Origin of the sequence: Saccharopolyspora aridisoli (assembly GCF_004348445.1) — a bacterium.
GTDB lineage: Bacteria > Actinomycetota > Actinomycetes > Mycobacteriales > Pseudonocardiaceae > Saccharopolyspora > Saccharopolyspora aridisoli.
This window is the reverse complement of sequence record NZ_SMKV01000028.1, coordinates 1-56,812: the sequence shown is the minus strand read 5'-3', so window position 1 is coordinate 56,812 and position 56,812 is coordinate 1. Positions and strand designations below refer to the sequence as shown.

The window sequence follows — 56,812 nt, the reverse complement described above, 5'->3', positions numbered from 1 at the left end:
CCAGTTGTGCGAGTGGGTCTTGCCCGCCTCGTTCTCGCAGGAGCACGGGCTGCCCAGTTCCGGGCGTGCCATGACCGGGTGGCTCTCCCGCACATCGGCCAGGAAAGCCGAGGTCAGCCAGGCCGTCATGGCCTCCGGTTCGTTGCGGGCCCGCCGGCTGAGCTGGATCAGCGCGTCCAGCGGCTCGGCGCCCTCGGCCTCCGGGATGTCGGCGTGCCAGCGCTTGGCGCTGGCGAGCGACCTCCGGCCGATCGTGCGGATCAGTCGCGGTAGCACCAACTTCGCGGCGGTGACCAGCACCGGGTCCAGCACCGGTTCGACCGCGTCGGCGGTGGAATCCACCTGAACTGCGATGTCGTTCGCACGCGGGCTCTCGGCGAACTCGCGCAACGCGGCGCTCATCTCTGCCCTGGCCTTCACCCGGTCGAAGGTGTCGAGGTTGGCCTGCACGGCGACCAGCCCGAGCGCGAACCGGGTGAACTTCGCACTGCGCCGAGCGCGCCACCGCCGGGAGAGGTCTTCGGATATCGCGGCCAGCGCCACGACCGTGGTCGCGGGCTGCTCGCGCCCGAAGTCGAACGGTTTGGCGTGCACCACGCTGTTCCCGCAGTCCTGCGAGATGGACTGCAAAGCGCGGGTTTTGCCCGAGCCCGTCGGTCCGAGCAGCACCATGATCGGTTGGGCGCTGGGAGGTTCGTCGGTTGCCCGGTCCCACAAGAGGCGTCGGGCGAGCATGGCGCTGTCGGTCAACCGCACGGGCTCCGTCATCCGCATCCCCTTCGCCTCGGACACCGCTGCCCGAATTGACCGTCGATCCTACGGGGGCGGGGAGACGGCGTGGGGCCGTTTCGCCGAGAACGCCTGCGGCGAGCGGCTCAGCGGTGGGCGGGGAACTCGATGACCTGCTGGTAGGTGGGGCGGTTCTGCCAGGAGATCTTGTCCTGCTCGATGCCGCCGACCTCGTTCTGCACGATGGAGTCCGCGCACCACTGGTCGCCGGGGTCGCAGTCGGCGTCGCCCGGGTAGGTCTCCTCCGACGGGGTCGCGGCAGCCTGGGCGAGGGTGTCGAGCAGCATCTGGCGGCACGCGCCCAGGTCACCACCGCCGCACAGCGGTGCGCCGAAACCGCCCGGGACCTGCTCGCCGAGAACGGCGCGGATGTCCTTGGAGACCTGGCCGAACCAGCCGAACTGGAAGGTCGAACCCTGGTGGCCCTGGCCGACGTGCAACCCGGGTTCGCCGTTCTGCCATCCCGACGGCGACTCGTTGATCTGCATCATCGCGGTCATCGCCCGGTAGGCGGCGGTTCCGACGGCAGGTTCGAACTCACCGCGGACCAGCAGCGGCCACCACGCGTCGAGCAGCTCGATGGCCCCGGCGTGCGCGTAGGACCTGCTGCCCGGCGAGGTCTCGGTGCGCTTGCCGCCGTCGGCCAGCCACGCGCGCAGCTCGTCGACCAGCGGTTTCGAGCGCTCGTCGGGTTCGCCGATGACGCGCAGCAGGTCGGGCAGGACCCGTTCGGCGCGCAGGTCGGTGATCGCGGCGTCGGCCATGGCCCGCACGAGCTCGGCGCGGTTGAACTCATCACCCGAGGTGATCTGCTCGCGCACCCGACGATCGAGCAGATCACCGCGCTGCACCGCGCCCTTCTCCGCCCGGTCGCCCGCGGTCCCCGGGGCCTGCTTGTTGTTCCAGCTGATGTAGTAGTCCTGGTTGACGGAGTGCGGGTGCTCGGCGAAGGGCTGGTAGGTCGCCGTGTTGGTCTCCGGGTCCCAACCCGGCCACTCGTGGGCCGGGTCCGAGACGATCGGCATGCTCGGGTCGACGTGGGGTCGGCGCACCACGTTCGCCCCGGAGTTGAAGTACGCGGTGTCGCGGGAATCGGCGTAGAACCAGTTGAACGTGTAGTTGATGTCGTGCGCCGCGCGCTGGAAGTCCTCCGCCGAGGACACCGCCGACGGGTCGTTGAACTTCTGGAAACCGATGATCGAGTCCACCTCGTGCAGGAAGGTCGACCGGGCGGTGGTGTAGGCGACCGGATCACCGTCCACAGTGGCCCGGTGCGTGACGGGGCCGTAGCGGGTGCGGAAGGACACCAGCCGGTAGGAGCCCTCCGGGGTGTCGTCGCCGAGGTTGGGCTTCCAAGCGTTCCGCCGCTCGATGGTCTGCATCGGCAGGCATTCGCCGTGGAAGCGGTAGGAGTTCGAGTCCTCGGTGACCGGTCCGCCGTCGGGTGAGCACAGCTCGACCGCGTAGGTGTCGATCATGTCCTGCGAGGCGGTTGTGGCGCTCCACGAGTAGTCCTGGCCGCGTCCGAGCAACGTGTAGAAGCTCAGGCCCGCGAACGAGGCACCTTTCGAGGAGATGCCCGGCCCCTGCAGCTCCTGCAAGGTCAGCAGCTGCGGCGAGAAGTAACCCGTCTGCGGGCCGAACACCGCCACCGGGTGGCCGCTCTCGGTGTGCGCGCCGGAGACCACGAGGGCGTTCGACATGCCCCTGCGCTCGGCCATGTCGGCGGGCAGGACGCCGTCGTCGAAGATGCCGCGCAGCGGGTCGTCGGGGTCGACGACCGGCCGCGAGGGCTTCTCGTCGGGTTGGGTCGCCGAGCCGGTCGGGTCGAAGACGAGCTGCTGGTCCGCGACCGACCCCGGGTCCGGCAGCGCCGCGCCCCCCGGGTTCGCCGGGGCGTTGCCGTACTCGAAGGAGCGTCCATCGTGGACGGTGCTGATGGCCTCCGGGTCGTTCTCCGAGCGGAAGGCGGCCCAGACCTGCTCACCGCGCTCGGGCCCGAAGCGCTCGTGCAACGACATCCTGGCGACGGCGTTCTGCACCTCTCCCCCGCCGCCACCGCCGAACTGGGCTCCGATCAGCGACGCCAGCACCACCAGGTCGGTGAGCTGGAACGGCTCGATGCGGCCCTCGTTGGTCACCGGGTCCACGTGACCGGTCGCGACGTACTCGCCCGGGAAGTAGCGGCCCCGGTGGGACTCCTGGATGTAGGCGTTGATGCCGTCGACGTAGGACTGCGCGTCCTGCAGCGCCATCCGGCCGCGCTCGCCCTGGGCCGCGACCCGGTCGATCTGGTCCTGCAGCTCCTCGGCTGTGTAGGGCGAGGCGGAGAAGAAGCTCTGCTCCAGCTCCCGGTTGGCGGGCGCGCCCCCGGCGAACGGCGTGATCTCGCCGCGACCGGCGTGGCGCAGCGCGTCCATCAGGAACAGCTTGTCCTCGGCGGTGGTGTAGCCCGCGCCGAAGGTCGTCCCGGACCGGGTGTCGCCGTAGACGTGCGGGACGCCGGCGGTCTTGTCGCGGACGACGGTGACGTCCGCGCGCGGCCGGTAGGTGCGCTCAACGTCGTCCGGCCGCACGCCGAAGGAGTGGTCGTTGAAGAAGCGCTGGATGGTGCCGGTGGTCAGCTCGCGGTACCCGCCTGCCAGCGCGTCGTACCTGCCGAGCTGGTCGTCGGAGTGCTTCGGGCGCGTGCCCAGCAGCATGTGCGAGACCAGCTCGGCGAAGGTCGCGTTGCCGTTCTGGCCGGGCGGGAGGACGTCGTGGCACTGCTGGCGGCAGTAGTCCTCCGGAGGTTGGGCGTTGGCCCCCGGGGCGATCAACAGGGATCCCGCGATGACCGCCACGAGGGTGACGACCAGTGAACGTCGCGCCATGCCACGCCCTTTCCGATGCGGAACTGCTCCGGCACCGGCACGCTAGCTACCCCGACGGCGAATTGAAAGACATTCACATTGTCCTTGGTCCGATCGGCCCAACCTCAGGCCGACTTCACGCCGCTGCGCTGACGGCCGAGCCCGTCGATCTCCATCTCGACCACGTCACCCGGCGCCAGGAACGGGAAGCGCCCGGACATCGCCACACCCTCCGGGGTGCCGGTGATGACCAGATCTCCCGGCTCCAACGTCAGGTACTGCGAGAGGTGGCGGACGACCTCGCCGACGCCGAAGATCATGTCGGCGGTGCTGGAATCCTGCCTCGGCTCGCCGTTGACCCAACTGCGCAGCCGCAACGCCTGCGGGTCGGCGACCTCGTCGGCCGGGACCAACCACGGACCGACCGGGTTGAACGTCGGCGCGCACTTGCCCTTCGACCACTGGCCGCCGGACTGCTCCTTCTGGAACGAGCGCTCGGAGACGTCGTCGGCGAGCACGTAACCGGCCACGTGCGACAGGGCCTGCTCGGCGCTGTCGAGGTAGCTCGCGCGCTGCCCGATGACCACGCCGAGCTCGACCTCCCAGTCCACCTGCTCGGCGCCGCGCGGGATCACCACGTCGTCGTGCGGACCGACGACCGTGTTGGGGTGCTTGAAGAACAGGATCGGCACTTCCGGGGGCGCTGAACCGGATTCGGCGGCGTGGGCGACGTAGTTCTGCCCGATGCACAGCACCGCCATCGGCCGCGCGATCGGCGCGCCCACCCGCATCGCCGTGCCGTCGGCCGGGTCGTCGACGGCGGTCAGCTCGCCCGCGGCGAGGGCTGCGCGGGTGCGGGCGACGCCGTCACCCGCGAGGAACGCGCCGTCGATGTCGCCGGTCAGCGTGCCCAGGTCGAACAACCGCCCACGATCGTCGAGCACGTGCGGGCGCTCCTCCGAGAACGACCCCAGCCTCAGGAACTTCATGACCGACCCCGTTTCGCCTTTGTGAAACCTGTTCAAGCCAGCGAAATTCGATCAGCGCGGACGGAGCGCGTCAAGACCCGCGCAACTTGCGCGAGACCACCCCCAGCGCATCGGTGAGCGCACGCAGCTGGTCGCGGTCGAGCACGTCGATGAGGTGCTCGCGGACCAGTTCGACGTGCCCCGGCGCTGCCTCCTCCAGCTTGTGCCTGCCCGCCTCGGTCAGGCGGGCGATGACGCCCCGGTCGTCGGTCTCGCAGGTGCGACGCCCCACGAGCCCGGCCTTCTCCAGCTGCGTGACCTGGTAGGTCAGGCCGCTCTTGGAGGTCACCACGAGCTGAGCGAGCTCGGACATGCGGATCTCGCCCTCGGGTGCCGCCGAGAGGCGGACCAGGATCTCGTACTGCGGGTGGGACAAACCCGCCTGTTCGCGGAGCTGCTGCTCGATGCGGCGGTTCACGAGGTTGCCCGCCTCGACGAAGGCGTTCCAGGCGGCCATCTCGTCGGCGTCGAGCCAGCGCGGTTCGGTCACGACCCCATTCTAGCTTGTTCGAATTTGAACCACGAGGTACTTTGGTTCAAAGTCGAACGAGGAGGTCCCCGATGGCCGAGCGCATGCCCACCCTGTACCTCAGCCACGGCGCCCCGCCGCTGGCCGACGACGAGCTCTGGCCCGGCGAGCTGGCGGCCTGGTCGGCCGACCTGCCTCGCCCCAAGGCGATCCTGATCATCTCCGCGCACTGGGAGGAAGCACCGCTGGCCATCGGTGCGACCAGCACCGTTCCGCTGGTCTACGACTTCTGGGGCTTCCCCGACCGGTACTACGACGTCCGCTACGCCGCGCCCGGGGCTCCAGCCCTGGCCGAACGGGTGCGCGCGCTGCTCGGCGGCGCCGAGACGCCGGTGGTCGACGTTCCCGATCGCGGACTCGACCACGGCGCCTACGTTCCGCTGAAGGAGATGTACCCCGACGCCGACGTCCCGGTCCTGCAGATCTCGATGCCGACCCTGGAACCGGCGGCCCTGATGCGCGTGGGGCGGTCGCTCGCGCCGCTGCGCGACGAGGGCGTGCTGATCGTTGGCAGCGGGTTCTTCACCCACAACCTCTCGGCCCTGCGCTCGGTGTCGACGCCGAGCTGGTCGGTCGAGTTCGACGACTGGGGCGGCCGCGCCTTGGCCTCGCGCGACATCGACGCGCTCCTGGACTTCGAGCACAAGGCCCCGGCAGGCAGTCTGGCCCACCCGCGCACCGAGCACTTCGCGCCGCTGTTCGTGACCCTCGGAGCCGCCGACGAGGACCTCGACGCCCAGCGCGTCCCGATCGAGGGCTTCTGGTGGGGCCTGGCCAAGCGCTCGGTGCAGTTCGGCTGAGCACCACCCAGCACGACGTCCGGTGGCAGCGGCCGGTTCGGCCCGGACCGCCCGTGATCGGAAGTCCGTTCAGCCCCGTCTATTCGGACCGAGGACCGCCTCCCGGCCGGGGCACCTCGGCGCTGTCGAAAGGCGGAGCTCAGTGGCGGAGTTGGCGGTGGACCGCGTCGACCACCTCGGTGAGCGGAGCTCGGGTCTCCTCGGTCCAGCTCTCGCCGCAGCGGGGAGTGGGGGCTGAGACCGACATGCCCGCGACCACCTCGCCCGCGTGGTCCCGGATCGGTACCGCCAGGCAGCGGCAGCCGATGATGTACTCCTCGTCGTCGACGGCGTAACCGTCGCGACGCACGTCGTCGAGCTGGGCGAGCAGTTCCGGCAGCGCGGTGATCGTGTTGTCGGTGAAGCGCTCCAGCTCGACGTCCTCGTAGCGGGCCACGACCTCGTCGTCGGTCAGCCCGGCCAGCAGCGCCTTGCCGAGCGCGACGGAGTGTGCGGGAAGCCGCATGCCGACGGCGGAGACGAGCTTCATCGGCTGCGGGGACTCGGCGATGGCGATGTAGACGTTCTCGATGCCGTCGAGCCGGGACAGCTGCACGGTCTCGCCGGTCTGCTGCGCGAGGCGTTCCATCAGCGGCAGCGCCAGGCCGACGATGTCGCGGTGCCCGGTGTAGCCCTGCCCGACGGTCCAGGCCTTGAGCCCGAGGCCGTAGGTGCGGGTGGTCGGGTCGAACTCGGCGAAGCCGCGGTGCACGAGGGTGCCGAGCAGCCCGTGCACGCTGGACAGCGGCAGCCGCAGCGTCTCGGCGATGTCGCTGAGACGGTGCCTCCCACGGGAGAGCAGTTCCAGAATGATCAGCGCGCGGTCCGCGGACTTCACCAGGTTGTGCCCGTGCGAGCTGGCCGCTTCGTCAGCCGTCACCCCTCGAATCCTCCTGCTCCCTCGTCGTCCCGGGCGGGACTTCCGAACAGTACAGCGAGCGCGGAGCGACCGCGCGGCTCCACCTCGGGGGCATGAGAACGGCTTCTGCGTTCCACCCGCTGGCTTCGGCGATCGACTTGCCGGAGGCCGAGCGGCGGCGCATCGAGTGGTGGCGCGAGCACCCGGTCCGCCCCGGGACCCGCCTCGTGGAAGCCCGGGTGCGCGAGGACGTCTTCAGCCGCTTCCGCACCATGGAGGGCTTCCGGGTGCCGCGCCGGACGGGCTGGGACTGCCACGGCCTGCCGGTCGAGCCGGCGGTGGAGTGCTGACTGGGGCTTAGCGGGCACACCTGACGTGGAGCCCGGGTGGCCGTCGGAGGAGCGAAGGGAGGTCTCGATCGCGCTGGACACCGCGATAACGCGGAACTTCGGCAGGCCGGGCTTGCGCGGGAGACCACCCGGTTCGTGCAGAACTTCCGCGAGCAGGACGGCCTGGAGATCACCGAACGAAAGATCGTCGCGCTGGAGCGGTTCCGCGAAGATCGGGGCGGCGCTGAGGGCGCATCGGGAGGCAACGCCGCTGCCGTGCTGGCGACCGAGGACGTCGAGAGCGCCGACGCCTGGGCATGTCGGTGCGCTGGTCCGGACATGGCGGAAGGCCGTGGACGGCGAGCGAGCGTCCACGGCCTTCCCCCACCTGGAGCGGGCCCGGCCAAAGCCAGCGGGATGACAAACCCGGCCGGTTCGCTCGTCAGGAGTTGATCTGCTCGGTGATCACGTCGTTGTAGGCGCCGACGCGGGCGTAGACACCCGGGAAGCCGGGCTGCGCGCAACCCTGGCCCCAGGAAACGACGCCGATCAGGCGACCGTCGGCGACCATCGGGCCGCCCGAGTCACCCTGGCAGCTGTCGATCCCGCCTTCCGGCACACCGGCGCAGACCATCGACTGGTTGCTGTACTCCGGGTACGCCTTCGAGCAGGTGTCGTCCGAGGTCACCGGCAGCTGAGCCATCTGCAGGTGGTCGGCCTGCTGACCGCCCTCGGAGGTGTTCCCCCAGCCCAGGATGGTGGCCTGGGTGTCGGGGGCGTAAGCCGCGTCGTCGGCGGTGGCGAGCTCGATGGGCTGCTCCTGCACCGGGGCGCCGAGGGTCAGCACGGAGACGTCGAAGCCCTTGGTGGCGTCGGTGTACTCCGGGTGGATCCAGACGTTGGTGACGTCGGAAACCGTGCCCTCGGTGGTGCTCATGGTGGTGCGGCCGCTGACGATCTTGATGTCGGTGGGCTGCTGACCGGTGGTGCAGTGGGCGGCGGTGAGGACCTTGGTCGGGGACACCAGCGAGCCACCGCAGAACTGCTGACCGTCGGGCGTGGTCAGCGCGACGGTGAACGGGTGGTCCGCGATCTCGGCGTCCTGCCCGCCGACGATGTACGGGTTGACGTCAGCCGGGGCCGCCTGGGCGACCGAAGCCGACGTGAGCGCGGCAACGGCGATCGCGGCAACACCGGCGATCCGGGCGAGGCGACGTGGGGCATCGACCATCGTGAATCTCCTTGTCCGAAGGTCTTGCCGCGAGAACTCGAACCGAGGGCCTGCCTTCCCCCAACCCGGCTCGCCGCAGCAATCTTGATCGAACACTAACCAACCCGAGAACAGCCGCGAAAGAGATGGATTTTGCCGCTTTTCCCCATTGACCCGCAGGTCACAAGGCCAAGGACGAAAAAAGCAACACCGAGGCGAAAACTGCTCAACCAGAAAGGACCAACGTCAGGCAAGCGACGAAGTCGCTTTCTCAGCACCACCGAAGCAATGTGCCCCGAAGCAATGTTGCGCACCGAAGCAATGTCACGGCCGCGAGTTCTCAAACGTTCTCTGGAAGGACGCGGCGACGCCGTGTTGGCATACATCAGGACTGACGCCCGGGCCCCGAGGGCGAGAGGTTCCGCCCCCGCACCACCGAGCAACCCAACCACAGACATCCGGGGAAGGAGGAAAGGTGCCCTCGGCGCACCCCGATTGCGCCGAGGGCACCTCGTTGCGGCCGGACCCCTCCGACCTGTCCGCCATCGATCCCCGAGACCGACGGCGCTGACGCGTTCCCGGCCCCGACAACCGTTCGGAACGCGTCACCTCTGGTGTACCGATCTTGGGTGGAATATTCCAGAGCCAATCGGTGGAGCTCACTCGATTGATCGTTCAACCTGTTGGACCAATCCACCCGGATGGTCCAACGATCACGCAGGTCCCACGCGTCACCGGGGAACGAGGCCCGCGTCGTAGGCGAGCAGCCCGGCCTGCAAGCGGTTCTCGCAGTCGAGCTTGACCAGCATGCGCGACACGTAGCTCTTCACGGTCGCCTCCGAGAGGTGCAGCCGCGCGGCGATCTGCGCGTTGGACATGCCGCGACCGAGGCAGGTGAGCACCTCGATCTCCCGCTCGGTGAGCTCGCGGGTCAGCCCGACCGCGCGTTCCCGAGCGCTCTGCTCTCCGCCGGTGGCCGCCAGCAGGCGCCGCTTCGCCTCCTCCGAGAGGACCGTGTGCCCGTCCGCGGCGACCCGCACAAGCCCGATGAGGTCCTGCGGCGGCGTGGACTTGACCAGGAACCCGACGGCCCCGGCTCGCAGCGCGCGCAGCACGTACTTGTCGGCGTCGAAGGTGGTCAGCGCGACCACGGCGGGAGCGTCGGGCATGGTGCAGATCCGCTCGGTGGCGGTGAGCCCGTCGACCCCGGGCATCCGCAGGTCCATCAGCACGACGTCGGGCCGGTGCCGCACGACGGCTTCCACGGCGGCGGCACCGTCCTGCGCCTCGTCGACGACCTCGATGTCGGGCACCGAGCCGAGGATCGTGCGCAGGTGCGCGCAGACCATCGGTTCGTCGTCGACGACGAGCACCCGGATCGTCTCAGGCATCGGCGGTCTCCTCGGTGGGCACGTACCCGGGCAGTATGGCCTCCACCTCGAATCCGTCGCCGTCGGTGGCGCCCGAGCGGAACGTCCCGCCGACGAGCTCGACTCGCTGCTGCAACCCGAGCAGCCCCACTCCCCCTCCGCTGTGGGCGAGGTCGGGCGCGGGGCCGGTGGGCGCGGTGTTGCGGACGCTCACGCGCACCCGGTCGTCGCTGTAGAGCACCCGGACGTGCACGTCGGCGCCGGGCGCGTGCTTGTGGGCGTTGGTCAGCCCTTCCTGCACCACGCGGTAGGCGGTCCTGCCGACGGCCGGGGTGACCGGCCCGGGGTTTCCCTCCGCCGTGAACTGCACGGACATGCCCACGGACTCGGACTGACCGATGAGCTCGCGGAAGTCCGGCACGTCGCTGGGGGTGTCCGCGCCGGCCGTCTCCACGCTGGGAACGCCGCGCTCGTCGTCGCTGCGGCGCAGCACGCCGACCAGGTCGCGCAGTTCGGCGAGCGCTTCGCCGCCGCTGGCGCGCAGGTCCTCGGCGGCGCTGTGCACCGCCGGGTCGTCGCTGGCCACACCGAGCGCACCGGCCTGCAGCACCATCAGGTTGACGCGGTGGGTGACCACGTCGTGCATCTCCACGGCCAGCCGGGCGCGCTCGTCGGCGCGGGCCTGCTCGGCGAGCAGTTCGCGTTCGTGCTCGGCGCGCTCGGCGCGTTCCCGCAGCGCGTCGGCGAGCCTGCCGCGCTCCGCGGCGTAGAGCCCGAGCACGACCGGGAAGATCGTCCAGGCCGCACCGGTGATCACCACGTCGGGGTGAGGCGCGTTGCCCAGCCGCAGGCTGATCGCGGTCACCACGGCGATCAACGCCCAGGTGAGGTACCGGTGGCCGCGCCCGTGGACGATCACCGCGTAGAGCACCCACGGCGTGGCACCGGGGACCCAGGGGTCCGTCGAGACGTTGATCTGCAACAACGGGCCGGGGCCGAACTGGATCAGCAGCGCCTGCGCGACCGAGAGCAGGGCGACGACCCACAGCAGCAACCTCGGGTAGCGGCGGCGCACGAGCAGCCCCAGGCACAGCAGGTCGTTGGCGACGTGGCTGAACCACAGCCCGCCGATCCAGTCGTAGGTGCCCGGCAGCGCGTCGGTTGGGTAGTAGCCCGCGACCACTCGCGGGAACACGAGCAGCGCGATGACCAGGCAGATGTCGAAAACGGCCTCTCGCGGGGTGTTCCAAAGAAGCCGCCAGAGCGGTCGTTGCACCAGGCCCACGTTAGGGCCGCCGCGCTCGGTTGCGAAGCCGAACCCCACCGCACCTCGCCCAGGTCTAGACGAAAGTTGCACCGGGCGCGAGCGGACGCAACCTTCGTCTCCGGAGCACGCGACCAATCGCGGTGTTGATCAGAGCACGATCCGGGTTGACTGGTGGCACACCCGAAGTTCCTGGGGGGATCCATGCTCATCGACGAACCGGGCACCCGGCGCCGAACGCAGCGAACGCTGCACCCGCTGGCGAAGTGGCCGGTGCTCGGCATCGCCGGCGTCCTCACCCTGGCGCACGCCATCGCGGGCGCCTTCGGGGACTACTGGATCGACGAGGTCTACATGCTCGCGGCCGGGAAGTACCACCCGAACTGGGGATACGTCGACCAGCCGCCGCTGACGCCGGTGATCGCCGCCGCGATGGACTTCATCGCGCCGGATTCGATGTTCGTGCTCCGGCTGCCTGCCGCGCTCGCCACCGGCGGTGCGGTGGTGCTGATCGCGCTGCTGGCCCGCGAGCTGGGAGCCGACCGCCGCGCGCAGACCATCGCGGCGTTCGCCGGCGCAACCGGGTTGTGGAGCAACCTGATCGGGCACTGGCTGGCGCCCTACACCTTCGAGCCGCTGCTGTGGACCGCGCTGCTGCTACCGCTGGTGCGCTGGCTCCGGCAGCACGCGCAGGGCGTCGCCGACGACCGGCTGCTGCTGGTGTTCGGGGCGCTGCTGGGCATCAACCTGCAGTTGAAGTTCCAGGTCGTGATCCTCTGCGCGGCACTGCTGATCAGCGCCCTGGCGGTGGGCCCCCGAGCCGTGCTGACCCGGCCCATGCTGTGGGCGGGCGCCGGGATCGCGCTGCTGATCGGTTCGCCGGCGCTGATCTGGCAGGCGCTGAACGGGTGGCCGCAGCTGGCGATGTCGTCGATCGTCGCGCAGGAGTCCCCGATGCTCTCCGGTGGTCGCGGCGGGACCGCCGTGCAGCTCGTCGTCTACGCCGGGGTGCTCGGGACCGCGCTGGTGCTGGCCGGGCTGTGGTTGCTGCTGAGCAGGTCGTGGCTGCGCCCGTACCGGATGCTCGCGGTCACCGCGATCCTGCTGTGGGTCTTCTTCGTCGTCACCGCCGGTCGGCCGTACTACCTGATCGGCATGTACGGCCTGCCGATCGCGGCGGCGACGGTGGGCCTGCAGCGGCGCAGGGAGGCCAAGCCGCCCGGCTGGGGGTGGGCGGCTTGGCCCGTCTACGCGATCTCGCTGGTCACGGCCGGAATGCTGATCTACGCCGGCGGGTCGATCAACCGGGAGTTCTCTGCCGCGATCACCCGGATCGACAGCGACCGGGTCAGCGACAGGATCGCCCAGGACGTCTCCGGCGCCTACCTGTCGCTGCCCGCCGAGCAGCGCACCCGCACGGCGGTGATCGGCGAGAGCTACGTCTCCGCCGCGATGCTCGACGTCGGCAGCGAGCACCACCCGCTGCCCGAGGTGTTCAGCCCGCACCGGGGCTACGGCTACTTCGACGCACCGTCCGACGAGATCGACACGATCGTCTACTACGGACGCGACGCCGAGGAGCTCCGGCCGTACTTCACCGACATCCGGCCCGCGACGCCCGGCGAGGGTCTCAAGGGCTGGATCGCCACCGGCAAGACCCAGCCCTGGTCGACGATCTGGCCCGCGCTGAGATCTCTCTAGGGATGCGGCGGAGCCGCTGTTCCGGTGCGCGGAACACATCAGGAGGGGAGCCCACGGAACCGGTCGGGTTCCGCCACCCACAACACCCGAGCGGAGCGACCTCTCGAACAAGCCCCCAACCCACACGCGATTGCGGGAAGATCGCCACAATTCGGGGGACAGCCCACGGAAGGGGCCTCGACGATGCCTGAAGACGGACTGCGGCTCCGCCCGCCCCGCAACCGGGTGGAACGCCGGGCGATCGCCTGGTGGACGACGCAGGCCCTCGCGCTGGTGCTGCCGCCGTTGATCGTGCTCGTGGTGCTGGGGATCCTCATCGCACCCGCCCGCTTCTGGCTGCTGCTGCCCGCGGTGCTGATCGCCGTGCTCGGTGCGGTCTACACCGCGGTCATGCCGCAGTGGCGCTACCGGGTGCACCGCTGGGAGATCACCGACGACGCCGTCTACACCTCGGCGGGCTGGCTGCGGCAGGAGTGGCGCATCGCGCCGATGTCGCGGATCCAGACCGTCGACACCGTGCGCGGACCGCTCCAGCAGCTGTTCGACCTCTCCAGCGTGACCGTCACCACCGCGTCGGCGGCCGGACCGCTGAACATCGACGGCATGGACCGCGAGCAGGCGGCGGCCGTCGTAGAGCAGCTCACCACCGCGACCCAGGCGACGCCGGGAGACGCGACGTGAGCGCCGTCGACGGGCAGTGGCACCGGCTGGATGCCAGATCGATCCCGTCGGCGGGTGCCGTCGTGGCCGCCCCCGCGCTGGCGACGCTGCTGGTCATGGTCGTCGCGGGTGCCGGCACCACGCCGGTGCTCATCACGTTCCTGATCGGCACGGGGACCGTGCTCCTCGTCGCGGGCGCCGCCACCTACCAGTGGGTGTTCTACCGGTACCGGATCACCGAGGAGCGCTTCGAGCAGCGGCTCGGCGGCCTGTTCCGCAACCACCGGTCCCTCGCGCGCGACCGCATCCGCACCGTGGACCTGACCGCGGCGCCGCACGAGCGGCTGTTCGCCCTCACCACGGTGAAGATCAGCACCGGCGCGCAGGGCACCGAGGCCACCATCCGGTTGCAGTCGATCAGGCGCTCGGCGGCCGAGGCGCTGCGCCGCGACATGGCCCTCGGCGGGTCCACTGTGGAGGGATCGCCGGACGAGGGCGTGCTGTCGCGGCTCGAGCCGAAGTGGCTCGGCTACTCGGCGCTGACCGTGTCGCTGATGCTGGTGGTCTGGGGCGCCATCGGATCGGCGGTCGGCTCCTTCGACCAGCTGCTGCGCAAGTGGGGCGCTTTCGACGCGCTCGGCGACGCCGCCACATCGCTGGGCGTCGTGGCGTTCGTGCTCGTGGTGGCCGCCATCGCACTGGTCGTCGGGGTGATCGGGGCGTTCCTGCTGTCGCTGGAGATGTGGTGGGGTTTCCAGCTCACCCGCGAACCGGGTGCCCTCCGGGTCAAGCGCGGCCTGCTGACCACCAGGTCGCTGTCGCTGGAGGAGCGCAGGCTGCGCGGCGTCGAACTGTGCGAACCGCTGCCGCTGCGGCTGGCCGGCGGCGCCAAGCTGGCGGCAGTGGCGACCGGCCTGCAGCAGCAGGAGCAGAACAACAAGCAGCCGGACAGCAAGGTCCTGCTGCCGCCCGCTCCCCGTCCGGAGGCCTGGCGGGTCGCGGCGGCGGTGCTGCGCGATCAGCCCTTCGACATCGCCCTCACGTCGCACCCGAGCGCCGCGCTGCGGCGCCGGATCGGCTGGGCGCTGCTCAGCGCCCTGGCGGTCGCGGTCGTGGTGGCGGTCCCGGCGGTGCCGGGCTGGGTCCCGGCCACCTTCGCCATCGCCCTCGTGGTGCTGGCGCTGCTGGCGGGCCTGGGCTTCGCCCTCGACGCGCACCGCGCCCTCGGGCACGCGATGGACGAGCGGTACTTGGTGGCGCGCAACGGAAGCGCGGTTCGCCGCACCGTCGCGCTGCAACGCGAGAACATCATCGGCTGGCGGATCTCCCGCACGGTGTTCCAACGCCGCTCGGACCTGATGACCGTCGGTGCGACCACGGCGGCCGGGTCGAGCCTCTACCGGATCTACGACGTCCGCACCGGCGAAGGCCTGGCGCTGGCCGACGAAGCCGTCCCGGGCCTGCTCACGCCGTTCCTGGAACGGATTGCGGCAGAACAGGTTCCGGGCTCCGGCGGGGAGCGCCCCCCGAATTAGCGCGCTCCCCTCTGGTTCAGTCCAGGTCGAACCGGCCGCTCTTGAGGCCGCCGACGAACTCCTGCCACAACTGCGAAGCGAACTCGATGCGCCCCGCCCCCCGGTTCTTGGTGTCCCGCACACCCACGTGATCGGACCCGAAGCCGACCTCGACGCACTGGCCCTGCCCCTGCGAGCGGGAACTGGTGCGCCAGCCGGATATTTCTGCCATCTAGAGCTCTCCTATGCGTTGGTGGATGAAATCGATCGAACCTCCCGGGTCTACCGCATGCGCTTTCAGATGGTCCATCATCGTGGCGTAGTTCGTCAGCTCGATCTCACGCTCCAAGTACAGCCCACCCACATGGGTCTCCAGGTACACCACGTCCGGGTCAATGTGGTTGGAGTAGCGCAGGATCACGAACGGACCTGCCTGCGCCGGATGCGCTCCGGCGTCCAACGGCATCACCTGCAACGTCACGTTCGGCAGCTGACCGAGCTTGAGGATGTGCTCCAGCTGCCTGCGCAGCACGCCGTCACCGCCGACGGGACGGCGCAGCGCGGCCTCGCCGACCACCGCCCAGAGCTCCAGCGGGTTGTCGCCGGTGACCCGCCCCTGCCGCTGGATCCGCAGGTCGACGCGACGGCCGATCTCCGCGTCGTGCGCGCGGATGAGCGTGGATTTGGTGATGGCGTAGGCATATTCACGCGTCTGCAGCAACCCGGGGATCGCTTCGGATTCGTAGGTGTGAATGCTGGACGCCTCCGCCTCAAGACCCACGTAGGTCTCGTACCACTCGGGCAGCACGTCGCTGTAGGAGTGCCACCAGCCTCGCTTGCGGGCGTCGCGCGCGAGGTTGATCAACTGCTCGCGCTCCGCGTTGTTCACCCCGTAGAAGTCCAGCAACGCGGAGACGTCGCCGACCGACGGAGATCTCTTCGCGGTCTCGAACCGGCCGATCTTCGCCTGCGTGCAACCGAGGTGGCTGGCCGCCTGCTGCTGGGTGACCTCCGAATGCGCGCGCAGTCTGCGCAGTTCGGCGGCCAGCCTGCGGCGGCGAACCGTGGGGCTGACTGTCATGGCCCCCATCCTGCCCGGCCCACCACAACGAGTCACATCCTGATCACCCGTACGACATCTTCACGGGAAGCTTCTGCGGCGGGATGCTTGGCGTGGCGGTCCGAGCGGAGGGCAGGACCGCCGCGTCATGAGGGGTGACATTCCAGGTGTATCTGCTGATGGTCGTGTCCGTGCTGGTCTGGGCCGTGTTCTTCGGGATGGGGCTGCTCCTCTGGCTGCGAGCGGGACGCCTCACCCCCCGCCGCAACCGCGACTGAGGCAGTCCGCGGACATCCGCGGTCTTCTTGCTCGTCAGCGCGGGTAGCGAGGGTGGTTCTCACGGCTCGCGGCTGCGCCGCTCGCAGATCCCGGGATGAGCGCTTCGTCGGTCACGGCCTCGGTACGTTGCGGAGGTTGCTTCGGGCCAGCTGCACCATCTTTCCCACGCCTCCCGACAGGACCGTTCGGCTGACGGCGAGGGCGAATCCCTTGACCTGATCGCCGGTGATGTGCGGCGGCAGCGAGAGCGCGTTCGCGTCGGTCACCACGTCCACCAGCGCCGGGCCCGGTCGCGACAGCGCATCGGCGAGCGCGTCACGGACCTCACCGGGCTTCTCCACCCTGATCGAGTTGATCCCGGCCGCGCGGGCGATCGCGGCGAAGTCGACGCCCTCCTGGTCGGTGCCGAAGTCCGGCATCCCGTCGACCAGCATCTCCAGCTTCACCATGCCCAACGACGAGTTGTTGAACACCACGGTCTTCACCGGCAGCCGGTGGGTCCGCAGGCTCAGCAGGTCGCCCAGCAGCATCGCCAGGCCGCCGTCTCCGGACATCGACACCACCTGGCGGTCCGGCGCGGCCAGCTGCGCGCCGATGGCCTGCGGCAACGCGTTGGCCATCGACCCGTGCACGAAGGACCCGAGCACCCGGCGACGCCCGTTGGGCGTGATGTAGCGGGCCGCCCACACGTTGCACATCCCGGTATCCACTGTGAAGACCGCGTCGTCGGCGGCGAGGTCGTCGAGCACGTCGGCGACGTACTCGGGGTGGATGGGCACCTGCGACTCGACGTTGCGGGTGTAGGCGTCGACGACCTTCTCCAGCTGACCGGCGTGCTCGCGCAGCATCCGGTCCAGGAAGGAGAGGTCGGTCTTGGCGCTGACCTTCGGCAGCACCGCGCGGATCGTCTCGGCGACGTCCCCGTGCACCGCCAGGTCCAGCACCGTGCGGCGGCCCAGGTGCGTCGGCTCGATGTCGACCTGCACCGTGTTGGCCTGCGGCAGGAAGTTGTCGTACGGGAAGTCGGTGCCCATCAGCAGCACCATGTCGGCCTTGTGCATCGCCTCGTGGCAGGCGCCGTAGCCCAGCAGCCCGCTCATGCCGACGTCGTAGGGGTTGTCGTACTGGATCCACTCCTTGCCTCGCAGCGCGTGCCCGACCGGCGCCTTGATCTTCTCCGCGAGCTCCATCACATCGGCGTGCGCACCGCGAGAGCCCGCTCCGCAGAACATCATCGGCCGCTCGGCACGGTTGATCTTGTCCGCCAGCGCCGCGACCTGCTCGGCCGAGGGCAGCAGCGTCGGCGGATCGGAGTCGACCACCCCGTGGCCGGTCGGCTTGGCCGCCGACTCCTCGGCCACGTCACCAGGCAGCACCAGCACCGACACCCCGCGACGACCGACCGCGGTCTGGATCGCCGAGCGCAGCAGCCTCGGCATCTGCTCGGGCTGGGAGAGCATCTCGCAGAAGTGGCTGCACTCGTTGAACAGCTCCTCCGGATGCGTCTCCTGGAAGAATCCGGTGCCGATCTGCGCAGACGGGATGTGCGAGGCCAGCGCCAGCACCGGCGCGCTGCTGCGGTGCGCGTCGTAGAGCCCGTTGATCAGGTGCAGGTTGCCCGGACCGCAGCTGCCCGCGCACACCGCGAGCCGGCCGGTGACCTGCGCTTCGGCACCCGCGGCGAACGCCGCCGCCTCCTCGTGCCGGGTGTGCACCCACTCGATGCCCTCGGTCCGGCGGACCGCGTCGACCACCGGGTTGAGGCTGTCTCCGACGATCCCGTAGATGCGCTTCACACCGGCCTGCACGAGGACTTCGATGAATTGTTCGGCGACGGTCGGCATGCGCTTCCTCCGTGAACCACGCTCCAATGGGCCACCCTCCCGTCTACGCGCGGCACATCACCCCCGCAACCTGGTAGCCCGTTCGAGGGACCCGGGTAACGATCCACGCGATACCGGCGATCACCACCATGTCCGCCTCGAATTGCGGATTCCCGCTCTGCGAAAGGAATTTCGACGGTGTCCGTCCGCGTCTACACAAGGTGCGCCATTGCCGTGACGACTTCGGCGCTGGCCGGACTGGTCCTCGGCGGATTCATCGTCGCCCAGCAGGAGCCGACGCAGCCGGCCATCGAGCAGGTGTCGCAGCTCACCCCCGCCGCGGGCGGCGCGGCGCTGCCCGAATGACCCGTCCGGCTCATCGGCTAGCGTCGCGGGCATGAGCGAACAGAACCGACTCTCCGACGGCGACCCCGCACCCGAGTTCGCGCTGCCGGACGCCGACGGCAACATCGTCTCGCTGAGCGATTTCCGCGGCCGCTCGGTGGTCGTCTACTTCTACCCCGCCGCGAGCACCCCGGGCTGCACCAAGGAGGCGTGCGACTTCCGCGACAGCCTCGCCGAGCTCACCGATGCCGGTTTCGACGTGCTCGGCATCTCCCCGGACAAGCCGGCGAAGCTCGCGAAGTTCCGCGACGCCGAGGGGCTCACGTTCCCGCTGCTGTCCGACGAGGACCGCGCCGTCATGACCGCTTGGGGCGCCTTCGGCGAGAAGAAGAACTACGGCAGGGTCGTGCAGGGCGTCATCCGCTCGACCTTCGTCGTCGACCCCGACGGCAAGATCGCCAAGGCCCTCTACAACGTCAAGGCCACAGGCCACGTCGACAGGCTCCGCAGGGAGATCGGGGCCTGATCCTCCTCAGCGATCACCTTGGTCAGGAGCGCTGGTAACGGGACCTCAGACGTCTGCTGGCTCCGGGATCCGACCGCGCATGCCCCACATGCGCGGCGCTGCGGCGGTCCTCCCCGGAAGACGTCTGAGCACCCGCGGCGCTGCGAGCTGAGTCCTCACTCGAACGGCGGCTACCGCCGACCGGGGCCCTACTAGTCCAGGACCATGTGGATGGCTACGCCTGCTGCGATGACGACCACCAAGTAGCGGAGCAGGGTCGACGGGAGGCGCTGGGCGAGCTTTCCGCCCGCGTAGCCGCCGATGACCGTGGTGGGCACCAGCATCGCCACCGCGACCCAGTCCACCGGGGCGATGAGCGCGTAGACGACGAGCGTGGCGGCGCTGCCGATCATTCCCAGCCAGCTCTTGAGCGCGTTGAGCCTGCGCATGCTGTCGGTCGCGGCCAGCACCAGGATCGCGATCAGGATGACGCTGCGCGCTCCGCCGAAGTACCCGCCGTAGACCGAGGCGAGGAAGATCCCGACGGTGAGCAACACCGTGCGGTCCGGGGCGCCCTCGGCCGGTGCGCCGAGCCACTCGCGGATCGTGTTCTGGAAGGCCATCAGCACCGCCGACAACCCGACCAGCGCCGGGACCACGGCGTCGAAGACCTCACCCGGCAGCACCATCAGCAGCACGCAGCCAACAGCTGAGCCCACGCCCGCCGCGATCGAGGTGGTCCGAATCCGGCGCGGACTGCCGGTGAGGTCGCCGCGCTGGCTGACCGCCGCGCCCACGAAACCGGGTCCCTGCGCCACCGAGTTGGTCACGTTGGCCACCAGCGGCGTCATCCCGGTCGCCAGCAGCGCCGGGAACACCAGCAAGGAGCCGCCACCGGCCACCGCGTTCACCGCGCCGGACAGGAAGCCGACGACGACGAGCAGGACCAGTTCAAACCAATCGGTGAACACGCACCGAAGTTAACGGGCGATCCCGGTCAGGCCCCCACCGGGGCGAGCGACATCACGTCAGCCGGTGAGCTCGCGCAACGACGGGAGCAGAAGGCGAAGGGCCCGGCCGCGGTGCGAGTCGGCGTCCTTCTCCTCCGGGGAGAGCTCGGCGGAGGTGCGGGTCTCGCCCTCGGGCACGAAGATCGGGTCGTAGCCGAACCCGTTGGCTCCCCGCGGATCCCGGATGATCGTGCCGCGCCACTCACCTCGCACCACGGTTCCGCCGCCGTCGGGCAGCACGAGCGCGGCGGCGGAGACGAACGCCCCACCGCGCCGCTCGTCCGGCACGTCCCTGATCTGCCCTAGCACGAGTTCCAGGTTCGCCTGGTCATCGCCGTGCGCACCGGCCCAGCGGGCCGAGAGCACACCCGGCATCCCGTTGAGCGCGTCGATCTCCAGGCCCGAGTCGTCGGCGACGGCGGGCAGGCCCGTGGCCCGAGCCGCGTCGGCGGCCTTGGCCAGGGCGTTGTCCTCGAAGGTGGCACCGGTCTCCGGCGCCTCCGGGAACTCCGGCACGTCGGCCAGTCCGATGACCTCCAGGCCCGTGACGCCCTCGGCTTCGAGGATGCGGCGCAGCTCCACCAGCTTCTTCTGGTTGCGGGTGGCCAGCAGCAACCGGCTCATGCCACGCCCCCGGGCAGCTCACCCGGGTACGGCTCGGCGAGCGCGGATTCCTGCAGGCGAGCGAGCTCACCGCATCCGGCCAGCGCGAAGTCGAGCATCTTGTCCATGGTGGAGCGGGTGTAGGTGGCGCCCTCGCCGGTGCCCTGCACCTCGACCAGGGTGCCGTGGTCGGTGGCGACCACGTTCATGTCGACCTCGGCGCGCGAGTCCTCCTCGTAGGGCAGGTCCAGGCGCACGCGGCCGTCGACGACGCCGACGCTGACCGCCTGGATCGCGCACGACAGCGGCTTCGGGTCGGACAGCCGGCCGGCAGCGCCCAGCCACGTCACCGCGTCGGCCAGCGCCACGTAGGCGCCGGTGATCGCGGCGGTGCGGGTTCCGCCGTCGGCCTGGATCACGTCGCAGTCCAGGGTGATGGTGTTCTCGCCCAGCGCCGCCATGTCGATGCAGGCGCGCAGGGACCGGCCGATCAGCCGGGAGATCTCGTGGGTGCGGCCGCCGATGCGGCCCTTCACCGACTCGCGGGAGCCGCGCGTGTTGGTCGCCGAGGGCAGCATCGCGTACTCGGCGGTGACCCAGCCCAGCCCGGAGCCGGTCCGCCAGCGCGGAACGCCCTCCTGCACGCTGGCCGCGCAGAGCACCCGGGTACGGCCGAACTCCACCAGCACCGAACCCGCAGGCCAGTCCTGGTATCCCCGCGTGATCTTCACATCGCGAAGCTGATCATCACTACGCCCATCCGCTCTAGCCACGGCTCAACCCTAAGCCCAGGCCCCAACGAGCCGTCGCAGCCCCCAACCACCGCACGGAGGTCACCTCTGACCCCCCGGCCGGAGTTCGCATCCTTCACACCTCGTAGGTGGCGCCCGCCTGGACGAGTTGGGTGGGGCCGTCGAAGGCGGCCCTGGCCTCCGCGTGGATGGCGCTGTGGTCGGTCCAGGGCACCAGGTGGGTGATCAGGAGGCGCTCGACGGCCGCGGTCTTGGCGACCTCGGCGGCCTGGCGGCCCGAGAGGTGGACGTTCATCGGGGCGTCCTCGTGGTGCTCCCAGGACGCCTCGGCGAGCAGCACGTGGGCACCGGCCGCCAGCTCGTCGAGCTGGCCGCACGGCCCGGTGTCGCCGGTGTAGGCGAGCACCCGGCCCTCCGCCTCGACGCGGAACCCCCAGGTCGGGCACAGGTGGGCGACCTCGACCGCGCGGATGGTGAACGGCCCGACGGTCACCGGCTCGGTGCCGACGGGGCGGAAGTCGAAGACGTCGGACAGGTCGGTCTCGGCGAGCTCAGCAGCGGTCGGCGCGTACAGCGCGGCGAGCCGTTCCGGGGCGTTGTCCGGGCCGAACACCGGCAGCCGCCGGGCGCGCGCGTCGTACGGCGGGTGAGGCCGGTAGCGCCGGTAGACCGTCAGCGCGCCGAAGTCGGCGCAGTGGTCGGGGTGCAGGTGGCTGAAGAGCAGCGCGTCGAGGTCGAACGGGTCGATGAAGCGCTGCATCGCGCCGAGCGTGCCGTTGCCCAGATCCAGCGCGATGCGGGTGTCACCGAATTCCAGGAGGTATCCGGACGCGGGCGAGTCTGGCCCGGGAATGCTCCCGGCGCAGCCGAGGACCGTCAGCTTCATGCGACAGAGCCTGACACGCGAAGCGGCAGAACGGCATCGGCCGAGGGAGCCGGACCGAGAAAGCGGCGGGCCAACCGGGCGAAGCGCTCGGGTGCGCCGGTGACCCGGAACTCGTGCGCGGGCAGGTTCTCCGGTTCGGCGAGCCGGTCCTGCTCGGTGAGCACCCGGACGACGTCCTTGGCGGTCTCCTCCGCGCTGGACACCAGCGTCACCTGCTCACCCATCGCCAGTTGCAGCACACCCGTCAGCAGCGGGTAGTGCGTGCACCCCAGCACGAGGGTGTCGACGTCGGCCTGCTGCAACGGGTCGAGGTAGTTCTGCGCGAGTCCCAGCACCTGCCGACCGCTGGTGATGCCGCGCTCGACGAAGTCGGCGAACCGCGGGCAGGCCGCCGTGGTCAGCTCGATGTCCGGCGCTGCGGTGAAGGCGTCGTCGTAGGCGCGGGAGCGGATGGTGGCGTCGGTGCCGATGACGCCGACGCGCCGGTTGCGCGTGGTGGACACGGCCCTGCGGACCGCGGGCAGCACGACTTCCACCACGGGGATCGAGTAGCGCTCGCGCGCGTCGCGCAGGCAGGCCGATGAGGCGGTGTTGCAGGCGATGACCAGCATCTTCACGCCTTCGTCGACCATCGCGTCGGTGATCGCCAAGGTGCGGGAGCGGATTTCGGCCAGCGGCATCGGCCCGTAGGGCGCGTTGGCGGTGTCACCCACGTAGTGGACGGTCTCAGCAGGCAGCTGGTCCATGATCGCTCGGCTCACGGTCAGCCCGCCTACGCCGGAATCGAAGATCCCGATCGGAGCGTTGGTCACCCGCTCAGTGTGCCAGGCCCGGGGCCCGAAACCCGCCGCCTGGTGCTGCGCGCCACCAGCCACGTGGCCATGGCCCCGCCGACCGCGCCGAAGAGGTGACCCTCCCAGGAGATGCCGGGCTGGCCGGGCAGCACGCCCCAGAGCATGCCGCCCCAGTAGAAGAACAGCACCACGGCGACCAGCACCTGGGCGATGCTGCGCTGGGCGAATCCTCGCAGCAGCAGGAACACCATCCAGCCGAAGATCACGCCGGAGGCCCCGACGTGGTAGCCGGGTGCGCCGATCGACCACGTCCCGATGCCGGCGACGATCCACACCACGGCGGTGACGCCGATGAACTGGCGGACCCCACCCGCGAGCAGCAGCCAGCCGAGCACGAACAGCGGCAGCGAGTTGCCGATCAGGTGCTGCCAGCCGAAGTGCAGCAGCGGCGCCCAGAGGATGCCGTCGAGGCCGTCGACGGTGCGCGGGTTGATGCCGTTGGCGTCGAGGTCCATCGCCGGGTTGGGCGCCGGGGTCGCCACGTCGTAGAACTCGATGCCGAACAGCACCGCGATGCAGACGAGCATGCCGAACGCGGCCCGCAGCGGGTGCGCGGGCAGCACTCGCGGACGTGGACGTTCCATCGGGCGTGTCACGCCTTCGAGCCTAGCGCCAGGAACGACCCCGGGGATCGGGATCGACCCTGATTCCGACCGCGCCGCGATTGAGCATCGAGTGGATTTCGGATCATCGGGGTTTGCGCCATATGGCCCCATCGGATGATCTTCGCGGTAGGGTTCGTCACCGTTGCGTCCGGTGGTCGAAAGGTGAAGTGTGCACGCCCAGGTCGACATCGCAGTTCAGGCGACGGCGCGTTCCGGACAGGCGCCCACTTGGGACGTAGGCACCGAAACCCTGCTGTGGACGGATCCGCAGGCGGGGGAGGTGCACCGCTACCGCCCGGGTCACGCGAACGCGACGATGACGTTGCAGCAGCAGACCGGTGGCGCGAAGCCCCGCAGCCGAGGTGGCCTGGTGCTGCACCTGCGGGAGGGCATCGCGCTGTTCGACGCCCACGGCGAGCAGCGCACCTGGCTGGTCTACTGGGCCCGCGAGGGCGTGCAGGCCGGTGCCACGATGATCGACCGCAAGGGTCGGCTCTGGGCCACGACGATGCGCGAGGACGAGTCCGGCGACGGCTGGCTGGCGCGGGTGAACCCGGACGGCTCGGCGGGTGTGATCATCAAGGACCTCGGGGCCGGGCTCGGGCTGGCCACCAGCCCTGACGACTCCCGGTTCTACGTCGCCGACGCGGGCACCAGCCGCATCGAGGTCCTCGACTTCGACGTCGACGCGGGCATGCTGGGCAACCGGCGCACCCTCTGCGAGGTCGGCGGCCAGCCCTCCGGCCTGGCGGTGGCCACCGACGGCTCCCTGTGGACGGCGGTCCGCGACAAGGGCGAACTCCACCGCTACGCCCCCAACGGCGAGCTCGCGGAGACGATCCCCCTACCGGCTCAGCGCCCCACCGGCCTCTGCTTCGGCGGCCAGGACCTCCAAGACCTCTACATCACCACGGCTCGGGAGGGTCTCCCCTCCCCCACCACCACGGACGGCACGCTCTTGACCCTCCGCACCACCGCAGAAGGCCTGAGAGCCTTCGCCTTCACGGGTTGACCACCCGCCCCGACCACGACCCCAGCTAGGGCTCGGGCTCGGGGTGACACGGACACCGCCGTGATCGGGGACCCGATCACGGCGGTGATCAGGGTTGGATCACGGGGGTCATCCGGGTCGTCCAAACCCTCCGGGGGCTGACCCACACCAGAAAAGACCCCGCCTCCTCGGGGAGGCGGGGTCTTCCGGTGGGTCAGGCCCAGAGGTGGCCTTCGAGGCGTTGGGCTGCTTCGTCGATGGTGCCGCTGTAGGCGCCGGTGGAGAGGTACTTCCAACCGGCGTCGGCGACGACGAAGGCGATGTCAGCGGACTCCCCGGCGGCGGCCGCCTTCTCGGCGATCGTCAGGGCCGCGTGCAGGACCCCGCCGGTGGAGACCCCGGCGAAGATGCCTTCGTTCTCCAGCAGCTGCCGGGTCCGGCGCAGGGCGTCGTAGGACCCGACGGAGAACCGCCGCGAGAGGACGTCGGGATCGTAGAGCTCCGGCACGAAACCCTCGTCGAGGTTCCGCAGCCCGTAGACGAGCTCGCCGTACCGGGGCTCGGCGGCCACGATCTGAACGCCGGGCTTGTGCTCGTGCAGGTACCGGCCCACGCCCACGAGGGTCCCGGTGGTGCCGAGACCGGCCACGAAGTGGGTGATGCTCGGCAGGTCCCGCAGGATCTCCGGCCCGGTGCCCTTGTAGTGGGCGTCGGCGTTGGCGGCGTTGCCGTACTGGTAGAGCATGACCCAGTCGGGGTTCTGCTCGGCCAGTTCCTTGGCCATCGCCACGGCCTGGTTCGACCCGCCTGCCGCGGGCGAGGAGATGATCCGCGCACCGTATGCCTGCAACAGCTGTCGCCGTTCCTCGGAGGTGTTCTCCGGCATGACGCAGACCAGGCCGTAGCCCTTGAGCTTGGCGGCCATGGCCAGCGAGATGCCGGTGTTGCCCGAGGTGGGTTCGAGGATCGTGCAGCCGGCGGTGAGCTGGTTCTCCTTCTCGGCGGCCTCGATCATTTTCATCGCCGCCCGGTCCTTGATGGAGCCGGTCGGGTTGCGGTCCTCCAGCTTCGCCCACAGCCGCACGTCTGGCGCGGGCGAGAGGTGCGGCAGCCCGACGAGCGGGGTTTCACCCAGCGCGTCGAGCAGCGAGTCGAATCGAGCCACGGGGTCCTCCCGCGTCAGCTCATGCCGCCGGCGACGGCCGGCAGGATGGTGACGTTGTCGCCGTCGGAGACCTGGGCCTCCAAGCCACCGGCGAAGCGGACGTCCTCGTCGTTGACGTAGACGTTGACGAACCGGTGCAGGTTCCCCTCCTTGACCAGGCGGTCCTTGAGGCCGTTGTAGTTGGTGTCGAGGTCGTCGATCACCGCGGCGAGGTTGTCGCCCTTGGCCTCCACGGACTTCTGCCCATCGGTGTGGGTCCGCAGGATGGTGGGGATGGAAACGTTGACTGCCATGGGGAATCCTCCTGTCCACAAAGGACTACATAGGGAACGCGAACAACGGTCTTGGGCGAGCCGCGGATCAGCCGCGGTCGGGAACCTCGTCGCTACCGGTGTGGGCGAACATGTACGACTCCACGACCTCCACCGGCTCCTCGGTGACCTGGCCATCGAGGATGCGGTAGGAACGCAGCTCATGGGTCTGCGGGTCCCGCGTGGACACGAGCACGTAGTGCGCGTTGGGCTCCGAGGCGTAGGAGACGTCGGTGCGCGACGGGTAGGCCTCGGTAGAGGTGTGCGAGTGGTAGATGACCACCGGCTCTTCATCGGCGGCGTCCATGCCCCGCCACACCTTCAACTGCTCGGCGGAGTCGAACCGGTAGAAGGTGGGCGAACGCTCGGCGTTGATCATTTCGATCAAGCGTTCCGGACGGTCGGACCCTTCCGGTCCGGCAATCACGCCGCACGCCTCATCCGGGTGGTCCCGTCGGGCATGCGCGACCATCGCATCCACGAGGTCGCGTCGGATCACCAGCACAGCAACCATCCTAGTAGGTGGGGCACCGGTCTCCCAGCATTTGGAACCGCGGGCGAACCGGTGCGGGTTCGTCGTTCCGGCAAACGACGTTCCACGATGATTCATTCCCGCGCGGAGGGATAGAGGCGCGTGTAGCACATCACCTCCCCGACCGGCTCGGCCGCGAGCATCCCGCGGACGATGGCGCGTTCGACGACCTCGGCCGCCACCACGCTGACCTGGTCCAGTCGAACCGCCCAGCCAGGCGCTCCGGGCTCTGGGAGGGCGTGACCGGTGCCCGTGGACAGGCCGAACACGGTGTCGCCGTCCACGAGCAGGTGAGCGGGCCGGACGGCGCGGGCCAGCGCGTCGTGCCCGGCCACGGCCAAGCGCCTGCACTCGGACTTGCTCAGCTCCAGATCGGTGGCCACGACGCCGAGGGTCGTGTTGAGCGGCCGGTCGACGGGTCCGTTGCGGCCGGGCCGCCCCTCGTAGCGCGGTCGCGCGGCTTCCACCTCGTGGGAATCGGGCGCGCGGAGCCCGGGAGTGGACGTCCAGGGCAGCCCGGTGTCGGGATCGATGGCCGACCCGGCGGCGTTGACCACGACCAGCGCGGCGACTGTGGTGCCGTCGGGCAGCACGGCGCTGGCGGTGCCCACACCGCCCTTGACAGGCCCGACCACGGCGCCCGTCCCGGCGCCGACGTTGCCCTGCCGGGTCTCGGTCCGGGTGGCGTTGTCGCAGGCCCGGTAGCCGAAGTCGGCGTCGGGCCGGTTGCCCCAGTCGTTCATCGGCACGTCGAAGATCACCGCCGCGGGCACCACCGGCACGACCTGGCCCGGTCCGCCGACGGGGACGCCGTGACCGCGCTCACCGAGCCAGCGCATGGCGCCGTCGGCGGCGGCGAGCCCGTAGGCGCTGCCACCGGCGAGCACCACGCCGTTCACCCGCTGCACGAGGTGGCTGGGTTCGAGCACGTCGGTCTCGCGCGTGCCCGGCCCTCCCCCGCGCACGTCGACGGCCGCGGTGGCACCGCCTGGGGCGATCACGGCGGTCGCCCCGGTCGCCCAGTGGTCGTCGAGCCGCTGGTCATGGCCCACCAGCAGGCCCTCCACGTCGACCAGCGCGTCCAGTTCACCCGGCTGCAACGGCATCGCGCACCTCCTGTCGATCACCTGGAGAACGTAGCGCGGAGGCCTCGCTCCAGTGCGGGGAGGAAGCGCGCATTGACTCGCAAGGCCGCTGATGCGGCGATCGGGGCCGTCGAGCGGGCCCATGAGCACGGCAGGGACCTGCGGTTGGTGGATGCGAAGGATCGAGGGTGGCAGTCCCGGTCGTGCTCTGCGCGACCGTGCTGCCTGAGCCAGGAATCCCCGGCCTCCAGGCGAGGATTCAAGTTAGCCCGATGTAAAGGAAACCCGCCGACCGTTGTCCTGCCGTCTCCGCCTGTTCATCGTCACTTCTCAGCTCGCAAGACCTGGAGGCCGAGATGACGACTGCAAGCCGCGATGTGGCGGTGCGCTCCGAACGCCGAGTGATCGGCAATGTCGTGCGAGGTTCCATCGGGAACCTCATCGAGTGGTACGACTGGTACGCCTACACGGCGTTCAGCGTCTACTTCGCGGCGACGTTCTTCCCGAAGGGTGACTCGACCGCGCAACTGCTCAACACCGCAGCCGTGTTCGCCGTCGGGTTCCTGATGCGTCCCCTGGGCGGCTGGATGCTGGGCCGCTACGCCGACCGCTTCGGCAGGCGTGCGGCGCTGACCCTGTCGGTGACGCTGATGGCGTTCGGCTCGCTGGTCATCGCGCTGACCCCGGGCTACGACTCGATCGGACTGGCCGCGCCCGCGCTGCTGGTGGCCGCTCGGCTGCTGCAGGGGATCTCGGTCGGCGGTGAGTACTCGACGTCGGCGACCTACCTCTCCGAGGTCGCCACCGAGGGCAAGCGAGGTTTCTACTCCAGCTTCCAGTACGTGACGCTGGTGTCCGGGCAGCTGGTCGCGCTGGGCGTGCAGATCATCCTGCAGCAGGTGCTCACCGGCGACGAGATGGATGCCTGGGGCTGGCGAATCCCGTTCGTCATCGGCGCTGTCGGCGCGCTGGTCGTGCTCTGGCTGCGGCGCGGCATGGACGAGACCGAGAGCTACAAGACCTCGTCGGAGTCCGGCGCCGAGCAGGGCACGGTCAAGGCGCTGCTGCAGTACCCGCGGGAATGCCTGCTGGTGGTCGGTCTGACCCTCGGCGGCACGGTGGCGTTCTACACCTACACCACCTACCTGCAGAAGTACATGGTCAACACGGGCGGCATCGACAAGCCCACGGCCGCGTGGATCAACTTCGCCGCCCTGCTGGTCTTCGGTGTCCTGCAGCCGCTGGCGGGTGCGCTGTCCGACCGGATCGGGCGCCGCAAGCTGCTGATGTTCTTCGGCGTCACCGGCACGCTGCTGACCGTCCCGCTGATGACGGTGCTCGGCGGCACGCAGAACCCGTTCGCGGCGTTCCTGCTGATGATGGGCGGTCTGATCATCGTCACCGGCTACACCTCGATCAACGCGATCGTGAAGGCCGAGTTGTTCCCGACCAACATCCGAGCCCTCGGCGTCGGTCTGCCTTACGCGCTGACCGTGGCGATCTTCGGCGGCACGTCGGAGTACGTGGCGCTGTGGCTCAAGCAGGCGGGCATGGAGAGCGCGTTCTTCTACTACGTCTCCGGCTGCGTGCTGATCTCCCTGCTGGTCTACCTGCGGATGCGGGAGACCTCGAAGGATTCCCGGATGGGGAGCTGACCGGCACCGGCCATACTCTGCCCTCGGAGGTGTGGCCGGTGCGGGTTCTGCTGGTCGAGGACGACGACGGCGTGGCGGACGCGCTCGTCGACGTCCTCGACTCCCACGGGCACCGGACGACGCGCGTCAGCCGCGGTTCGGATGCCCTGCTGCGGCACCGGGACCACGACCTGGTGCTGCTCGACCTCGGCTTGCCGGACACCGACGGCCTGGAGGTGCTGCGAAAGCTCCGGCGCATCGGCCCGGTGCCCGTCGTGGTGCTCACCGCGCGCGGCGAGGAGCGGATGGTCGTGCGCGGCCTTCGCTCCGGCGCCGACGACTACCTGGTCAAACCCGTTCGGATGGCCGAGCTGCTGGCCCGCATCGAGGCCGTCGTCCGGCGCGGCAGGCGCCCCTCGCCCGGTTCCGAGCAGGTCGAGGTCGCCGACGTGCGGATCGACCTGCGTACCCGGCGTGTGCAGGTCGCCGGATACGAGGTGGAGCTCACACCCAAGGAGTTCGACGTCCTGGCGGTCCTCGCGGCGGAGGCGGGCACGGCGGTGAGCAGGCAGCGGCTGATGGACGAGGTGTGGGGTGACGCCTACCTGGCGGTGTCGCGGTCGCTGGACGTGCACATCGCGCAGCTGCGGGCCAAGCTCGACCGCCCGGGTCTGCTGGTGACCATCCGCGGCTTCGGCTACCGGCTGGGCGACGATGCGTAAGCGGCTGCTGCTGGTGCTGCTCACGTTCTCGGTGCTGGCGGTGGCCGGCTTCGCCGCGCCGCTGCTGCGCGCCACCGCTGCCGAGCGCACCCAGCAGCTGGTGCTGGCCCGCAACGCCGACCTGGACCGCTTCGCCGCGCTGGCCGATCACGCCTTCGGCACCGGTGACGCCGCGGTGCTGCGGGCCGAGGCCCGCCGCTACACGGATCTCTACGGCGAACCGCTGGTCGTCGTCGACGCCGCCCGCGCACCTGTGGTGGAGACCGGCGGGGTGCGCGCCGCCGACGTCGCGGGGCCGATCGACAAGGCCCTGCGCAACGAGCCCGCCGGGGCGGTGCAGTGGCTGCGTCCGTGGTCGCGGGAGGAGCTGGTCCGCTACCGGCCGGTGGGCGACGGGACGCAGGTGACCGGTGTGGTCGTGCTGGAAGCCTCCGTGCGGCGGGCCACCGCCGACATCGCCGCGCGCTGGGCGCTGATCGCGCTGGGCGCGTTGACCGCGCTGGTGGCGTGCGGGTTGCTCGCGCTGGTGCTGGCCCGCTGGGTGCTGCGGCCGCTGGCCGACCTCGGCGCCGGAGTTCGGGCGATCAGCGCGGGATCCCGGCGTTCCCGGGTCCCGGTCGATGCCGGCCCACCTGAACTGCGAGAACTCGCGGCGTCGTTCAACCGCATGTCGAAGGCGGTGGCCGAGGCGGACGAGCGGCAGCGACGCCTGGTCGCCGACGCCTCGCACCAGCTGCGCAACCCGATGGCCGCGCTCCGGCTGCGGGTCGACGCGCTGGAGCAGCGCATCACCCCCGACGGCGAGCGGACCTACCGCTCCACGGTCGGCGAGGTCGACCGGCTGGAAGCGCTGCTGGACCGGCTGCTGGCGTTGGCCAACGCCGACCAGGCACCGGCGTCCGGCGAGCCGGGCGACGTGGCGGCGGCGATCGCCGACCGCGTGCAGGCGTGGCGCTCCGCGGCCGAGGACGCCGGGATCTCGCTGACCGCACCCGAGGCGGCACGCGCGCGGGTGGCGCTGTCCACTGAGGACCTGGCGCAGGTGCTGGACGTCCTGCTGGACAACGCGGTGAAGTACGCGCCCGGCGCCTCTGTGGAGGTGAGCTGGGACGGGCGTGCGCTCACCGTCGCCGACACCGGGCCCGGGTTGTCGGACGACGAGATCTCGCTCGCGGCGCAACGCTTCTGGCGCGCCGATCACCACCGCGGCAGCCGGGGCAGCGGGCTCGGGCTGGCCATCGCCGGGCAGCTGCTCGCCGCGCACGGCGGCGAAATGCGCATCGCGCGCACGCGACCGCACGGGCTGACCGTGCACCTCGACCTGCCGGAGGTGCGGTGATGCGACGGCGTGCGTTCCTGGGACTGGGTCTGCTGGCCGCGTGCGGACGCACCGAGCCGGTGCGCGAGCTGCGCATCGCCTCGGGCGAACCCGGCGGTTTCTACACGGCTTTCGGCAGGCTGCTCGGCGCCGAGATCGCAACCGCGGAACCCGACGTGCACCCGGTGGTGCTGCCCAGCCAGGGCAGCGTGGACAACCTGGAGATGCTTCGCGACGGCCGCGCCGACCTGGGCATGGTGCTGGCCGACGCCGCGCACGCCGCTCTCGCCGGAGAGCTCGGGACGCAAGTCCCGCTGCGGGCCGTCGGCCGTGTCTACGAGAACTACACGCAGCTCGTGGTGCCCGCCGACTCCCCGGTCCAGGACCTCTCCGAGCTGCGTTCGGTGTCCATCGGCGCTCCGCGGTCAGGCACGGCGCTGATGGGTGCGCGCCTGTTCGCCGACCGGCTCGAACTGCGCACCGAGATGCTCCCGCTGCTGGAGGCGGTCCGGTCGCTGGAGCAGGGCCGCATCGAGGCTTTCCTGTGGTCGGGCGGACTTCCGACTCCGCTGCTGAAGACCCTCGACGACCGGATCGGGATCCGCCTGCTCCCGCTCAACGCGGCGGCCGCCCGCTGCACCCCCGTCTGCGACCAGCTCCAGGTGCCCCCTGGCGCGTACCGGAACACCTCGGGGACGGCGACCATCGGCGTCCCGAACATCCTCGCCTGCACCCCGGACCTGCCCGACGACCTCGCGGCGGCGGTGGTCCGGGTGCTGGTGCGCCGGGCTCCGTTCCTGGTGCCCCGCGAAACCGTCGGGACCCAGTTCCTGGACGTCCGCAACCTCATCGGCACCGGCGAGGTCCCCCTCCACCCAGGCGCCACGAGCACCTACCGCGACCTGCACGGCTGAGAACCCTTGAGGAATCGGCTCGCGTGACGGCGCCGGTGGCGGAACCGCAGCGGCCGTGCCGATCTCGACGTCCGTTGCCCCTGCGCGACTTCGGTTCGAACCGACCTGGCAGAGCGAGCATCGACCCCGGGCTGTTCGAACCGGGACCGCCCGCTGGTGGGGCCTCGGCGCCGAAAGCTCGCGGTGTCAGCCGAGCACGGCTCCCACGAGGGAGTCCTGGACCCAGGTGAGCCACTGGTAGACCCCGAGGTGCTCGCGGCGGAGGTCGTCCTCGGGGAGCTCCTCGGGCATGTCGTCCTCGACGTCCAGCGCCGTGCCCAGCGCCAGGCGCACGTCGTTGAGGGCGGTCAGCCAGTTGTCGGCCTGCTCGCTGGTCAGCTTGACCTTGCCGCCCATCGGCGGGCAGGTCTCCAGGACGAGCTGGGCCGCGCCGGTCTTGGCCTCCAGCAACGCCGGTTCGTGCAGCGAACGCATCGCGCCTGCGGCGTCGGTCTCCTCCTCGTCGGTGTCGCCGGTGACCGGGTCGCGCCGGTAGAAGTCCGGCAGCAACCGCGCGACCACCCGGTCCTCCGGGGGCGTGGACGGTCCGGTGCGGATGCCGGTCAGCTCCGCGAGCTCATCCTTGGGTGCCTCGTCTCCGCGGGCGGTGAGCATGTCCTTGATCTGCCCGACCAAGCCGCGGATGACGGCCGCCTCCTGTTGGGAGAGCTCGGCCTGCACGTGACCGTTCTTGCGGGTCCAACCGTCCACTCACGAATCCTTCTGCATCGTCGCCCACAAGCCGGCGGAATGCAGCTTCGCCACATCGCCCTCGACCTTCTCCTTGGAACCCGAGGAAACCACCGCCTTGCCCTTGTGGTGCACGTCCAGCATCAACTTCGTAGCGTGATCCCGGGAGTAGCCGAAGATCTTCTGGAGCACGTAGGTCACATAGGACATGAGGTTGACCGGGTCGTTCCAGACCACGGTCACCCACGGCTTGTCCGTCGTGCCTTCGGCGTCCTGCTCGAGTTGCGCGCGCTCGATTTCAGCGGGCGAGGTCATGCCCCCATCGTCGCACGACCCCATAACAGGTGTGCCCACCGCACGAACAAATCCTGACAACACCGGAGGAGTCTGGTCGTGGTCCTCCTGCGCAGCGGTGCGGGTAGCGGAACAGCCGCCTGGCTCCGGGCGCCACTCCTCCGTGGTGCCGGCTGATGCACGGCCACGCGGCGTACTCACCAAGCGACGTCTCAGAACCCGCGGGGGTCGCGAAGGTGGACCGCTCGCGGCTGCGCCGCGGCGCCGTCCCGCTGGAGGTTCGAGGACGACGCTCTCGGATCCCCCACACGCACCACGTAATCTCATGCTCATGAGCTCTAGCACCGCGCTGCTGACCGACCACTACGAGTTGACGATGTTGGCCAGCGCTCTGCGTGACGGGACCGCGCACCGCGAGTGCACGTTCGAGGTGTTCACCCGGCGGCTGCCCAACGGGCGCCGCTACGGCGTGACCGGCGGCATCGGCCGAGTGCTGGACGCGGTGCAGAACTTCCGGTTCGGCGAAGCCGAGATCGCCCAGCTCGCCGAGCACGGCGTGGTCGACGAGCTCACCTCGGAGTGGCTGCGCGACTACCGGTTCAGCGGGCAGATCGACGGCTACCCCGAGGGTGAGCTGTTCTTCCCCGGCTCGCCGCTGCTGACGGTGCGCGGCACCTTCGCCGAGGCCGTCGTGCTGGAAACCGTGGTGCTGTCGATCCTCAACCACGACAGCGCCATCGCCGCCGCTGCCGCGCGCATGGTCTCGGCCGCCAACGGACGACGGATCATCGAGATGGGCTCGCGCCGCACGCACGAGGAATCCGCGGTCTCGGCGGCGCGCATCGCCTACCTGGCCGGGTTCACCGCCACCTCCAACCTGGAGGCCGGGCGCCGCTACGGCATCCCCACCACGGGCACGGCCGCGCACGCCTTCACCCTGCTGCACGACTCGGAGCAGTCGGCCTTCGAGTCGCAGATCGCCGCGCTGGGCACCGGCACCACGCTGCTGGTCGACACCTACGACATCAGCCGGGGCATCGACCTGGCCGTGCAGACCGCCGGGACCGGTCTGGGAGCGGTGCGCATCGACTCCGGCGACGTGGGCGTGCTGGCCCGCCAGGCCCGTGAGCAGCTCGACCGCCTCGGCGCCACCAACACCCGGGTCGTGGTCTCCGGCGACCTCGACGAGTACGCCATCGCCTCGCTGCGCGCGGAGCCCGTGGACGGCTACGGCGTCGGAACGTCGCTGGTCACCGGATCGGGGGCGCCCACGGCGGAGATGGTCTACAAGCTGGTGGAGGTCGACGGCCGCCCGGTGGCCAAGCGCAGCTCGCACAAGGAGTCGCGCGGTGGCCGCAAGGCCGCCATCCGCCGCTACAAGGAGACCGGCACGGCCGTCGAGGAGGTCGTCTACGGCGTCGAGGCCGAGCCGGCGCTCGGACCGCACGACCGCCACCTGCAGATCCCGCTGATCCGCGACGGCAAGCTCGCCGACGACCTGCCGACGCTGGAGCAGGACCGCGAACGGCTGCGCCGCGCTCTGGTGACCTTGCCGTGGGAGGGCCTGAAGCTGTCCAACGGCGAACCCGCCATCCCCACGACCTTCCTAGGGGCCTGATACTGCGAAAGAATCGGGCATCGGATCCGCGCAGGAGGTGAGGCGCGATGAGCAGGGCGTTGATCATCGTGGACGTGCAGAACGACTTCTGCGAGGGCGGAGCGCTCGCCGTCGCCGGAGGCGCTGGGGTCGCGGCCGCGATCTCGGAATTCCTGGCCGTCTCCGAGCACGAGCACGTCGTGGCCACCCGCGACTACCACGTCGACCCGGGTGCCCACTTCAGCGACGACCCGGACTTCGTGCGCTCCTGGCCGAAGCACTGCGTGGCGGGCACGGCAGGCGCGGCGTTCCACCCGGAACTGGATGTCGGCCCGGTGACCGCGGTGTTCTCCAAGGGCCAGTACAGCGACGGCTACTCCGGTTTCGAGGGCGTGGACCGCACCGACCTGGAGCTGCTGACCTGGCTGCGGGAGCGCAACGTGCACGAGGTCGACGTCGTCGGCATCGCCACCGACCACTGCGTCCGCGCGACCGCGCTCGACGCGCTGGAGGCGGACCTGGACACCACCGTGCACCTCCAACTCACCGCCGGCGTGTCGCGCGCGACCGTCGAGCAGGCCCTCAACGACCTCGACGGAGCTGGAGCGAAGCTCCGGGGAGAACCCGTGGTGGTCTCCTGACACGTCGCGTCGGGGGTCGGCGGTAGGTTTTCCGGGTGCCCACCTCTGTCCCGCGATGGTCCGACCCGGTCGCGTTCGAGTCCGATGACGCCGACGAGCTCCCACCGGAGATCGTTGCCGACTTGGAGCGCGCGAACCGGGCCGACTCCGACGAGCCCTCGCTGCCACTGGGCAGAGCACGCCGGGACATCCCCGACCTCGCGACCCTGATGGAGGTCGCCGTGGAGGCCGTCGGCGGCGTACCGCGTGAGGGTCAGGCGCAGATGGCCGAAGCCGTGGAGCACACCATCACCACCGGTGAGCACCTCGCCGTGCAGGCGGGCACCGGCACCGGCAAGTCGCTGGCCTACCTGGTCCCGGCGATCCGGCACGCGGTGGCCGACGGCACGACCGTGGTCGTGTCGACCGCCACGATCGCGCTGCAACGCCAGCTGGTGGACCGCGATCTGCCGCGGTTGTCGGAGGCGCTGGCCGAAACCCTGGGCCGCAAGCCGACGTTCGCGATCCTCAAGGGACGCCGCAACTACCTGTGCCTGAACCGCGTCCACGGCAACGCGCCGTCGGAGCCGGACGAGGACGCGCTGTTCGACGCCTTCGCCGCCTCCGCCCTGGAACGCCAGGTGCAGCGGGTGCAGGAGTGGTCGACCGAGACCGAGACCGGTGACCGCGACGAGCTGGTGCCGGGCGTGACCGATCAGGCGTGGCGACAGCTGTCGGTCACGGCGAAGGAATGCCTGGGCGTGCACCGCTGCCCGGTCGGCACCGACTGCTTCGCCGAGCGCGCCCGCGCCACGGCCGGTCGCGCGGACATCGTGGTCACCAACCACGCACTGCTGGCGATCGACGCCCTCGACGACCGCCCGGTGCTGCCCGAGCACGACGTGGTGCTGGTCGACGAGGCCCATGACCTGGTGGACCGGGTCACCTCCGCCGCCACCGGCGAACTCACCGCGAAGGCGGTGAAGCTGGCCGCCCGGCGCTGCGGCCGGGCCATCGACGAGGAGACCGCCGACCGCCTCGACGAGGCCGCCGAAGGACTGGGACTGGTCCTCGAAGACTCCGCGCCCGGCCGGTTGGAGGAGCTTCCGGAAGCGCTGGGCGGCGCGGTGACCGTGGTCCGCGACTCCGCGTGGGCGTGCATCTCGGCGCTGGGCCCGGAGCGCAAGGAGGACGTCGAGGGCAGCACCGCTCGCAAGCTCGCGCACGCGCTCACCGAGGACGTGCACGACACCGCGGTCCGGCTGCTGGAGGCCTTCGACGAGGCGCAGCAGCACGACGTCGTGTGGGTCTCCAACGAGCCGAACCGGCCCAAGGCGGTGCGGGTGGCGCCGATCGGCGTCGGCGGCCTGCTGCGCGACCGGTTGTTCGGCCAGCGCACGACGGTGCTGACCTCGGCGACGCTGTCGCTGGGTGGGTCGTTCGACACGCTGGCCCGCCAGTGGGGCCTGCCGCCGCAGCAGCAGGTCGAGTCCGCGGCCGGGATGGCCACCGCGAAGGAGGCGCCCTCGGACGGCGGAACGCTGAAGTGGACCGGGATGGACGTCGGCTCGCCGTTCGAGCACGAGCGCAGCGGCATCCTCTACATCGGGCGCCACCTGCCCCCACCCGGCCGCGACGGGCTCCCACCGCAGGTCCTCGACGAGATCACCGAGCTCGTGCAGGCCGCAGGAGGCCGCACGCTGGGCTTGTTCTCGTCCCGCCGCGCCGCCGAGCAGGCGGGCGAGGAGCTGCGCAAGCGGCTGTCCACGCCGGTGCTGTGCCAGGGCGACGACACCACGGCGCTGCTGATCAAGCGCTTCGCCGAGGACCCGGAGACCTCGCTGTTCGGGACCTTGTCGCTGTGGCAGGGCGTGGACGTGCCGGGCGACTCGCTGCAACTGGTGATCATGGACCGGATCCCGTTCCCCCGGCCCGACGATCCGTTGGCCTCGGCCCGCCAGCAGCGGATCTCCGAGCACGGCGGGAACGGATTCCTCACCGTCGCCGGGACGCACGCGGCGTTGCTGCTGGCCCAAGGCGCCGGTCGGCTGCTGCGGTCGCCGAACGACCGGGGCGTGATCGCGGTCCTGGACCCTCGACTGGCCACCGCCCGCTACGGCGGTTTCCTCCGGGCGTCGCTCCCGCCGTTCTGGACCACCCACGACCCCGACGTGGTTCGCGGCGCGCTGAAGCGCCTCACCTCGGGCTGACCGAGCGGGTAAAACTGCCCACAGTCGCTCACGCCGCGCGCTCGACTGCGGGTAGTTTCATCCGGTCCCCCTCGACCCCTGGGAGCGCTGCCGTGTCCGAACGCCCGTCCCCTACGGCCGCGAACCTCGCGCGCACCGTGGTGTTCGCCGCCTTCATCGCCGTGCTCGGGATCTTCCCGGGCTTCTACCTCGCCGGTGCCGCTGTACCGGTCGTCCTGCAGAACGCCGGACCGCTGCTGGCGGGCAGCATCCTCGGCGCCCGGCGTGGGACCGCGTCAGTGCTGCTGTTCGTCGCGCTGACCGCGATCGGCCTGCCGCTGCTGTCCGGTGGGCGCGGCGGCATCGCCCCGTTCCTGGGCCCGAGCGGCGGTTTCCTGCTCGGCTGGATCCTCTCCGCGCTGGTCGTGGGCCTGATCGTGCAGCGCGCAGCGCAGCCGGGGCTCCCGGTGCTGCTGCTGGCGAACCTCGCGGGCGTGGCCGCCGACTACCTGATCGGCATCCCGTACTGGGGCCTGATGATCGGTGATCTGCCGTCGGCGGCGGTGCAGTCGCTGGTGTTCCTGCCGGGCGATGCGGTGAAGCTGGTGGCGGTCTCGCTGGTGGCGGTGGCCGTGCACCGGGCGGTCCCGCAGGCGTTGACGGGTGCTGCGCGGCGGCCGGCCGAGAACTGACGTGCTGCCGATCCTCGGGCGCGCGCCCGCCTCGCGCGTCGGTGACCTGACCGGACCCGAGCTGGCCTCGGCCGCGCACCGGGTCGCCCGACGGCTGCCGCCGGGCTCGCGGGTGGCGATCTCCGGTGCGGACGAGACCGCCCGGCTGATCCACTTCCTGGGCGCTGACCTGGCCGGATGCGCCTCGTTGCTGGTCGACCCGGACTGGCCGGACCTCGACGCGGTGCTGGACGACGCCCGCCCGGACGTGTTCCTCGACGCCGACGCGCCCCTGGGCGAGGACGTGGGCACCGAGGTGCCGGTGGGCGACGAGTCGACGTGGTTCTACCTGCCCACGACCTCGGGGAGCACGGGACGGCCGAAGGTGCTGGCGCGGTCGCGGGGTTCGTGGCTGCGCAGCTTCGCCGCCCTCGGCCTGCCGCTGGAACCCGACGACCGGGTGCTGATCCCCGGGCCGCTCAGCTCGTCGCTGTTCCTCTTCGGCGCCCTGCACGCCCTCAACGGCGGCGCCGCTGACCTGCGCCTGCTGGGCCGCTGGTCGGCGTCGACGGCCGCCGAGGCCACGCGCGACGCGACGGTGGTCCACCTGGTCCCGGCCCAGCTGTCGGCGCTGCTGGCCGTGCTGGAGCGCGATCCGCTGCTGCGGTCGCGCTGCGCGCTGCGACTGGTGGTGTGCGGTGGCGCGAAGGTCGATCCGGTGTTGGAGGCACGGCTGGCAGAAGCCCTTCCGGGCTGCCGGCTGGTCGAGTACTACGGTTCGGCCGAGCAGTCTCTGATCGCGGTCCGCCACGACGAGCGCCTGATGCCGGTGGTCGACGTCGCGGTCCTCGACGGGCGCCTGTTGGTCCGCTCCGACCTCGCCTTCGACGGATACCTGGAACGCGGCGCACTCGTCCCCGCCTCCACCGACTGGACCGGTGACCAGGCCGTTCAGCATCCCGACGGCTCGCTGGAGGTCCTGGGACGCGCTGGTGCAGTGATCGACACCGGTGCCCGGCTGGTCGCGGTCGAGGCCGTGGAGTCGGTGCTCCGGGAGGTCGACGGCGTGCTGGACGTGGTCGTCGCCGCCACCCCTCATCCACGCTTCGGCTCGCTGGTCACCGCGATCGTCGAGGGCGACGCGCGGCTGCCCGAGCTGCGCGCCCACGCCCGCGCGAAGCTGCACCCAGCCGAGCGCCCGCGCCGCTGGCTGACCGTCGGCGCGCTGCCCCGCACGGCCTCCGGCAAGCCCGCCCGCGCGGTGATCGCCGAGCGGCTGAGCAGTGGGCAGCGGTTGTGAGCCCGGTGATCATCGCGGCCCGCCGCTCCCCCATCGGTGAGGCGGGCGGTCTTCTCCGCGACGTCGAGGCCGACCGGCTCGCTGCCCCGGTGCTGCGCGCGGTCCTCGACGACGCCGGGATCGAGCGCGTCGACGACGTGCTGCTGGGCAACGTCCTCGGGCCCGGTGGCAACCCCGCCCGGGTGGCCGCGCTTCGCGCCGGACTCGGTGAGGCGACGCCGGGCATGACGATCGACCGCCAGTGCGCCAGCGGGCTCTCGGCCATCACCACTGCCGCCTCGATGGTTTCCGGCGACGAGTTCTTCTTGGCGGGAGGCGTGGAGAGCCCGTCAACGGCGCCGTGGCGGGCGTGGCGGCCGAGGAACGCGACCGAGCCGCCGCGCTTCTACCAGCGCGCCCCGTTCGCCCCCGCCGACATCGGCGATCCCGACATGGGTCCGGCCGCCGACCTGGTCGCCGCCGAAGCCGGCATCGACCGGGAGCGCCAGGACGCCTTCGCCGCCCGCAGCCATGCGCGCGCCGTCGCGGCCCAGGACGCGGGTCGCTTCGACGCCGAGCTGGTGCCGATCGGCTCCGCGACGAAGGACGAACGTCCCCGCCGGGGCTTCACCCCGGAGCGCCTGGCCCGGTTCCGCCCGGCCTTCACCCCCGACGGGACGGCGACCGCCGCGAACTCCTGCGGCATCAGCGACGGTGCCGCGGCGGTGCTGGTCACCAGCGAGGAGCAGCGCGCGGAACTGGGTGTGCCGGGGCTGCGGCTGATCGGCTGGCGAAACTCAGGGGTGAGTCCGAACCGGCTCGGACTGGGCGCGGTCCCCGCGATGCGGGCGCTGCGCGAGCGGCACAGCCCGGAGGTCGTCGAGTTCAACGAGGCGTTCGCCGGTCAGGCCCTCGCGTGCCTGGACGCGGCCGGCCTCGATCACGAGCTGGCCGGACCGGACGGCGGCGCGATCGCGCTCGGGCACCCGTGGGGCGCGTCGGGCGCGGTGCTGGTGGTCCGGTTGTTCAGCCGGATGGTCCGGCAGGACGGGCCGCGGATCGGCATGGCCGCGCTGTCCTCCGGCGGCGGGCTGGGCGTGGCGACGATGTGGGAGCGAGTGGGTTGATCGAATTCGAACGCGTCGGGCACAGCTACGACGGGCGCGCGGTGCTGGACGGCGTGGATCTGCGGCTGCCCGAGCGGCGGGTGGCGTTCGTCGGCGCCAACGGCTCCGGCAAGTCCACGCTCGCTCGGATGATCAACGGTCTGGTGCGGCCGAGCCGGGGCCGGGTGCTCGTCGACGGTCTCGACGTGGCTCGCAACGGCCGCGAGGTCCGGCGCCGCGTCGGGTTCGTCTTCACCCACCCCGACAGCCAGATCGTCATGCCCACCGCCGGTGAGGACGTCGCGTTCTCGCTGCGCAAGCAGGGCCTGTCGAAGGCCGAGCGTCAGCAGCGCGCGGTCGAGGTGCTGGCCCTGCACGGGCTGGCGGGCTACGCCGAGCATCCCGCGCACCAGCTCTCCGGCGGGCAGAAGCAGCTGCTCGCGCTGTGCTCGATGCTCGTGCTGGAACCCGACGTCCTGGTCTGCGACGAGCCCACGACCCTGCTGGACCTGCGCAACAAGCGGCACTTCGCCGAGGTGCTGTCCGGGCTGGAGCAGCAGGTCGTGCTGGTCACCCACGACCTCGACCTGCTCGCCGATTTCGACCGCGTCATCGTCCTGGACCGGGGGCGGGTCGTCGCCGATGACACCCCGGAGTCGGCGGTTGGCTTCTACCGGGAGCTGATCGGGTGAACCCGCTGGGCCTCTACGAGCCGGGGACCAGCCCGCTCCACCGCTTCGGCGCGGGCTGGAAGCTGCTGGCGCTGCTGGTCTTCGCGATCGTCACGTTCGCCCTGAGCGCCCCGTCTCCGCTGGTGGTGTGCGTGCTGGCGGCGGTCGGCGGCTACGCGGTCGGGCGGATTCCGCTGCGCCGCGCCTGGCAGATCGGCCGGTTCCTGGTTCCGCTGGTCGCGATCGTCTTCGCCCTCCAGTGGTGGATGCTCGACCTCGCCCGAGCCGAGACGATCAGCCTCCGGCTGCTGGCGACCCTCGCGGCGGCGAACCTCTTCACCCTGGTCACCAGGGTCGACGACCTGGTCACCTCGGTGGAGCGAGCGCTCACGCCCTTCAGCCGCTTCGGCGTCCGCCCGGAACGGGTCGGTCTGCTGGTGGGTCTCACGGTGCAAGCGATCGCGGCGCTCTCCACGATCGCCACCCAGGTCCGGGAAGCCCAGCGGGCGAGAGGCGCGGACCGCTCCCTGCCGGCCTTCGCCATCCCCTTCCTCGTCCGGACCCTCCGCCACGCCGACGACCTCGGCGAAGCCCTCGCAGCCCGAGGCCTCGGCGCCGACTGACCGCCCCCTCCTCAGAGGTGGACGATCAACCACGCGCCCGTACGCGGTGACGGGATTTCAATGGGAATCGGGTCTCCGAGTTCAATGGGGATCAGTGACCGGACTTCCACTGGAATCCGGTCACCCGGGCCACTGGGCGAGGACGGTGACGGTGCCCGGGTCGACTTCGGTGAAGCCCGCGTCTCTGACCACGGCGATCCGGGACTCGCGCCAGGCCGTTCCAGGGTCGTCCGCGGGATGCAGGTCGGCCCACGTCTCCGGGGACGCTTCGCGGACCGCACACGGGTAGCCGTCGACCGCCCACCGCTCCAGCTCCGCGTCGAGCCCTTCGCCGTGCAGCTGCGCCGCCAGGATCATCGTGGCGTGCCCTACCTGCGCTGCGGACTTGCCCGCGCTCATGGGGACGTCGGGGTTGAGCCACAGGACCGGTGCGCCGGCCTGGACCGGGCCCGGCTCGTCGGGCTCGAGTTCGCTGCCCGAGATCTGCAGGCGGCTGAGCTCCTTGGGCATGTCCGCCACCCGCACCGGCAGCAGCGCGCGGACCTCGGCGCCACCGACCTCGACGGTGATGCCGGGCAGCGCCTGCACCGCCTCCCAGTGCGCGCCCCGCGCGCGGCGGGTGACCTTGCGGATGCGGCCGGAGATCCAGCCGTGCATCGCCTCGTGCCACTCCCCTCCAGGAGCGCAGCGCTCGTCGAGGCAGGCGGCGAGCGCGGCAGCGGCCGCCGCCTCCAGCAGCGCCGTGCGAGCCGGGGGTTCGCGGCGCTCGATGCGCAGCACCACCGGCATCAGCACCACGTTGTCGGGGTCCTCGTCCGAGGTGTCGGAAGTGGCCTCGCCCGGCAGCGCGAGCCACTGGGCGTAGCGGGGGAGGAGCGGGTCGAGCACGGAAAGCGGCAACACGATCTGCTCAACTCCCGCCACGCCGCAGGTGTTCCGGAATCACTGGTCGAGTGGCACCCGTCGCAGGACGCCGTCCTCGGCGTCGGCGGCCTCGATCTCGGCGCGCGTCACGCCCAGCACGAACAGCACCGTGTCCAGGAACGGGTAAGACAGCGCGGTGTCGGCGACCTCGCGCAGCGCCGGCTTGGCGTTGAACGCCACGCCGAGCCCGGCGGCGGTGAGCATGTCGATGTCGTTGGCACCGTCACCGACGGCCACGCACTGCGCGGCGGGAACGCCGAAGGACTCGGCGAACTGGCGGAGCGCCTTGGCCTTGCCCGGCCGGTCGACGATCTCGCCGATGACCCGACCGGTGAGCTTGCCGTCGACGACCTCCAGCTCGTTGGCCGCGCTGAAGTCCAACCCCAGCTCGTCCACCAGCTGGTCGATGATCTGGGTGAAACCCCCGGAGACGACTCCGGTGTGGAAGCCGAGCCTGCGCAGCGTGCGGATCGTGGTCCGCGCACCAGGCGTGAGCTCCAGCTCGGCGGCCACCTCGTCGAGCACGGTGGCGGGCAGCCCTTCCAGGACCGCGACCCGCTGGCGCAGCGACTCGGCGAAGTCCAGCTCGCCGCGCATGGCGCGCTCGGTGACCTCGCGGACCTGGTCCTCGCAGCCGGCGCGGCGGGCCAGCATCTCGATGACCTCGCCCTGGATCAGCGTGGAGTCGACGTCGAAGACCACCAGCCGCTTGGCGCGGCGGGACAGGCCGGTGCGCTCGACGGCGAGGTCGACGCCGGTGCTGGCCGCGAGCGCGGCCATCGCCTCGGTGAGCTCGGCGTCGTCCTCCGCCTTCGGGGCGGAGACCTGCAGTTCGAGCCCGGTCACCGGGTAGTCGGCGACGCGGCGGATGGAGTCGATGTTGACGTTGATCTCAGCCAGGGCCCGGGACACGTCGCCGAAGTTGCGGGCGGTCACCGGCTGCCCGAGCACGACGACGGCGTGCGTGGAGCCGAGCTTGGCCGCGTCGATGTCCTCCGCGCCGATCTCGACGTCGACGACCATGCCGACCGTCGCCATCGCCTGTTCGACGGCCTCCTGCAGCCTCTCCGGATCGATCTCGGTGGACACCAGCACACCCAGCACGAGGCGGCCGCGGATCACCACCTGTTCCACGTCGACGATGTCCACGCCGTGGCGTGTCAGGGCGGCGAAGAGCACGGACGTGACACCGGGCTTGTCCTTGCCGGTAACGGTGATCAGCACGGTGGTCGCATGGGAGCTCACGACTGCGGAAGTTCCTCTCTAACCGAGAAAGGTGGACTCAGAGGGCGTGGGAACGGCTGTGGCCAAGCGGCGAAGCCGCTTCCTCCTCCAACACCCGAGCAGCTCGCACCGCCGCGGGTCCTCAAGGCTCTCGTGGCGAGTACGCCGCGACGCCGTGTGTTGGCACGCATGAGGCGTGGCGCACGGAGTCCACGGAAGCCGTCGGGTTCCGCTAACCGCGCCGCTACGTTTGCCATTCACCTCACCCTCTGGGAAGAACGCAACGAGCCCCGGCAGGCCTGTGGCCCGCCGGGGCTCGCCGTCGAGCTAGCCCTACCCTGGCACAACCGTGCCGTTCGGGGCTATCGACGAGGTCACTTCTCGGTGGTGTCGTCCCGGTCCGAGTCGCCCTTGGTCTTGGGCGGCTGAGTCAGGGTGGCGGTACCGCCACTGCCTTCCTCGTGCTTGTGCGCCAAGGTCTTGCCGGTCAGGGACAGGTGAGCCTCGAGCCGAATCCGCTCGGAGATGTGCGGGTAGTGCAGCTCGAACGCCGGACGCTCGGAGCGGATCCGCGGCAGCTCCTTGAAGTTGTGCCGCGGCGGCGGGCAGGAGGTCGCCCACTCCAGCGAGTTGCCGTAGCCCCACGGGTCGTCGACCTCGGCGACCTCGCCGTACCGGTAGCTCTTGAAGATGTTGTAGATGAACGGGAGCATCGAGGCGCCCAGGATGAACGCGCCGATCGTGGAGACCGTGTTCAGGGCGGTGAAGCCGTCGGACTCCAGGTAGTCGGCGTACCGGCGCGGCATGCCCTCGTTGCCCAGCCAGTGCTGGACCAGGAACGTGCCGTGGAAGCCGATGAAGGTCAACCAGAAGTGCAGCTTGCCGAGCCGCTCGTCCATCATCCGGCCCGTCATCTTCGGGAACCAGAAGTAGATGCCGGCGAAGGTGGCGAACACGATCGTGCCGTAGAGCACGTAGTGGAAGTGCGCGACCACGAAGTAGGTGTCCGACACGTGGAAGTCGACCGGCGGCATGGCCAGCAGGACACCGGTGAGACCACCGAAGAGGAAGGTGACCAGGAAGCCGACGCTGAAGATCATCGGCGACTCGAAGGTCAGCTGCCCCTTCCACATGGTGCCGATCCAGTTGAAGAACTTCACACCGGTCGGGACCGCGATCAGGAACGTGGTGAACGCGAAGAACGGCAGCAGCACGGCGCCGGTGGCGTACATGTGGTGCGCCCACACGACGACCGACAGCGCGGCGATGCCCAGGGTCGCGTAGACCAGGCCCGAGTAGCCGAACAGCGGCTTGCGGCTGAACACCGGGAAGATCTCCGAGACGATGCCGAAGAACGGCAGCGCGACGATGTAGACCTCGGGGTGACCGAAGAACCAGAACAGGTGCTGCCACAGGATGACGCCGCCGTTGGCCGGGTCGAAGACGTGGGCGCCCAGGTGGCGGTCGGCCATGAGACCGAACAGCGCGGCGGTCAGGATCGGGAACGCCATCAGGATCAGCACGCTGGTGACCAGGATGTTCCAGGTGAAGATCGGCATCCGGAACATCGTCATGCCCGGCGCGCGCAAGCAGACAACGGTGGTCAGCATGTTGACCGCACCGAGGATCGTGCCCAGACCGGAGACGGCCAGACCGGCGATCCACATGTCCGCGCCGTGTCCCGGCGAGTGCAGCGCGTCCGACAGCGGGGTGTAGGCGAACCAACCGAAGTCGGCCGCGCCACCCGGCAGCAGGAAGCCGCTGACGACCATCAGGCCGCCGAACAAGTAGAGCCAGTACCCGAACGCGTTCAGCCGCGGGAACGCGACGTCCGGCGAGCCGATCTGCAGCGGAAGGATGTAGTTCGCGAAACCGAACAGGATCGGGGTCGCGTACAGCAGCAGCATGATCGTGCCGTGCATGGTGAACAGCTGGTTGTACTGCTCCTGCGACAGGAACTGAAGTCCCGGAACGGCCAGCTCGCCGCGGATCAGCATCGCCATCAGGCCGCCGACCAGGAAGAACGCGATCGAGGTGACCAGGTAGAGGATGCCGATCTGCTTGTGGTCCGTGGTGCGGAACATCCGCGCCAGGAACGACCCCTTAACCGTTTTGCGCACCGGATAGGGGCGCGTGGCGATCGGCTGTGGCGCGACGGCCGTCACGGTGCCTCCTGCACTCCCTTTGAAGCCTTCTCGGACCCGGACGGATCCGCCCCGACCCGGGTTGGGTCGGTGACCGCACGCGACGCCCGGCAGGAGCCCTGCCGGGGAGCCGGTCGCGATGCCGCCGAGTGCGGATACTAGTCCCGGGGTCCGGCCGGAGTTCGGCCGGGCCGTAGCCACCCTATTCATCGCGCGCTCGATCGTCACCCGCGGTGAGATCCATCAGACACACGGCGACCAGGAAGACGTCGGGCGAACCGCCCACGAGGCGGACAGATAACCTACGTGGCAACAGGTCCGGCAGCCCGCCTGCGTTCGCACGGGGCAGCCCTGGGACGACGTCCACCAGATCCTGGAGGGGAAGCACGTGCGGAAGAGCACGATCATCGGCGCTGTGCTGGTCGGCGGTATCGCACTCGCGGGCTGCACACCGGCCGAGTACGACAGCGACCAGCCGCCGGCCCCGGGCACCCCGCCCGCCGACGCGCCGAAGATGGCCGGTCAGGCCTCGACCGGCGAGCACGGCGCGAGCGGCCCCGCCGCTCAGCTGCTGAGCAACCGCCAGCAGGTGCTGGCGCTGGCCGAGCTCGCCGTCACCAAGGCGACCAGCCCGCAGGCCAAGGAGGTCGCGGCGGAGCTCAAGCAGTCGGCGACCGAGCAGGTCACCGAGCTCCAGCAGCACGGTGGCGGCACCGGGCAGCCCGCGTCCGCCGACGCCGCGCTGTCCGCGCTGAGCGGCCCGGCCTTCGACGCGCAGTGGAAGCAGGAGGTGCTGACCCTGGTCAACGAGGCCGCCACGCTGGCCAAGTCGGCCCAGAACGACGCAGAGCTCACCGAGCTCGCCACCGAGCTCGCGACCGAGCAGCAGGAGATCACCGCGAAGCTCAACGCGATGGCCTGATCCTCCCCTCGTTCCAGGAAGGGCACCCGCGATTCGTCGCGGGTGCCCTTTTCCTTCGCTCTTCCCGCCACAACCTACCGAGAGTAAGCTACTGCAAGTAAGCTACTGCGGAGTAGATAAGCGGGCTGACTCGAGGGAGAGCAGATGCCGAACGTGTCCGGCAAGGTCGTCCTGATCACGGGAGGCGCCAGGGGTATCGGCGCCGAGACCGCGCGCGAGCTCGCCAAGCGCGGCGCCAAGCTCGCCCTGGTCGGCCTGGAGCCCGAGGAACTGGCCAAGGTCACCGCCGAGCTCGGCGAGGGCCACTTCTGGGCCGAAGCGGACGTCACTGACCCCGACTCGCTGCAGGCCGCCGTCGACGCCGCGACGGCGAAGTTCGGCCGCATCGACGCCGCCATCGCCAACGCGGGCATCGCGCCGCTGGGCAGCGTCCGGGAGAGCGACCCGCGCGGGTTCCTCAAGACCATGGACGTCAACGTCAACGGCGTGTTCCACACCGCCCGCGCGGTGATGCCGGAGCTGGCCGCGAGCAAGGGCTACCTGCTGGTGGTGTCCTCCCTGTCGGCGTTCGCCCCGATCGGCGGCATGGCCGCCTACACCGCGAGCAAGGCCGCGTCCGAGGCGTTCGCGTCGGCGCTGCGCATGGAGGTGCTGCACCTGGGCGTGTCGGTCGGTTCGGCGCACCCGTCGTGGATCGACACCGACCTGGTGCGCGAGGTCGCCGGCGACCTCAAGACCTTCACCGAGATGCGCGAGCGCCTGCCGTGGCCGATGCGCGCGATCACCACCCCGGACGCGTGCGCGCGGGCCTTCGCCAACGCCGTCGAGCGCCGCAAGCGCCGCGTCTACGTCCCGCGCGGCGTCATGCTCATGCACTGGCTGCGCAACCTGCCGGGCTCGGCGCTGGTGGAGCTGTTCATGCGGCGGCAGCTGATCAAGCTCATCCCGCAGCTGGAGCAGGAGGTCCGCGACCTCGGGCGGTACATGAGCGAGCGGAACCAGAAGCTCAACTCCTAGTGGTTCCTGCAGTCGTGCAGAGGCCTGACTCCGGGCACCACTCCTGTTGCAACATTTGCAAGCATCGGACGACGTCTCAGGACCCGCAGCGGAGCCGGGCTGCTCAGTGACCACTCGCGGCTGCGCCGCTCGCGCCCGCTGGGCCGGTGGTCGGGAGCGCGACGGGAGGGGCCCCGACCACCGGGGTCAGCGGGTGCGTTGCAGCGGGCGCCGCTGCTGCGGCGGCCCGACCAGGCGAGGCGGCTGGTGGAAGGCGTCTTGGCCTGCGAGCGCCGGGCGCTTGGTGAACACCGGCTGCTGCGGCAGGACCGGGCGCCGGCGCGGGAGGCTCTGACGGCTCTGGGCTGCCGCCTGGCGGCATTGCCGCTCGTGCTCCACGCGGGCGATGAGCAGCCAGACCGTCGGATCGCTGTCGCCGGTGGGCCGGTGCTGCGGACGGCTGGTGGGGCTGATCCAGCACGGCAGCCGCACCAGCATCCCGCCGAGCACGGCGCCGACGGTGTTGCAGACGATGTCATCGGTGGAGCAGACCCGGCCGCTGATCGCGGCGAACTGGATCGCCTCGATCGAGGACGAGCACACCAGGCCGCCCAACGCGATCTTGGCCAGGTTGTCGAACCACGGAACCCGTTGCGGCACCAGCACGCTCAGAGGCAGCAGCAGCACGAGGTTGCCGGCCAGCTGGAGCCACGGCTGCGAGTCCCCCGGCGCGGCGGCGAGCGCCTCCGAGACGTCGTTGCCGATGTCGGGCCGGAAGGGCTCCAGGGTCGGCACCTGAGGCGTGAAGACCAGGTACCCCACGACCAGCACCGAGTAGGCCAGGGCGCCGTCGATCAACGGCTGCCGCATCACGAACGGCTCGGTCGAATAGCCGCGGAGCAATCCTGATCCGAATCCGACGGCGACCGCGATCAAGAGCAGTGTCGTCACCACCGGAACGAATCCGTCGAATGCCACGAGAATCTGCTGCACGTCCGCCGCACTTCCTCTGGCAGCCAGCGCCAGAACCACGAGGAACTCGTTCAATCCGCAACGGATCTCCCGAATACCTGGAAACCGTTGGGAATCGTCATTTCCAGCGGTCGGCGTTGACCGAGATCTTCTGGGGGTCTGCATCGGCCGGTGGCGGCCGGACGCCGCCTCGGGGTTTCGCGACGTCCGGCCGCCGGCCCCTGTCACCGAGCCGGCGACAGGGCGGGGATTCGCGAGGTGGGAAGCCATTCGGCGGAGTGCTGGGCCCTCGTCGAGGTACGGGTCCCATCCGCTGTCCGGCCGACCTCGGCGCGGTCCCCGCGACTGGTCGGTTGATGTCCATCTGAATCGACTCCGTTCGCTTTGGAACGTAACCGGCGATGCCCGTCGAACGACAGCCATGGCAAGAAAACGCCATAGCGCGCGAGGATCTCCACAATGGACGCGAAACAGCGGGGGAACGGTCGCGATCTGCGATTCTCGAGAGCAGCGCGAAATACTCGCGCAAATTCGCCAGGAAAATTCACAGCTTTGCCAGCGCGCGGGTGATCGTGAATTGCGCGCAACCGCAGGTGAACGCGATGAGAAGTACCGTGAATAATGGGGAATTCGGGGAACCGCCAGCTCCGCGCGAGCTCGGTCGACATCCGGACGGCGCCCGCCAGCTCAACCTACACGGCCGGATCTCCCACGCAGCGACTCACGCCCGAACTGAGAAGGCCCACCGATGCTCACCGGTGGGCCTTCTCGGGATCGAAGATCACTCCTCCTTCTTCCTGAAGAACCGGAGGATCGGGTCGTAGCGCGTGTCGGCGACTCGTTCTTTCAGCGGGATGAGGGCGTTGTCGGTGATGCGGATGTTCTCCGGGCACACCTCGCTGCAGCACTTGGTGATGTTGCACAACCCGAGCCCGTGGTCGCCCCTCGCTTGTTCGGGACGGCCGCGGGCCTCGTCGAGCGGGTGCATCTCGAGCTCTGCGACGCGCAGCAGGTAGCGGGGACCGGAGAAGGTCTCCTTGTTCTCCTCGTGGTCGCGGATGACGTGGCAGGTGTCCTGGCAGAGGAAGCACTCGATGCACTTGCGGAACTCCTGCGAGCGCTGCACATCGACCTGCTGCATCCGGTACTCACCGGGTTCGAGATCGGCGGGCGGTGTGAACGCCGGGACCTCTCGGGACTTGACGTAGTTGTAGGACACGTCCGTCACCAGGTCCTTGATCAGGGGGAACGTGCGCATCGGGGTGATCGTGACGGTCTCGGCCTCGGTGAAGGTGGACATCCGGGCCATGCACATCAGCCGCGGCCGCCCGTTGATCTCGGCCGAGCAGGAGCCGCATTTGCCCGCCTTGCAGTTCCAGCGGACCGCCATGTCCGGGGCCTGCGTCGCCTGCAAGCGGTGGACGACGTCGAGGACGACCTCGCCCTCGTTGACCTCGACGGTGTAGTCCCGCAGCTCGCCGTCGTCGGCGCCGCGCCACACCCGGAAGTGCGCCTGGTACCCCATCACAGCTCCTTCGCCTGGACGTCCGAGAGCTCGTCCTCGGTGTAGTACTTGCGCAGCTCTTCCAGCTTGAACAGCTCCAGCAGGTCCGGCCGCATCGGCACCTGCGGCTGCTCGGTGACCTCGACGCCGTCCCCGGACTGCTGGCAGACCAGCAGTTTTCGGCGCCACCGGGCTTCCATCGCCGGGTGGTCGTCGCGGGTGTGGCCGCCCCGGCTCTCAGTGCGCAGCAGGGCGGCGCGGGCCACGCATTCGCTGACCAGCAGCATGTTGCGCAGGTCGATGGCCAGGTGCCAGCCCGGGTTGAACTGGCGGTTGCCCTCCACCTCGAGGTGTTCGGCTCGCCCCACCAGCTCGCGCAGCCGGTCCAGCGCTTCCCGCATCTCCTCCCCCTTCCGGATGATGCCGACGAGGTCGTTCATCGCCTGCTGCAACTCGGAGTGCAGCGCGTAGGGGTTCTCGCTCCGCCCGTCGACGGGGTTGAACGGGTCGGCGGCGCGCACGGCCGCAGCGTCCACATCGGACGAGCTGATCGACGGTCGTGCCGACAGACCCCGCACGTACCCGGCCGCGCCCGCTCCGGCGCGGCGGCCGAAGACCAGCAGGTCCGACAACGAGTTGCCGCCCAACCGGTTCGACCCGTGCATGCCGCCGGCGACCTCACCCGCGGCGAACAGACCGGGCACCCGGGAAGCCGCGGTATCGGGCTCGACCTCGACCCCGCCCATCACGTAGTGGCAGGTCGGTCCGACCTCCATGGATTCGGCGGTGATGTCCACATCGGCCAGTTCCTTGAACTGGTGGTGCATCGACGGCAGTCGCTTGATGATGGCCTCGGCGGGCAAACGGGTCGCCACGTCGAGGAAGACGCCGCCGTGCTCAGAGCCCCGGCCTTCCTTGACCTCGTTGTTGATGGCGCGCGCGACCTCGTCGCGCGGCAGCAGTTCGGGCGGTCTGCGGTTGTTGTCCGGGTCGTCGTACCAACGGTCCGCCTCGGCCTCGCTGTCGGCGTAGTTGTCCTTAAACACCTCGGGGATGTAGTTGAACATGAACCGGCGGCCCTCGGAGTTGCGCAGCACACCTCCGTCACCGCGCACCGATTCGGTGACCAGGATTCCCTTCACGCTCGGCGGCCACACCATGCCGGTCGGGTGGAACTGCACGAACTCCATGTTGATCAGCGAGGCCCCGGCGCGCAGGGCAAGCGCGTGCCCGTCGCCGGTGTACTCCCAGGAGTTCGAGGTGACCTTGAACGACTTGCCGATGCCACCGGTGGCGAGGATGATCGCGGGCGCGTCGAAGAGCACGTACCGCCCGGACTCCCGCCAGTAACCGAACGCCCCGGAGACAGCGGGGCCGTCCTTGAGCAGTTCGGTGACCGCGCACTCCTGGAAGACCTTGATGCGCGCCTCGTAGTCGCCGAACTCCGCGTGGTCCTCCTGCTGCAACGAGACGATCTTCTGCTGCAACGTGCGGATCAGCTCCAGGCCGGTCCGGTCGCCGACGTGCGCGAGCCTCGGGTACTCGTGGCCGCCGAAGTTGCGCTGGCTGATCCGGCCGTCCGGGGTCCGGTCGAACAGCGCCCCGTAGGTCTCCAGCTCCCACACCCGCTGCGGCGCCTCGCGCGCGTGCAGCTCGGCCATCCGCCAGTTGTTCAGGAACTTCCCGCCGCGCATGGTGTCGCGGAAGTGCACCTGCCAGTCGTCGCGGGAGTTGACGTTGCCCATCGAGGCGGCGATGCCGCCCTCGGCCATCACCGTGTGCGCCTTGCCGAACAGGGACTTGCACACCACGGCGGTCCGCAGCCCCTTCGAACGCGTCTCGATCGCCGCGCGCAGACCCGCGCCACCGGCGCCGATCACGACCACGTCGTACTCGTGCCGTTCGATCTCCACATCCAGTCCTTCAGCATTCGTTGGGAAGCGGCGGAGCCGCTCTCTCTTTCGCCGACCACCCTCGCCACCCGCACCGCCGGGGGTTGTGAGCGCGTTCCTGGCGAGGACCACTCCGACGCCGCGATTCGACGTTCACGAGGAGGAGGTCCCACAGCCAGGGACGCGCTCGGGTCCTCCCACCTGCACCGCAACGCGGACCACCCCGGGAATGTCAGTTGACCAGTCTGAGATCGCTGATGAATCCGCCGGCCACCAACATCACGTACAGGTCGACCAGCGCCACCGAGGCGAGCGAGCACCAGGCCAGCAGCATGTGCTTGCCGTTGAGCCAGGTGATCTTGGTCCAGAGCCAGTAGCGCACCGGGTGCTTGGAGAAGTGGTTGAGGCGTCCGCCGACGAGGTGGCGGCAGGAGTGGCAGGACAGCGTGTACGCCCACAGCAGCACCACGTTGACCACCATCAGCAGCGTGCCCAGCCCGGCGCCGACACCGCCGTCGGTGCCCTTGAAGGCGATCGCGGTGTCGTAGGTGAGCACCGCCGCGACCAGCATCGCCGCGTAGAAGAAGTAGCGGTGCGCGTTCTGCATGATCAGCGGGAACCGGGACTCGCCGGTGTAGCGGCCGTGCGGCTCGCCGACCGCGCAGGCCGGCGGCGACGCCCAGAACGCCCGGTAGTACGCCTTGCGGTAGTAGTAGCAGGTCAGCCGGAACCCGAGCACGAACGGCAGCACGAAGATCGGCGGCGGGACCAGCCATCCCAGGTCCGGGAACGGTTGACCGAAGTGGCTGGACCCCGGCACGCATGCCGCGGACAGGCACGGCGAGAAGAACGGCGCCAGGTAGTTGTGCTCCGGTACCCAGTACCACTGGTTCATGAACGTGCGGACCAGGCCGTAGACCACGAAGGCCGTCAGGCCGAGGAAGGTCATCAGCGGCGGAAGCCACCAGCGGTCCGTGCGCAGCGTGCGCACGCCGATGCGGGCCCGGCCTGTGGAGCTAGCGAGTGCGGACATGCGTCGACCTCGTTGTCAGGAGTCGTCCGACGTGCTCAGCATGAGGCCGCTCATTGTGGATCAGGTCGCACCGCGCCAGGTAGTCCCCCAAAGGGCGCAACTTCGTTCGATGAGGTTGCGCGATCGCTCTGCTCGGCGGTGCAGGTAGCGGAACCTGATGACACGCCGCCTGGGCTCGGGGCGCCACTCCTCGTGCATGCCGTCCACCCCAGGGGCGGACACCTCGTCGCGGCGTGCTCGCCAGGCCGACGTCTCAGAACCCGCGGCGGTGCATCTGAGTCCACCAGCGGTTGCGCCGCATCCGACCGCTCGGTTCAGTGCCGGAACTGGCCTCCCAGCCCCTCGTCGTCGGCGTCCTGCCAGAGCGACGGGTCGTAGGGGGTGTCCGGCACGATCACCACGTCGTCGCGGGCGTCATCGCCGGTCCGCGGGGCGGGAACCACGGCGGACAGCTCGGCGGCGTCGATGTCGAGCCGCTCGATGTCGTTCTGGATCCGGCGCACCACCGCGGCGTCGCCGTAGCGGTGCCGCAGCGCTCCTGCACTGGTCCGCAGCTGCGCCAGCACCCGTTGGAACTCGGCCAGTTCGGTCGTCGTCCGGGCCATCGCGAACACCTCTCGCGCCTAGGTGGTGGGACCTCCGCCTAGACTCTGCCCGCCACGGCCAAATGTGACAAGTACCACATCAAACGATCACCCTGCCCGATCCCTCGAACGAGCCACTACGGGGAGTCGGTCGCGAGGCCGGACGGGGTCCGGCCTCGTTCGGCGCACGGCGGGCCCGAGATGGCCCGGCCGATGCGCTGGCCGCCCCACCCCAGCGCCAGGACGTAGGACAGGGAGAGGAGCGCGACCACCGCCGAGGCGGCGGGCCAGAGCCAATCCGGGACGCTGGGAGCCGCTTCGCGGCGCAGCAGCTGGTGCTCCGGCAGCGCGTCGCGGGTGAACTGCGACGGCGTCGCGACGCCCGGCTCGTTCCCGACCTCGTCGGCGGGGAAGAACACCGGGGTCGCGAGGATCGCGCGGCCGGAGTGCAGTCGGATGATCGTCTTCCACGGCCGGTGCACCGGCATCGGCTGGTTGGTGCGGTAGACGCCGGGCTCCACCTCGGTGAGCCGGTCGACGTGCAGTGAACCGCCGTGCCAGCCGGTGATGGTCAGCCAGGTCGGGTGCTGGGCGATCGGGATCGGTTCGATGCGCACCACGGCCTGCTTGGTCCGCTCGTCGACGGCCACGCTGGTGCGGACGCCGTCCGGCGAGGTGTCGGCCAGCCCGTTGGCGACGGCGACCGCGATCCCGGTGACCGCCAGCCCGAACAGGGCGTTGCGCGTGCGGGCGGGCGGTAGCTCACCGCGCAGCGCCCGCACCAGCAGCGCCCCGAGCAGACCGCCGCAGACGCCGCCGGTCAGCGACATCAGCACGCCTTCCGGCAGCATGTCCGGCGACCACGGCAGCCGGTAGGCCGCGGCGGTCCACAGGTATTCGCTGGTGTAGCCGATGGTTCCGATCAGGAGTCCGGAGAACACGCCCAGCGCAAGCGGTCGCCGGGCCAGCGCGGTCGCGGCCAGCTCCACGCACAGCGCCTCGATCACGTACATCGGCATCGCCGCAGCCGGTCCGCCGAGCACCGGCCCGACGAGCAGGGTGGTGCAGCCGCGGGTGAGCACGAACAGCGCGACCGCGAGCACCGCGCCGCCGGGCCCGACCCACAGCCGCGCGGCCACCAGCGCGCAGCCGGCGGAGACGGCGATCAGCAGCGGCTGGAGGACCATCCGGAACTGCGGGACGCCGAAGTCCCACTCCGCTTGGAAGACCGACATCCCGACCAGCAGCGCCCCGCAGAGCAGGCCGCGCCGGACGTACAGCGCGCGCATCGTCTCGGCGCAGCCGGTGCGCACGAACCTGCCCTCGCGTTCCAGCAGACCCATCGCCACCAGCGACAGCGAGACGCCGCCGATGACCATCAACCGCGCGGGACCCCACAGCGTGACGTCCTGACCGAAGAGCCGCTGCCACACGGCGTCGAGCGGGAAACCGAGCAGCGAGAAGAAGCCGGCGATTCCCAGCAGGAGTCCGCTGGTGGGCGCTTCCCAGCACTTGGTGATGCGCAGCGCGGCGCGGCCAGGGTGCTCGCCGACGGGCAGCACCATCGCGAGCGTGCCCGCGACGCAGAGCCCGAAGATCCCGAACAGGATCGGGTAGTGCGCGATGTTGGACAGCGGTCCGGATTCGCGTTCCTGCGTGATGCGCAGCGCGATGTCCCAGTAGAGACCCAGCAGCGTCACCAGCAGCGAGGTCAGCGCCAGCCGCAGCGGGAGCGCGGCCCAGCCGGGGAGTCCTCGCAGCAACCAGGAGCGCTCGGATCGTTCGGCGAGGCGGGCGAGCACCGTGATCTTCCCGGTGCGGTGGCCGTATCCGAGCGCGATCAGCAGTGCGGCCAGCAGTCCGGCACTTCCCGCGGCGATGAGGATCTGGACCAGGTTCGCGCCATCCGCCGGGGCAGGGCCCGACAGCTGCTGGAGGAACGAGGTCATGACGTGATCGAACACTAAACCTTCGACAATGTCAGGTCTTACTGTGACATTCAACGTTGTCAGAGTGTGGGTTCACCCGAAGAGGGGAATCCTTCCGTGCTCCTCCCGCCCCGCGAAATCCGCGGCACGCCGACTTCTCCAGGCGTCAAGTCTTGTGGCTCACAGTCCGGACCACAAGACTCTCGGTCAGTTCCCGAACTATTGTGATCTGTTCCTGTTGACTGCGAGGCAGCTTTGAGCATTCTCGGCACCCGGGTCCAACGTGTCGAAGACCCGCGCCTTCTCACAGTCGGCGGCACCTACGTGGACGACCTGCGTGAACCCGCCCTCCGGGGCGCACTGCACGTCCTCTTCGTCCGCAGCCCGCTGGCGAACGCCACCATCACCGAAGTGGACGTCGATGAAGCCAAGTCGGCTCCCGGCGTGCACGGGGTCTTCACCGCCGACTGTGAGAAGGCGCGGGTCTTCGACACGTTGGACCCGGGTGCCGAGAATGCTCAAAGCTGCCTCGCAGTCAACAGGAACAGATCACAATAGTTCGGGAACTGACC

At 70.3% G+C, this 56,812-nt stretch carries 55 protein-coding genes and 1 pseudogene (1 of these 56 cut by a window edge); 24 read left to right on the top strand and 32 right to left on the bottom strand.

The window, feature by feature from the left end; genetic code table 11:
- The 4 genes from E1161_RS20105 to E1161_RS20090 all read right to left on the bottom strand — a co-directional run.
- Positions 1-768, bottom strand: the 5' end (the start) of a protein-coding gene (locus E1161_RS20105) for a hypothetical protein (protein ID WP_132625567.1). The gene continues 1,233 nt to the left of window position 1, outside the view; only the first 768 of its 2,001 coding nucleotides appear in the window; the start codon lies at positions 766-768; its stop codon lies beyond the left edge, outside the window.
- Between the two features lie 107 nt (positions 769-875).
- A complete protein-coding gene (locus E1161_RS20100; RefSeq protein WP_132625565.1) occupies positions 876-3,662 on the bottom strand; it encodes a penicillin acylase family protein in 2,787 nt (928 codons plus the stop codon).
- A 104-nt stretch (positions 3,663-3,766) separates the two neighbouring features.
- A complete protein-coding gene (locus tag E1161_RS20095; RefSeq protein ID WP_132625563.1) occupies positions 3,767-4,630 on the bottom strand; it encodes a fumarylacetoacetate hydrolase family protein in 864 nt (287 codons plus the stop codon).
- A gap of 70 nt (positions 4,631-4,700) precedes the next feature.
- Complete coding sequence (locus E1161_RS20090) at positions 4,701-5,159, bottom strand: MarR family winged helix-turn-helix transcriptional regulator (protein ID WP_132625561.1); 459 nt, start codon at positions 5,157-5,159, stop codon at positions 4,701-4,703.
- A 71-nt stretch (positions 5,160-5,230) separates the two neighbouring features.
- Here E1161_RS20090 and E1161_RS20085 point away from each other — a divergent pair, with 71 nt between their 5' ends.
- Positions 5,231-5,998 carry a dioxygenase family protein gene (locus tag E1161_RS20085; protein WP_132625559.1) on the top strand — a complete coding sequence of 256 codons (768 nt, stop codon included), beginning with the start codon at positions 5,231-5,233 and terminating at the stop codon, positions 5,996-5,998.
- Positions 5,999-6,137: 139 nt separating this feature from the next.
- On the opposite strand, the gene E1161_RS20080 is transcribed toward E1161_RS20085, so the two are convergent.
- Positions 6,138-6,917 carry an IclR family transcriptional regulator gene (locus tag E1161_RS20080; RefSeq protein ID WP_132625557.1) on the bottom strand — a complete coding sequence of 260 codons (780 nt, stop codon included), beginning with the start codon at positions 6,915-6,917 and terminating at the stop codon, positions 6,138-6,140.
- Positions 6,918-7,009: 92 nt separating this feature from the next.
- Here E1161_RS20080 and E1161_RS20075 point away from each other — a divergent pair, with 92 nt between their 5' ends.
- On the top strand, positions 7,010-7,246 hold the full coding sequence (locus tag E1161_RS20075) for a class I tRNA ligase family protein (RefSeq protein ID WP_132625555.1): 237 nt from the start codon (positions 7,010-7,012) through the stop codon (positions 7,244-7,246).
- A gap of 135 nt (positions 7,247-7,381) precedes the next feature.
- On the top strand, positions 7,382-7,678 hold the full coding sequence (locus E1161_RS20070) for a hypothetical protein (RefSeq protein ID WP_132625553.1): 297 nt from the start codon (positions 7,382-7,384) through the stop codon (positions 7,676-7,678).
- Here E1161_RS20070 and E1161_RS20065 read toward each other — a convergent pair.
- From E1161_RS20065 to E1161_RS20055, 3 genes are all read right to left on the bottom strand, one after another.
- A complete protein-coding gene (locus tag E1161_RS20065) occupies positions 7,668-8,456 on the bottom strand; it encodes a S1 family peptidase (RefSeq protein ID WP_132625551.1) in 789 nt (262 codons plus the stop codon). The two genes, E1161_RS20070 and E1161_RS20065, sit on opposite strands and share 11 nt — an antisense overlap.
- A gap of 710 nt (positions 8,457-9,166) precedes the next feature.
- A complete protein-coding gene (locus tag E1161_RS20060) occupies positions 9,167-9,826 on the bottom strand; it encodes a response regulator (RefSeq protein WP_132625549.1) in 660 nt (219 codons plus the stop codon).
- Positions 9,819-11,081, bottom strand: coding sequence for a sensor histidine kinase (locus E1161_RS20055; RefSeq protein WP_132625547.1), 1,263 nt, complete (start codon positions 11,079-11,081; stop codon positions 9,819-9,821). The genes E1161_RS20060 and E1161_RS20055 overlap by 8 nt, the downstream gene beginning before the upstream one ends.
- Positions 11,082-11,243: 162 nt before the next feature.
- On the opposite strand from E1161_RS20055, the gene E1161_RS20050 reads away from it, so the two are divergent.
- From E1161_RS20050 to E1161_RS20040, 3 genes are all read left to right on the top strand, one after another.
- On the top strand, positions 11,244-12,770 hold the full coding sequence (locus E1161_RS20050; RefSeq protein ID WP_235875167.1) for a glycosyltransferase family 39 protein: 1,527 nt from the start codon (positions 11,244-11,246) through the stop codon (positions 12,768-12,770).
- Positions 12,771-12,953: 183 nt separating this feature from the next.
- The gene (locus tag E1161_RS20045) at positions 12,954-13,451 is read left to right on the top strand and encodes a PH domain-containing protein (protein ID WP_132625545.1); all 498 of its coding nucleotides are present in this window, start codon (positions 12,954-12,956) and stop codon (positions 13,449-13,451) included.
- Entirely contained in the window at positions 13,448-14,965 is a 1,518-nt protein-coding gene (locus E1161_RS20040) for a PH domain-containing protein (RefSeq protein ID WP_132625543.1), read from the top strand. The genes E1161_RS20045 and E1161_RS20040 overlap by 4 nt, the downstream gene beginning before the upstream one ends.
- A gap of 16 nt (positions 14,966-14,981) precedes the next feature.
- Here E1161_RS20040 and E1161_RS20035 read toward each other — a convergent pair whose 3' ends face one another.
- From E1161_RS20035 to E1161_RS20025, 3 genes are all read right to left on the bottom strand, one after another.
- A complete protein-coding gene (locus E1161_RS20035) occupies positions 14,982-15,176 on the bottom strand; it encodes a DUF397 domain-containing protein (protein ID WP_132625541.1) in 195 nt (64 codons plus the stop codon).
- On the bottom strand, positions 15,177-16,025 hold the full coding sequence (locus E1161_RS20030) for a helix-turn-helix domain-containing protein (RefSeq protein WP_235875166.1): 849 nt from the start codon (positions 16,023-16,025) through the stop codon (positions 15,177-15,179). It abuts the gene before it with no gap.
- 368 nt (positions 16,026-16,393) lie between these two features.
- Positions 16,394-18,127 carry a pyruvate dehydrogenase gene (locus E1161_RS20025; RefSeq protein WP_132625537.1) on the bottom strand — a complete coding sequence of 578 codons (1,734 nt, stop codon included), beginning with the start codon at positions 18,125-18,127 and terminating at the stop codon, positions 16,394-16,396.
- A 213-nt stretch (positions 18,128-18,340) separates the two neighbouring features.
- Here E1161_RS20025 and E1161_RS28425 point away from each other — a divergent pair, with 213 nt between their 5' ends.
- The gene (locus E1161_RS28425) at positions 18,341-18,472 is read left to right on the top strand and encodes a hypothetical protein (protein ID WP_268951411.1); all 132 of its coding nucleotides are present in this window, start codon (positions 18,341-18,343) and stop codon (positions 18,470-18,472) included.
- A gap of 31 nt (positions 18,473-18,503) precedes the next feature.
- A complete protein-coding gene (gene bcp / locus E1161_RS20020; protein WP_132625535.1) occupies positions 18,504-18,977 on the top strand; it encodes a thioredoxin-dependent thiol peroxidase in 474 nt (157 codons plus the stop codon).
- 191 nt (positions 18,978-19,168) lie between these two features.
- Here bcp and E1161_RS20015 read toward each other — a convergent pair whose 3' ends face one another.
- The 6 genes from E1161_RS20015 to E1161_RS19990 form a co-directional block, all read right to left on the bottom strand.
- Positions 19,169-19,927, bottom strand: coding sequence for a sulfite exporter TauE/SafE family protein (locus E1161_RS20015; protein WP_132625533.1), 759 nt, complete (start codon positions 19,925-19,927; stop codon positions 19,169-19,171).
- Between the two features lie 57 nt (positions 19,928-19,984).
- Entirely contained in the window at positions 19,985-20,590 is a 606-nt protein-coding gene (gene rdgB / locus E1161_RS20010; RefSeq protein WP_132625531.1) for an RdgB/HAM1 family non-canonical purine NTP pyrophosphatase, read from the bottom strand.
- The gene (rph, locus tag E1161_RS20005) at positions 20,587-21,342 is read right to left on the bottom strand and encodes a ribonuclease PH (RefSeq protein WP_132625529.1); all 756 of its coding nucleotides are present in this window, start codon (positions 21,340-21,342) and stop codon (positions 20,587-20,589) included. Before rph ends, rdgB begins: the two co-directional genes overlap by 4 nt.
- A 94-nt stretch (positions 21,343-21,436) precedes the next feature.
- Entirely contained in the window at positions 21,437-22,207 is a 771-nt protein-coding gene (locus E1161_RS20000; protein WP_132625527.1) for an MBL fold metallo-hydrolase, read from the bottom strand.
- A complete protein-coding gene (murI, locus tag E1161_RS19995; RefSeq protein WP_132625525.1) occupies positions 22,204-23,019 on the bottom strand; it encodes a glutamate racemase in 816 nt (271 codons plus the stop codon). The genes E1161_RS20000 and murI overlap by 4 nt, the downstream gene beginning before the upstream one ends.
- The gene (locus tag E1161_RS19990; protein ID WP_207920314.1) at positions 23,016-23,624 is read right to left on the bottom strand and encodes a rhomboid family intramembrane serine protease; all 609 of its coding nucleotides are present in this window, start codon (positions 23,622-23,624) and stop codon (positions 23,016-23,018) included. Before E1161_RS19990 ends, murI begins: the two co-directional genes overlap by 4 nt.
- A 211-nt stretch (positions 23,625-23,835) precedes the next feature.
- Here E1161_RS19990 and E1161_RS19985 point away from each other — a divergent pair, with 211 nt between their 5' ends.
- Positions 23,836-24,678: an SMP-30/gluconolactonase/LRE family protein gene (locus tag E1161_RS19985; protein ID WP_132625523.1), complete on the top strand. Its 843-nt coding sequence runs from the start codon at positions 23,836-23,838 to the stop codon at positions 24,676-24,678.
- A gap of 193 nt (positions 24,679-24,871) precedes the next feature.
- Here E1161_RS19985 and E1161_RS19980 read toward each other — a convergent pair whose 3' ends face one another.
- The 4 genes from E1161_RS19980 to E1161_RS19965 form a co-directional block, all read right to left on the bottom strand.
- The gene (locus E1161_RS19980; protein WP_132625521.1) at positions 24,872-25,822 is read right to left on the bottom strand and encodes a PLP-dependent cysteine synthase family protein; all 951 of its coding nucleotides are present in this window, start codon (positions 25,820-25,822) and stop codon (positions 24,872-24,874) included.
- Between the two features lie 14 nt (positions 25,823-25,836).
- On the bottom strand, positions 25,837-26,115 hold the full coding sequence (locus E1161_RS19975) for a MoaD family protein (RefSeq protein ID WP_132625519.1): 279 nt from the start codon (positions 26,113-26,115) through the stop codon (positions 25,837-25,839).
- A gap of 67 nt (positions 26,116-26,182) precedes the next feature.
- On the bottom strand, positions 26,183-26,638 hold the full coding sequence (locus E1161_RS19970; protein ID WP_132625517.1) for a Mov34/MPN/PAD-1 family protein: 456 nt from the start codon (positions 26,636-26,638) through the stop codon (positions 26,183-26,185).
- 101 nt (positions 26,639-26,739) lie between these two features.
- Positions 26,740-27,771 (bottom strand): P1 family peptidase, encoded by a 1,032-nt coding sequence (locus E1161_RS19965; protein WP_132625515.1) that lies wholly within the window; start codon positions 27,769-27,771, stop codon positions 26,740-26,742.
- Positions 27,772-28,106: 335 nt separating this feature from the next.
- Here E1161_RS19965 and E1161_RS19960 point away from each other — a divergent pair, with 335 nt between their 5' ends.
- The 4 genes from E1161_RS19960 to E1161_RS19945 are packed head-to-tail and all read left to right on the top strand — an operon-like array spanning position 28,107 to position 32,338.
- Positions 28,107-29,405, top strand: coding sequence for an MFS transporter (locus E1161_RS19960; RefSeq protein ID WP_132625513.1), 1,299 nt, complete (start codon positions 28,107-28,109; stop codon positions 29,403-29,405).
- 38 nt (positions 29,406-29,443) lie between these two features.
- Positions 29,444-30,106, top strand: coding sequence for a response regulator transcription factor (locus E1161_RS19955; RefSeq protein ID WP_132625511.1), 663 nt, complete (start codon positions 29,444-29,446; stop codon positions 30,104-30,106).
- Positions 30,099-31,445, top strand: coding sequence for a sensor histidine kinase (locus tag E1161_RS19950; protein ID WP_132625509.1), 1,347 nt, complete (start codon positions 30,099-30,101; stop codon positions 31,443-31,445). The genes E1161_RS19955 and E1161_RS19950 overlap by 8 nt, the downstream gene beginning before the upstream one ends.
- A complete protein-coding gene (locus tag E1161_RS19945; protein ID WP_132625507.1) occupies positions 31,445-32,338 on the top strand; it encodes a TAXI family TRAP transporter solute-binding subunit in 894 nt (297 codons plus the stop codon). Before E1161_RS19950 ends, E1161_RS19945 begins: the two co-directional genes overlap by 1 nt.
- Positions 32,339-32,524: 186 nt before the next feature.
- On the opposite strand, the gene E1161_RS19940 is transcribed toward E1161_RS19945, so the two are convergent.
- Together E1161_RS19940 and clpS are read right to left on the bottom strand one after the other, a co-directional pair.
- Positions 32,525-33,088: a DUF2017 domain-containing protein gene (locus E1161_RS19940; RefSeq protein ID WP_132625505.1), complete on the bottom strand. Its 564-nt coding sequence runs from the start codon at positions 33,086-33,088 to the stop codon at positions 32,525-32,527.
- Positions 33,089-33,382 (bottom strand): ATP-dependent Clp protease adapter ClpS, encoded by a 294-nt coding sequence (clpS, locus tag E1161_RS19935; protein WP_132625503.1) that lies wholly within the window; start codon positions 33,380-33,382, stop codon positions 33,089-33,091.
- A gap of 304 nt (positions 33,383-33,686) precedes the next feature.
- Here clpS and E1161_RS19930 point away from each other — a divergent pair, with 304 nt between their 5' ends.
- From E1161_RS19930 to E1161_RS19895, 8 genes are all read left to right on the top strand, one after another.
- The gene (locus E1161_RS19930) at positions 33,687-34,979 is read left to right on the top strand and encodes a nicotinate phosphoribosyltransferase (RefSeq protein ID WP_408012002.1); all 1,293 of its coding nucleotides are present in this window, start codon (positions 33,687-33,689) and stop codon (positions 34,977-34,979) included.
- 47 nt (positions 34,980-35,026) lie between these two features.
- Positions 35,027-35,599, top strand: a complete 573-nt coding sequence (locus tag E1161_RS19925) for an isochorismatase family protein (protein ID WP_132625499.1) — start codon at positions 35,027-35,029, stop codon at positions 35,597-35,599.
- Between the two features lie 35 nt (positions 35,600-35,634).
- On the top strand, positions 35,635-37,788 hold the full coding sequence (locus tag E1161_RS19920; protein ID WP_408012001.1) for an ATP-dependent DNA helicase: 2,154 nt from the start codon (positions 35,635-35,637) through the stop codon (positions 37,786-37,788).
- 92 nt (positions 37,789-37,880) lie between these two features.
- A complete protein-coding gene (locus tag E1161_RS19915; RefSeq protein WP_132625497.1) occupies positions 37,881-38,459 on the top strand; it encodes a biotin transporter BioY in 579 nt (192 codons plus the stop codon).
- A 1-nt stretch (position 38,460) separates the two neighbouring features.
- A complete protein-coding gene (locus E1161_RS19910) occupies positions 38,461-39,738 on the top strand; it encodes a class I adenylate-forming enzyme family protein (RefSeq protein ID WP_235875165.1) in 1,278 nt (425 codons plus the stop codon).
- Between the two features lie 5 nt (positions 39,739-39,743).
- Positions 39,744-40,844, top strand: coding sequence for a thiolase family protein (locus E1161_RS19905; RefSeq protein ID WP_132625600.1), 1,101 nt, complete (start codon positions 39,744-39,746; stop codon positions 40,842-40,844).
- Positions 40,841-41,515, top strand: coding sequence for an energy-coupling factor ABC transporter ATP-binding protein (locus E1161_RS19900; protein ID WP_132625495.1), 675 nt, complete (start codon positions 40,841-40,843; stop codon positions 41,513-41,515). The genes E1161_RS19905 and E1161_RS19900 overlap by 4 nt, the downstream gene beginning before the upstream one ends.
- Positions 41,512-42,117 (top strand): energy-coupling factor transporter transmembrane component T family protein, encoded by a 606-nt coding sequence (locus tag E1161_RS19895; protein WP_132625493.1) that lies wholly within the window; start codon positions 41,512-41,514, stop codon positions 42,115-42,117. Before E1161_RS19900 ends, E1161_RS19895 begins: the two co-directional genes overlap by 4 nt.
- Positions 42,118-42,237: 120 nt before the next feature.
- Here E1161_RS19895 and E1161_RS19890 read toward each other — a convergent pair whose 3' ends face one another.
- The 3 genes from E1161_RS19890 to ctaD form a co-directional block, all read right to left on the bottom strand.
- Positions 42,238-43,041, bottom strand: coding sequence for an aminoacyl-tRNA hydrolase (locus E1161_RS19890; protein ID WP_235875164.1), 804 nt, complete (start codon positions 43,039-43,041; stop codon positions 42,238-42,240).
- 18 nt (positions 43,042-43,059) lie between these two features.
- Positions 43,060-44,286, bottom strand: coding sequence for a phosphoserine phosphatase SerB (gene serB / locus E1161_RS19885; protein ID WP_132625491.1), 1,227 nt, complete (start codon positions 44,284-44,286; stop codon positions 43,060-43,062).
- Positions 44,287-44,639: 353 nt separating this feature from the next.
- The gene (gene ctaD, locus E1161_RS19880) at positions 44,640-46,430 is read right to left on the bottom strand and encodes an aa3-type cytochrome oxidase subunit I (protein ID WP_235875163.1); all 1,791 of its coding nucleotides are present in this window, start codon (positions 46,428-46,430) and stop codon (positions 44,640-44,642) included.
- A gap of 367 nt (positions 46,431-46,797) precedes the next feature.
- On the opposite strand from ctaD, the gene E1161_RS19875 reads away from it, so the two are divergent.
- Positions 46,798-47,331, top strand: coding sequence for a DUF305 domain-containing protein (locus E1161_RS19875; protein ID WP_132625489.1), 534 nt, complete (start codon positions 46,798-46,800; stop codon positions 47,329-47,331).
- A gap of 144 nt (positions 47,332-47,475) precedes the next feature.
- The gene (locus E1161_RS19870; RefSeq protein WP_132625487.1) at positions 47,476-48,348 is read left to right on the top strand and encodes an SDR family oxidoreductase; all 873 of its coding nucleotides are present in this window, start codon (positions 47,476-47,478) and stop codon (positions 48,346-48,348) included.
- Between the two features lie 186 nt (positions 48,349-48,534).
- Here the strand turns inward: E1161_RS19870 and E1161_RS19865 are convergent, their stop codons facing one another.
- The 6 genes from E1161_RS19865 to E1161_RS19840 all read right to left on the bottom strand — a co-directional run bounded on the left by E1161_RS19865 (position 48,535) and on the right by E1161_RS19840 (position 56,261).
- On the bottom strand, positions 48,535-49,278 hold the full coding sequence (locus E1161_RS19865; protein WP_235875162.1) for a VanZ family protein: 744 nt from the start codon (positions 49,276-49,278) through the stop codon (positions 48,535-48,537).
- An 802-nt stretch (positions 49,279-50,080) separates the two neighbouring features.
- Positions 50,081-50,824: a succinate dehydrogenase/fumarate reductase iron-sulfur subunit gene (locus E1161_RS19860; protein ID WP_132625483.1), complete on the bottom strand. Its 744-nt coding sequence runs from the start codon at positions 50,822-50,824 to the stop codon at positions 50,081-50,083.
- Positions 50,824-52,716, bottom strand: coding sequence for a fumarate reductase/succinate dehydrogenase flavoprotein subunit (locus tag E1161_RS19855; RefSeq protein ID WP_132625481.1), 1,893 nt, complete (start codon positions 52,714-52,716; stop codon positions 50,824-50,826). Before E1161_RS19855 ends, E1161_RS19860 begins: the two co-directional genes overlap by 1 nt.
- A gap of 211 nt (positions 52,717-52,927) precedes the next feature.
- Positions 52,928-53,728 (bottom strand): hypothetical protein, encoded by an 801-nt coding sequence (locus E1161_RS19850; protein WP_132625479.1) that lies wholly within the window; start codon positions 53,726-53,728, stop codon positions 52,928-52,930.
- Between the two features lie 314 nt (positions 53,729-54,042).
- Positions 54,043-54,333, bottom strand: a complete 291-nt coding sequence (locus E1161_RS19845) for a hypothetical protein (RefSeq protein ID WP_132625477.1) — start codon at positions 54,331-54,333, stop codon at positions 54,043-54,045.
- A gap of 116 nt (positions 54,334-54,449) precedes the next feature.
- Entirely contained in the window at positions 54,450-56,261 is a 1,812-nt protein-coding gene (locus E1161_RS19840) for a hypothetical protein (RefSeq protein ID WP_132625475.1), read from the bottom strand.
- 234 nt (positions 56,262-56,495) lie between these two features.
- Between E1161_RS19840 and E1161_RS19835 the strand changes: the two are divergent.
- Positions 56,496-56,705, top strand: a pseudogene (locus E1161_RS19835) (hypothetical protein); the annotation flags it as partial.
- Between the last annotated feature and the right edge of the window lie 107 nt (positions 56,706-56,812).

What these genes read in the sequence shown, in the direction of transcription:
- E1161_RS20035 (WP_132625541.1), bottom strand. Translation starts at nt 15,176, where the DNA reads ATGGCAGAAATATCCGGCTGGCGCACCAGTTCCCGCTCGCAGGGGCAG.
- E1161_RS20085 (WP_132625559.1), top strand. Translation starts at nt 5,231, where the DNA reads ATGGCCGAGCGCATGCCCACCCTGTACCTCAGCCACGGCGCCCCGCCG.
- E1161_RS19930 (WP_408012002.1), top strand. Translation starts at nt 33,687, where the DNA reads ATGCTCATGAGCTCTAGCACCGCGCTGCTGACCGACCACTACGAGTTG.
- E1161_RS19845 (WP_132625477.1), bottom strand. Translation starts at nt 54,333, where the DNA reads ATGGCCCGGACGACGACCGAACTGGCCGAGTTCCAACGGGTGCTGGCG.
- E1161_RS19840 (WP_132625475.1), bottom strand. Translation starts at nt 56,261, where the DNA reads ATGACCTCGTTCCTCCAGCAGCTGTCGGGCCCTGCCCCGGCGGATGGC.
- bcp (WP_132625535.1), top strand. Translation starts at nt 18,504, where the DNA reads ATGAGCGAACAGAACCGACTCTCCGACGGCGACCCCGCACCCGAGTTC.
- E1161_RS19860 (WP_132625483.1), bottom strand. Translation starts at nt 50,824, where the DNA reads ATGGGGTACCAGGCGCACTTCCGGGTGTGGCGCGGCGCCGACGACGGC.
- E1161_RS20100 (WP_132625565.1), bottom strand. Translation starts at nt 3,662, where the DNA reads ATGGCGCGACGTTCACTGGTCGTCACCCTCGTGGCGGTCATCGCGGGA.
- clpS (WP_132625503.1), bottom strand. Translation starts at nt 33,382, where the DNA reads ATGACCTCGCCCGCTGAAATCGAGCGCGCGCAACTCGAGCAGGACGCC.
- E1161_RS20065 (WP_132625551.1), bottom strand. Translation starts at nt 8,456, where the DNA reads ATGGTCGATGCCCCACGTCGCCTCGCCCGGATCGCCGGTGTTGCCGCG.
- E1161_RS20000 (WP_132625527.1), bottom strand. Translation starts at nt 22,207, where the DNA reads ATGAAGCTGACGGTCCTCGGCTGCGCCGGGAGCATTCCCGGGCCAGAC.
- E1161_RS19870 (WP_132625487.1), top strand. Translation starts at nt 47,476, where the DNA reads ATGCCGAACGTGTCCGGCAAGGTCGTCCTGATCACGGGAGGCGCCAGG.
- rdgB (WP_132625531.1), bottom strand. Translation starts at nt 20,590, where the DNA reads ATGAGCCGGTTGCTGCTGGCCACCCGCAACCAGAAGAAGCTGGTGGAG.
- E1161_RS19850 (WP_132625479.1), bottom strand. Translation starts at nt 53,728, where the DNA reads ATGTCCGCACTCGCTAGCTCCACAGGCCGGGCCCGCATCGGCGTGCGC.
- E1161_RS20095 (WP_132625563.1), bottom strand. Translation starts at nt 4,630, where the DNA reads ATGAAGTTCCTGAGGCTGGGGTCGTTCTCGGAGGAGCGCCCGCACGTG.
- E1161_RS20045 (WP_132625545.1), top strand. Translation starts at nt 12,954, where the DNA reads ATGCCTGAAGACGGACTGCGGCTCCGCCCGCCCCGCAACCGGGTGGAA.
- E1161_RS19945 (WP_132625507.1), top strand. Translation starts at nt 31,445, where the DNA reads ATGCGACGGCGTGCGTTCCTGGGACTGGGTCTGCTGGCCGCGTGCGGA.
- E1161_RS20030 (WP_235875166.1), bottom strand. Translation starts at nt 16,025, where the DNA reads ATGACAGTCAGCCCCACGGTTCGCCGCCGCAGGCTGGCCGCCGAACTG.
- E1161_RS19965 (WP_132625515.1), bottom strand. Translation starts at nt 27,771, where the DNA reads ATGCCGTTGCAGCCGGGTGAACTGGACGCGCTGGTCGACGTGGAGGGC.
- E1161_RS20060 (WP_132625549.1), bottom strand. Translation starts at nt 9,826, where the DNA reads ATGCCTGAGACGATCCGGGTGCTCGTCGTCGACGACGAACCGATGGTC.
- E1161_RS19925 (WP_132625499.1), top strand. Translation starts at nt 35,027, where the DNA reads ATGAGCAGGGCGTTGATCATCGTGGACGTGCAGAACGACTTCTGCGAG.
- E1161_RS19950 (WP_132625509.1), top strand. Translation starts at nt 30,099, where the DNA reads ATGCGTAAGCGGCTGCTGCTGGTGCTGCTCACGTTCTCGGTGCTGGCG.
- E1161_RS19960 (WP_132625513.1), top strand. Translation starts at nt 28,107, where the DNA reads ATGACGACTGCAAGCCGCGATGTGGCGGTGCGCTCCGAACGCCGAGTG.
- E1161_RS20075 (WP_132625555.1), top strand. Translation starts at nt 7,010, where the DNA reads ATGAGAACGGCTTCTGCGTTCCACCCGCTGGCTTCGGCGATCGACTTG.
- E1161_RS19975 (WP_132625519.1), bottom strand. Translation starts at nt 26,115, where the DNA reads ATGGCAGTCAACGTTTCCATCCCCACCATCCTGCGGACCCACACCGAT.
- E1161_RS20025 (WP_132625537.1), bottom strand. Translation starts at nt 18,127, where the DNA reads ATGCCGACCGTCGCCGAACAATTCATCGAAGTCCTCGTGCAGGCCGGT.